The following is a 57,671-nucleotide window of genomic DNA, read 5'->3' on the forward strand; positions in this document are numbered from 1 at the left end:
GCAGGCGAACGCGGAAGCGGAGTTATCTGTCTCAATGGTGCAGCTGCTCGTTCAGGACAAAAAGGCGACCATGTTATCATAATGGCATATGCGAATATGGCTCCCGATGAAATAAAAACTCACCGTCCAAAAGTAGTCTTTGTAGGCGATAAGAATAAAATAGTAAGGGTAGCCGACTACGAAAAGCACGGAGAACTTAAATAACAACTTATCGCTGTACATCTTCAGCGATAAGTTATTGGCTTTATGGCTGCCTGATACAATAACGAAAATGGAACTGTTATAAAACAGTTCCAACTAAAAAATTTGTTTATTCTAAAATGGTAAACAGCCATGCGGTTTGGTCTTTATTTGGTACTTATTATCACTAAAAACGACTCAAAACGACCAGATTTCAGCAGAAGTCAATTAGCATTATTCTGCGAAATACAGGCATTTATCAGACATCGCCAAAATCTGCAAAAAGTCAAGACCTCATTTCAATTCCCGTACGGGTCACCAAACCATATGCTCGGAAACAGCGTAATATCGCCGTTTCCGAGTTTTGCTTTTTATGCGAAAATGCCATTTGTTCTTTGTTTGTTTTTTATTTCAAAAAACGTCGTTTTCAGAGCCGGAGGTCATGCACCTCTCGGCTCTTTTCTGTTGCCTGAAAAATCAAGTGCTGAGCTGACTGCTTCGGAGACTTTTGCCCTTGCTTCATCAAGCATATGACAGTACACTCACACTTAAAGATACTATCGTTGATCTCGGCTACACAAATGACTACGATATAGAGCCGCACTACAATACCGACATATACAAGAAGGCTCTCGACAGTATTTTAGCTGAGGGTTCAGATGACATTTACAAGTCATTGGAAGATCATTTCAACGAATTTGAATAATGCTCATTGTGAAACGGCACCGCAGGCATATTGCTTGCGGTGCTGTTTCTTTAAAGATATGATCTCGCTAAAATCTAATCCGACATTATATAACGGGAACGGCTTATGCAGCTGTTCCCGTTCCTGTTTTGAGGAAATATTTGGTACTTGACATAAGTCAAAAACAGTGATATAATTGACATAAGTCAGAAAGGAGATGTACCTATGCCCAGACCTCAGAAGTCGCGCCGTATATGCTGTTACCCCGATTACTGGAGCTTTGCGCCAGAGCATGATACTGCAAACGATACGGTAACAATGTCCCTTGACGAGTTTGAGACCATACGTCTGATAGACTATCAGGGAAAAACTCAGGAGCAGTGCGCCGCCGAGATGAACGTCGCAAGAACTACCGTCACGGCGATTTACGACAGCGCAAGAAAGAAACTGGCTGCTGCACTGGTGGAGGGCAGACGCATCGTCATTTCGGGCGGTAATTACACCCTTGACAACACTATCTCAGCGGAGATAACTCAGAAAGGAAGCAAAATTATGAGAATCGCAGTCACCTATGAAAACGGACAGATATTCCAGCATTTCGGCAGAACAGAGCAGTTCAAGCTCTATGACATTGCCGACGGAAAGATAATAAACGAGCAGGTCGTAGGCACGAACGGCGCAGGTCACGGCGCTCTTGCAGGTTTCCTCAAGAATGCACAGGCTGACGTGCTTATCTGCGGAGGCATCGGCGGAGGCGCACAGATGGCTATGCAGGAGGCAGGTATCGCTCTCTACGGCGGAAATGTGGGAAGTGCCGATGAAGCTGTAAAGGCTTTCCTTGCACAGACGCTTGCACAGAATTCAAATCCCACCTGCGACCACCACCACGAACACGGCGAAGGTCATTCCTGCGGAGACCACGGCTGCGGCAGTCACTCCTGCGGTAATCACTGATGAAGATGATCACCCTTGTGGAGAATACTTCCGCAAACGAAAGCTGTATCGCCGAGCACGGTCTTTCTATCTACATCGAGACCGAAAAGCACAGACTGCTCCTCGATACGGGACAGACTGACGCAGTTGTGAAGAATGCGGAAGCCCTCGGCGTAGACCTGACAACTGTTGATACGGTCATACTCAGCCACGGTCATTACGACCACTCGGGAGGTATCCTGCCCTTTGCAAAGCTGAATCCCAACGCAGGGATAATCATGCAAAAGTCCGCCGCAGAACCCCACTACAACGGTGAACGCTACATCGGCATTGATACGGATATTCTCAAACTGCCGAATGTTCAGCTCATTGACGGCGATGTGCGGCTTGACGACGAGCTGTTCCTGTTCAGCGGAGTTACAGGCAGAAGGTGCTATCCGCAGGGCAACAGAAAGCTGTCCTGTATACGTAACGGCGAAAAAGCCGAGGACGATTTCGCCCATGAGCAGTGCCTTGTTATCACACAGAACGAAAAACGCTGGCTGCTGTCTGGCTGCGCCCACAACGGAATACTCAATATCCTTGACCGATACAGGGAGCTTTTCGGCAGCGAGCCCGACTATGTTCTCAGCGGATTCCACATGATGAAGCGGGAGGGCGAGCACACCGAGGACGAAAAGGCTGTCATAGTTCAGACGGCTCGGGAGCTTGCAAAGCTGAACACCGTTTTTTACAGCGGACACTGCACAGGCGAGCCTGCCTTTGAGCTGATGAAAGGGATAATGGGCGAAAAGCTCATCGCCCTGCACAGCGGCGGACAAGTGATATAAAAACGGGAACTGTTCGGAAAGACGCCCGTATAAAAGTTTTGCCCCTGAGTGTTACAAAACGCTCAGGGGCATTATTTTTTATTCTGATGACAGCTCATATACTGATATCCGTCACTATCCATTCATTTTCCTCCAGCGGATAGGCTTTGCCGCAGAACGGGCAGTCCTTTACCTTTCCGTCAATAGAAAAGCCATAGCACTTCCGACCTTACATCAGAAATACTATGGCTTGAATTTCTATATCAGCGAAGCCCTTTTGTCACGCCCTCGCTGTTTATGAACCTGTTCCGCTGTAGTTTTTAGCGCCGTGCATCCATATCTTATAGCTCAGCCAGAAGAACGCTATGCCAATAACAGGGGACAGCCATGAAAGTAACGGCACCTCGTCGGGGCGCAGTATCACAAGGCTCGGGTAGTATGCGATAAATGCTATCGGCATAAGGAATGTGAAGATGAATCTGAATACCGAGCTGAATATTGTTATAGGGTACTTGGCGTAATCCCTGAATCGGTACGCTAAATCAAGGATATAGAATGAGTTGTGTATCCAGAAGCAGGTAGCTGCCGCAGCGTTTTGCAGGGCTATCATGATAAGTGAAGCCGTTATGAGGAAAACTATCATTTTCAGCAGCATAAGAGGCGTAAAGCCCAGTCCCAGCTTTATCCATGAATAGATAAGAGTTACCAGTCCGAATGCAAGCTGTCCCAGACCTTTTATGTCGAATACCTCGGACTGATAGTAGAAGAACATATTGATAGGACGGAAACAGTATTTGATGAAGTCGCCTGTGTAGACATTCTGACGCAGGCTCCAGTTGTTGTCGAAGAAGCACTGCACAGGAGTCAGTGATATCAGCGAAAATCCGTACAGGAACAGCATTTCATAATAGCCCCAGCCCTTTATTGACGGGAAATTCCTGAACAGTATCCAGAAGCTTATAAAGCCTGCCACATTTGTGAATATCATTCCGATAGTCGAGATTATAAAGTCTGCGCGGTAGCTCATTTTGCTTTTCAGGTCCTGAGCAAGTATCCTGCAATATATCTTAGCGTAAAATCGTAAGCCTTTTCTTTTCATAAGTCATCAGCCTCCGTTCACAGTTATCTGTCTCAGTGATACCTTCCAGAAAAGCTTGCTTACTATCATCATTGCAATGCACCATATAAGCTGAGTTCCCAGAGTGGTGAGCACTGTTTCTGCGGTTGGAGCACCGTCCAGCAGGAGAGTTAGCGGTGCATTGTATATTGACTGGAATGGCAGATAGTTCACTACGGTCCTGAGTGTGTCGGGGAAGAAAGCAAGGGGTATCGTAGCTCCCGAAAGCAGAAGCACTATCACCTGCTTCATGATGTTTATGCCCCATATTGACTCGGTGTAGAGACATATGGTACCTACTATGAAGTCGATACTGTAGTTGATAGATACTGCCATGACAACGGAAAGCACGAAATACAGCAGATTTATCCCCATTGGTATAGCTCCGTGAGTAACTAACGCCACGGCTATGAATGTGGGCAGGAACGTGAGGAAGAACTGAGTCACGAACGAGCCTGAATATGACCAGAACAGATACTTTCGGTATTCCATAGGCTTTAAAAGGTCAAGAACTATCTTTCCCGACTGGATATTTCGTCCTATTTCCCATACGGCGTACATCTCCATGAAGTTGAAGAGCGCAGTCGCCAGAACAAGGTATATGAGCGTATCCGTAAAGGTCATGCCGTTTACCACGTCTGTTCCTGCGGATTCATATATTGCGTCCCAGAGGAAATACACTACTATGAGATACAGCAGATTTCCGATGACCATTACCACGAATGACAGTCGGAACTGCAAGGTCTCCATAATGCCTGCACGGGTGAGGGCGAGGTACTTTTTCAGCTTCATTGTACTCCCTCCTCGTATATCTTCTTGATGACCTCCTCTGTGGATATCTCTTCCAGCTGCATATCCCTTATATTGTAGGAGTGCTGGAGCTTTCCGAGAACGTCTATTACCTTTGCCTTTTCCTCGTCAACGAGGACTGATATCCACTCGTCGTCGGCAGATACGGAAAACTCGGGGAGCTCCTTCTGTATGTGCTTTGCCTGCTCCTGCATATCGCCGTCTATGCGGAGCTTCAATGTACGGTATGAACCGAAGAAGCCCTTGAGGTGCTCGATATCGTTGTCATAGAGCATTTTGCCCTTGTCGATGATGACTATTCTCCTGCAAAGCGCGTCAACGTCGCCCATATCGTGAGTTGTCAGGATAACGGTTGTATTCTTTTCCTTGTTCAGCGCATGGATAAGAGTACGTATCTTTGCTTTCATTGAAACGTCGAGACCGATAGTCGGCTCGTCAAGGAAAACTATCTTAGGATCGTGGAGAAAAGCCGCAAGTATATCGCTGAGAGTACGCTGTCCCAGAGACATCTGACGGACAGGCTTGTGGAGCAGAGGCTCTATATCCACAAGTGAGCGGTAAAGCTTCAATATGCTCTCGTATTTCTCGTCGGGTATCTGATAGATGTCCTTCAGGAGCTTGAATGACTCCACCAGCGGCAGAGCCCACCAGAGCTGGGAGCGCTGACCGAATACGACGCCTATTTCCTGAGCGTTTTTGGTTCGGTTCTGATAAGGGACATTACCGCCCACAAGTATCTCGCCCGATGTGGGTTCGAGAACGCCTGTCATCATCTTGATAGTAGTTGACTTTCCTGCACCGTTAGGTCCGAGATAACCCACGATCTCGCCCTGCTCAATAGTCATGGAAATGTTGTCCACGGCTTTGACGGTCTTGTAGTCTCTTGAAAACAGGTCCTTGAGACTGCCCTTTAGTCCTTCGCGGCGATTGAGCACCTTGAATTCCTTGCTTACGTTTTTGATTTCGATTATAGCTGACATAATATCCCTCTCTTTCTTGTTTAAAAAAGTATTTTTCCAGTATATCATATTAAAAAAAACAAGTCAAGATTAAAATATTACTTTTGTTGTTTTGCTATTTATTATACACATAATGTGGAGAACTATGGAAAGTCATACACTCGGCAACGAGCTTACGGAGTCTATGGTCTTGAACAAAAAAGTATCCGTTTCGGCTGCGGCGCTTTTATTGACTTCCCCTGCAAACTTTGATATAATAAGATGATCACACAAAGGAGCTACAGCAATGGGTTACATTTTAGAACTTCGCAGAACACTCGGCAGCAGACCAATTATCATGGCAGGAGCAGGAGTCATACTTCTCAACGACAAAAACGAGATACTTCTCGGCAGACGTACCGACAACGGTTACTGGGACTATCCCGCAGGCTCTATGGAGCTGGGCGAGAGCTTCGAGGAATGCGCCCGCCGTGAAGTCCTTGAGGAAACGGGACTTGCCTGCGGAAAACTGGAATTTCTTATGGATATGTCGGGGGAGGACTCCTACTACGAATATCCAAACGAGGATAAGGTCTATCTGGCAGGGATATTATACATTTGCCGCGATTTCACGGGAGAGATGAAGGTGCAGGAGGAAGAAGCCTATGAACAGAGATTTTTCCCAGTAGACAAGCTCCCCGAGAACACACCGCCTCTGAAAATAAAGGCGAGGATATTTGAAAAGGTAAGAGAGTACATAAAGGCAAGATAAAGAAGAAAGAATAATAGTAGTATCGCCTTTCGGCGATATTATTTTCAATATGTCCGCAAAGCGGACACCATGATTCTTATTTCTTATTTAGTCTCTATTCTTTATTATTTAAAAAGCCGTAAAGAAGTTTTCGCTTCTTTACGGCTTTTTTGATTTGATATTACTTCTGATATTTAGCCTTATCCATTTCGCGGATAGCTGCACGGCGTATCTTGCCGCTGCCTACGGTCTTTGGCAGCTCCTCTACGAACTCGACTACTCTCGGGTACTTGTAAGGCGCAGTACGCTCCTTTACGTAGTCCTTTATCTCTCTTACCAGCTCCTCTGAGCCTGTCTTATCCTTTGTGAGAACGATAGTAGCCTTTACTACCTGACCTCTTATCTCGTCAGGAACACCTGTTACCGCACATTCAAGCACATATGGGAGCTCCATGAGAACGCTCTCTATCTCGAATGGTCCGATACGGTAGCCCGAGGACTTGATAACGTCGTCAACACGTCCGACGTACCAGAAATAGCCGTCCTCGTCGACCCAAGCAGTATCGCCTGTGTGATAGTAGCCGTCGCGCCATGTCTCGGCGGTGTTTTCCTCGTCGCCGTAGTAGCAGAGTGCAAGTCCGGGAACGCCGTAGCCCTTGGCACTGCTGTCCTTGAGCTTTATGCATATCTCGCCTGTGTCGCCCACTGCGGCAGGAGTACCGTCGGGGAGAAGAACCTGTACATCGTACTGAGGATTGGGCTTGCCCATACTTCCCGGCTTAGGCTCCATGCCCACAACGTTTGCGATAGAAAGGGTAGTTTCGGTCTGTCCGAAGCCCTCCATGAGCTTGATTCCTGTTGCCTTGTAGAACTGGTGGAACACCTCGGGGTTGAGGGCTTCACCTGCGATACAAGCGTATTTCAGTGATGAAAGGTCGTACTTGGAGATGTCCTCCTTGATGAAGAAACGGTACATGGTCGGAGGCGCACAGAATGATGTGATATTGTACTTCTTGAACATAGGAAGTATGCTGTCTGCGTGGAAACGGTCAAAGTCGTACACGAATACAGCGGCTTCGCACATCCACTGACCGTAGAGCTTGCCCCAGAGAGCCTTGCCCCAGCCTGTATCGGATATAGTGAAGTGAAGTCCGTTAGGATCGGCGTTCTGCCAGTAACGGGCTGTTACATAGTGACCGAGGGGGTACTGATAGCTGTGGAGTACAAGCTTAGGATTGCCCGATGTACCCGAGCTGAAGAAGATGAGCATAGGATCGGTTCCGCAGGGAGTCTCGTCAGTGCGCTCGAAATGAGTGCTGTATGCAGAGAGCTCCGCATTGAAATCGTGCCAGCCCTCGCGCTGACCGTTTACGATTATCTTTGTTTTTATTGTATTTGTAACTGCGCAAGCCTTGTCTACTTCCTCTGTGATGCTTCCGTCAGCAGAGCAAACGATAGCAGATACGTTTGCGGAATTGAAGCGGTACTCGAAATCGTGCTCCTTGAGCATATTTGAAGCAGGGATAACAAGAGCTCCGATACGGTGGAGAGCGATGATAGAGAACCAGAACTGATAGTGACGCTTGAGGACCAGCATTACGCGGTCGCCCTTTTTGATACCGAGGGACTTGAAGTAATTTGCGGTCTGGCAGGAATACTTCTTGATGTCCTTGAATGTGAAGCGGCGCTCGTTCTTGTTTACGTCAACGTATATCATAGCTGTCTTGTCGGGACATTTTTCAGCCATTGCGTCAACGATATCATATGCAAAGTTGAATTTATCCTGATTTTCAAAGTGAACTGCGCTGAGTATGCCCTCCTCGTTGGTCTCGCACTGTACGAACTTCTCGGCTACAGGGTGGAGGAGACCAGCCTTGTCAACGTTTGTGAGGTGGTGCTCGGCGATGTGCTCCTTGTATTCAGCCATGCCCGTTGTACCGCGCGGAGGCATAACGAATGCGTATATCTCGCAGTCCTCGCCGCCGAGAGCTACCTCGTCGTGGGGCATTGAGCTGTCGTAGTAGATACAGTCTCCCTCATGGAGAATCTCGGTATGAGAGCCGACTGTCATGCGCAGTGTGCCCTTGATAACGATATCCATTTCCTGACCTGCATGGCTTGCCATGTGGAGAGGCTGAGAGAGAGCTTCCTCGGAAAACGGGATAACAACATGGAAAGGCTCTACGGTCTTGTTCTTGAACTTGGAAGCGAGACGGTTGTAGGCAAAGCCCTTTCTGCGGACGATAGGAACGCCCTCGCCCTTTCTTGTAACAGTATAGCCGCTGAGCTCAGGGCTTGTGCCCTCCATGAGGTCTGTTATCTCGACATTGAAGGTATTTGCGCATTTATAGATGAAAGTAAAGCTGAAGTCCTGCTCGCCTGATTCCAGCTTCTTGTATTCCTCAACGGAATAATCGGTCTTAGCAGCCATTTCCTCAACGGAAATGCCGAGGTCTTCACGCAGGTGCGAGATACGCTCTGCTACCTCTTTGATCCTTACTTCTGCATTCTGTAATTTCGTCATCTCGTTCATAATAAGCTCTCCTTTAAAAATAATCAATACTGGAAAATGAAACGGGCATTTAGAAATATTCCGATGTAAGTACCGCAAAAAACAAAAAACTCGTCTCAAAGAAGTTCTTTGAGACGAGCATCATTAACTGAATACCCGCGGTACCACTCAAATTGTGCCGCTATTGCGTAACACCACTTCAGACTCCAGCAAGTCCTATTCATTAACGCAGAATCACGGAAGCGCTTACTGAAGCTTTCAGCACTTCGGCTCAGAAGGGATACACAGCACTGCTTATCACCGACTCGCACCAACCGTCGGCTCTCTGTAGACATTGGCGATACTTTGCTTGTCTTCCTCATAGCTTATGTTTGGATTATATCACACAAAAATGCATTTGTCAAGGGGTTTTTGAAAAATTGCACTGCAATTTTTCAGTCCTTAGTGCTTAGTGATTAGTTATTAGAAAATAGTGAGTAGTAAGTAGAAATATCCGTCCCGAATTTACTTGCTGAGAATATGAGCGGGATTCCTAAGGGACGTGTTCCTTAGGCGGAGTCCAGAGGCAGAGCCTCTGGCAGGTTTGGGCAGAGCCCAAGAACCGAAGGCGCCTCGCAAGGGGTGAATCGAAAAACAATCCAGTGAATTGTTTTTCGAGAGGGGACGCCTTGCAAGAGAAGGCGTCCCCTGACAGGCGGATATAAACGGTTGACACAATGGCGTTACTGCGATATAATTGTTTCATAGGAGAATAAAATGAAAACATTATCTACTGAAACAAGGCGTGTGATGACTCCGCTGGGAGCAATGGATTACACCCTTGAACGCAAAAAAGTGAAAAATATAAATCTTCGGGTAAAGCACGACGGCTCGGTGTACGTTTCTGCGCCGAAGCGCGTTCCCGTCCGTGAAATAGAGGCTTTTATCATCAGCAGGAGCGAGCATATCCGCAGGGCGGCTGTGTACTTCGCAGAGCGCGACGTGAAAAAAGCTCCCCCCAGCTATACCGACGGCGAGGAACTCATGTACCTCGGCGGCAAGCTTAAATTATCGCTTATACCCGACAGCCGCGAGTATGCGGAGCTTTGCGGAGAGGAGCTCCAAATCCACATCAGGGACACGGGCAATACTCAGCGCGTAAAGAAGCTTGCGGACGGCTGGTACGACAAGCAGTGCAAAGAGGTATTCTTTGAAATAGTCCTTGAAACACACAAGAAATTTGTGAAATACGGCGTTGCAATGCCCCAGATAAAGATACGCTCCATGACCTCCCGCTGGGGGAGCTGTCACTACACAAGGGGCATGATAACGCTGAACAGGCGGCTCATCGAAGCTCCGCGGCACTGCATAGAGCACGTAGTCACACATGAGTTCTGCCATTTTATACACCCCGACCACTCAAAGGACTTCTACGCCCTGCTGGGAGCGGAGTTTCCCCAATGGCGTTCAGCCAAGGCTGAGCTTGAAAAAACAGTTATACTGTGAGGTGATACCATGTACGAGGGCTTTCTGCCTACTACTAAAAAAGAAATGGACGAGCTGGGAATAGAGCAGTTCGACTACATATATATTACAGGCGACGCATACGTAGACCACCCCAGCTTCGGAGCGGCTATCGTTACCCGTCTTATCGAGAGCATGGGCTTCACTGTGGGTATCATATCACAGCCCGACTGGCACAGCGACAGGGACTTCCGCCGCTTCGGTGCGCCTAAGTACGCCTTTCTTGTGACCGCAGGAAATATCGACTCCATGGTAGCTCACTACACTGCGGCTAAGAGAAAGCGCTCCGACGACGCATACACCGCAGGAGGCGTGGCAGGCAAGCGCCCTGACCGCGCAGTTATAGTCTACTGCCAGAAGCTCCGCGAATACTTCGGGGATATCCCCATAGCTATAGGCGGTCTGGAGGCTTCGCTCCGCCGCTTTGCACATTACGACTACTGGGACGACGCAGTGCGCCCCTCTGTTCTCGTTGACAGCGGCGCCGACCTGCTGATGTACGGCATGGGCGAGCACCAGATACAGGAGATGTGCACCCGTCTTGCGGCAGGTGAACGCATACAGGATATGCACGATATACGCGGCACCTGCTATCTCACAGAGCCCGTGAACACGCCACTCGGCGCGGCGCAGTGCCCCTCCTTCGAGCAGGTTCGGGACAGCAAGCCCGAGTACGCAAAGGCGGTAAAGATACAGTACGACTGGCAGGACGAGGTCTATGGAAAGACCATAATCCAGCGCCACGGCAAAATGATGCTGGTGCAGCTGCCACCTGCCTACAGCCTTACCACCGAGGAGCTCGACCACATCTACTCCCTGCCCTACACAAGGGCTATCCACCCCTCCTACGAGGCTCTCGGCGGAGTCCCCGGCATCGAGGAGGTGCGCTTTTCTATCACTCATAACCGCGGCTGCTTCGGCTACTGCAATTTCTGCTCTATCGCACTTCATCAGGGCAGACGTATCACCGTCCGCAGTGTGGAGTCGGTGCTTGCCGAAGCTGAACGCATAACGAAAATGCCCGATTTCAAGGGCTATATCCACGACGTAGGCGGTCCTACGGCGGACTTCCGCCGCCCCTCCTGCGACAAGCAGCTCTCAAAGGGACTGTGCATGGGCAAGAAATGCCTTGCTCCCAAGCCCTGTCCTGCACTGAAGGTAGACCACACGGAGTACCTTGATATGCTGCGGAAGATACGCAGGGTAAAGGGCGTCAAGCGAGTGTTTATCCGCTCGGGCATACGCTACGACTACCTCATCGAGGACAAGGACGACGAGTTCATGAAGGAGCTCATAATGCACCATGTCAGCGGTCAGCTGAAAGTCGCTCCCGAGCACTGCTCCGCGGTAGTTCTCGACAAAATGGGTAAGCCCCACATCGAAGCCTACAAGCGTTTCCAGAAGCGCTTCTACGAGATAACCAAGAGCATGGGCAAGGAGCAGTATCTTGTGCCCTACCTCATGTCCTCACACCCCGGAAGCACCCTCAACGAAGCCATAGACCTTGCCCTCTTCCTGAAAGAGAACAAGATACGTCCCGAGCAGGTGCAGGACTTCTATCCGACGCCGGGCACTATTTCCACGGCAATGTTCTACACGGAGCTTGATCCCTACACAATGGAAAAGGTCTACGTGCCGAAAACTCCCAAGGAAAAGGCTATGCAGCGAGCTCTGCTGCAATACTTCCGCCCACAGAACAAGGAGATAGTCCTTGAAGCTCTCAGAGCCGCAGGACGCCGCGACCTCATCGGTACGTCGCCGAAATGCCTTGTGGCGGACGACAGCCGCGGACAGGGCGGTACTCCCCGAAAAGGCGGTGACAACAAGTCGTGGCAAAATACTTCAAAGACACGGAAAGCTTCGTCAAGGCAGCAGGAGAGAAATACAAACTCAGCACGCAGCAGAAACAATACCTCCGCGAGCTGGCAGAAAAACGGAAAAAAGAACGGGCAGAACGGAAAAAGAAAGCACTGAACCTGCTATGGCTGCTGATAACGGCGGCTGTACTGGTATTTATTGGCTGGCGGTATTTCCGAAAGCCGCCCCACACATTTCCCAATGAGGACAAGCTGGTCATGCACTTCATCGACGTGGGGCAGGGCGACTGCACATTTATCGCCGCAAACGGCGTGACTATGCTGGTGGACTGCGGCGAAAACGAGGTCTCGGAGCGCGTCGTGGACTATCTTCGTGAGCTGGGCGTGGGACGTCTCGACTACATCATCGCAACTCACCCGCACTCCGACCATATGGGCGGTATGTACCGTATCATCGACGTTTTCGACGTCGGCGAAGTCCTTGTGCCCCATATCCCCGACGAGCAGATACCGACTGCGGTTTTCTATGAGCGCTTTCTGGACAGCTGTGCTGCGAAGAAAGTCCCCGTTGAAGAAGCAAAGGTGGGACAGGTGCTTGAGATCGGCAGTGCAAGAGCGGAGATAATAGCTCCCGACGGCGGCTTCTATGAGGACTTGAACAACTACTCCATAGCATTCATGCTCATTCACGGCAATAACAAATGCCTGTTCACAGGCGACGCTGAGGCGGAGTCCGAAGCGGCTATGATAAGCGGCGGCAGGCTCGGCAAGGTCGCGCTCTATAAGGCAGGACACCACGGCAGTTCCCATTCCTCAACGGCGGAGCTTTTAGACATTATCCGTCCGCAGACAGCGGTCATTTCCTGCGGAAACGAGAATCCCTACGGACACCCTGCTGACAGCACCGTGAAAAGGCTGAAAAAATACGCGGATATGGTCTGCCGAACAGACGTAAACGGCACTATAACCGCGGAATCCAACGGCGCGGATATGAAGATAACCTGCGAAAGGGAGAAAAAATGACCATTATCGACAGATTTGAGGGAGAATACGCAGTCCTTGAAACGGACAGCGGCATGAAGAACGTTCTCCGTGATATGCTCCCCGAAGAAGCCCGTGAGGGTGACGTGGTGGAGCTGAAAAACGGCGCTTATACCGTAAACAAAAAAGCGGCGGAGAAACGCCGCAGGGAGCTTCGGGAAAAGCTGAAAAAACTACAAAAGGAGAATTGATATGTCCATACGCAGTAAGATATTCAGAAAAATGTGCGAAGAAAGCGACGCCAAGCGCGACGAGGGACTGACAACTCCCCCTGAGATAGAGCGCTTTGACGATATAAAATACGGCTCTGACGAGAACTGGCAGGTGCTGGATGTGTACCGTCCCAAGGCTCTCAGCGGAAAAATCCCCGTTATCGTCAGCTTTCACGGCGGCGGCTGGGTATACGGCGATAAAAAGGTCTACCAGTTTTACTGCATGGAGCTTGCAAAGCACGGCTTCGCAGTGGTGAACTACTCCTACAGACTTGCTCCCGAATACCGCTTCCCTGCGCCCTTTGAGGACACCAACATGGTCTTTGAATGGGTGATGAAGAACGCCGAGCAGTACGGCTTTGACCTTGATAAACTCTTTGCTGTGGGAGACTCCGCAGGAGCAATGGGTATCGCCCTTTATGCCTGCATTTGCACAGATAAGGAGTACGCAAAGATATACCCATTCACAACTCCAGAGGGCTTGAAGTTCAAGGGACTGGCGCTCAACTGCGGTATCTATCAGACCAATGACGCAGGTATCATCAAGTCCATGAAGGACTTCCTCGAGAAGAAGGACTATCCTGCTATCCTTGATAAGTTCAGCGTTGTCGACCTTGTGAACAAGGATTTTCCGCCCTGCTATATAATGACCTCCAACGAGGACTTCCTCCGCGAGGAGCCAAAGGCGCTCATGGAGAGTCTTGATAAATTAGGCGTGAAGTACAGGTACAAGCTTTACGGTGACGAGGAACACCCTCTGGGACACGTATTCCACTGCGATGTGAAGTCTGAATTTGCAAAGCAGGCTAATGATGACGAATGCGATTTCTTCAGGGAATTGATTAAGAGCTAAGAACTAAAATGCAAGGGCGCACAAGGGGAGCCCCCTCTGGCGGAACGTGGCATAAAATTACCGAGCCCATACTTTCAGGCTCGGTAACCCACTTTTTCTGCTAAGGGAAGCTGACTAATGTGCGCCCATGTTTAATAATACGTTAAACAACAAAAGGGGCTGCCAAGTGGAGCCCCCTCTGGCGGATTCGCAGGTTACTAAATATGAGCCGTAAGTTTACGGCTCGGTAGCCCACTTTTTCCGTTAAGGGGAGCAGCCTAAAGGCAGCCCCTATATTTCATTCTTAGAATACCATTTTAGCTTCGAGGTATGCAACGAGGTCGTCGATAGCAACTCTCTCCTGCTGCATTGTGTCACGGTCACGGACTGTTACACAGTTGTCCTTTTCCAGTGTATCGAAGTCGTATGTGATGCAGAACGGAGTACCTATCTCGTCCTGACGGCGGTATCTCTTACCGATAGTACCTGCCTCGTCGAAGTCTACCATGAACTTCTTGGAGAGCATATCGTATACTTCCTCAGCCTTAGGTGTGAGTTTCTTGACGAGCGGAAGTACAGCACACTTGAAAGGAGCAAGTGCAGGGTGGAAGTGCATAACTGTTCTTGTCTCTCTCTTCTCCTTGCCGTCCTTGTCTGTTGATACCATTTCCTCCTCGTCGTAAGCCTCTGTAACAACTGAGAGGAAGAGTCTCTCTACGCCGAGAGAAGGCTCGATAACGTATGGGATATACTTCTCGTTTGTCTCGGGATCGAAGTATTCAAGTGACTTGCCGCTGGTATTGATGTGCTGTGTGAGGTCGTAGTCTGTTCTGTCAGCAACGCCCCAGAGCTCGCCCCAGCCGAATGGGAAGAGGTACTCGAAGTCTGTTGTAGCCTTTGAATAGAAGCAGAGCTCCTCCTTGTCATGGTCGCGGAGACGGATATTCTCCTCCTTGAGACCGAGTGAAAGCAGGAAGTTCTTGCAGTAGCTTCTCCAGTAGTCGAACCACTCAAGGTCAGTGCCCGGCTTGCAGAAGAACTCAAGCTCCATCTGCTCGAATTCACGTACACGGAAGATGAAGTTACCGGGAGTTATCTCGTTACGGAAGGACTTACCTACCTGAGCAACGCCGAAAGGAACCTTTTTACGTGTGGTTCTCTGGATATTTGCGAAGTTTACGAAGATACCCTGTGCAGTCTCGGGACGGAGATAAAGCTCGGACTTGCTGTCCTCTGTAACGCCCTGGAATGTCTTGAACATAAGGTTGAACTGACGGATATCAGTGAAATTCTGTTTGCCGCAGTTAGGGCAGCAGATGCCTTTTTCCTTGATGTAGTTCATCATCTGCTCGTTGGACCAGCCTGCAACGTTTGTGCCGTCGAAGTCCTCGATGAGGTTGTCTGCACGGTGACGAGTCTTGCACTCCTTACAGTCCATGAGAGGATCTGAGAAGCCGCCGATGTGTCCCGAAGCGACCCATGTCTGTGGGTTCATGAGGATAGCGGAGTCAAGACCTACGTTGTACTTGTTCTCCTGAACGAACTTTTTGAGCCATGCCTTCTTGATGTTGTTTTTGAGCTCAACGCCCAGCGGACCGTAGTCCCATGTATTAGCAAGACCGCCGTAGATCTCGGAGCCCGGATATACGAAGCCCTTTGACTTACAAAGGTCAACTATCTTGTCCATTACTTTTTCATTGTTTTTAAGCATAATAAGCAACCTCGCTTTTATTTTTTAATAGTCACATTATATTGTAACTCAAACGTAAAAAAAAGTCAAGTATTTTGTAATGAGCAGGCACGTTAACGGCGTTTAAGCGAAACTGCACAGGAAATAACGTTGATTTAAACCGAAACGACCTGAAAAGCTTGGCTTTCCCCGCCTGCGGCGGGGAAAGCCAAATAAAAGCGTATACTACCCTAAAATTGAGGAAAAAAGCAGCGAAGTTTACTTCGCTGCTTTTATTTCCGTTATTCAAAGCATACTCTGTTCCTGCCCTCGGATTTAGCGGTATACATAGCATGGTCGGCGGCATGACCATAGCGGTCGTTGACGGTTTTAAAGTGGTCGATATCGAGGATAAGCAGTCCCACAGGGGAATTATCCTTATCGAGGAGCTCTATGGCATTTCGCAGCTCGGTCTCGATACGTCCGTGATTGAATACCGATGTCAGCGTATCTGTAGAAGCAAGCTCCTCAGTCATAGAGGAGCTTTTTTATGCTCAAAATTCAACACTCTGTTGAATGCAACGTTAAAAATACCAAATTGACGGGTTGAAATGCGCCAAAAAATGTGATATAATATCAGTATAACTGATGTTACATCATTACTGATTTTCACGGCGGCGCAAGCAGAAGCTCCGCTGAAAAAATAAACATACAGGAGAACATTAATGAATATTGAGATAGCAAGAATAAATCAGGGAATAGAAAAAGATCCGAAAGACTATGTAAGGGCAGTCAACGAGGACTACCTCTACAAGCTCACACAGATAGCCAACGATATCGCCGAAAACCATACCGAAAAGCCTGTAATACTCCTCTCGGGACCTTCGGGCTCGGGCAAGACCACTACGGCGATGATGATAGAAAAGCTCCTTGACGACATGGGGCACGAAACTCACACCCTTTCCATGGACAACTGGTTCTGTCCGCTGACAGAAGCCGAAAAGGCTCTGGCGGCAGAGGGCAAAATGGATCTGGAGTCGCCTCTCCGCGTGGACAGTCAGCTCCTCAATCAGCAGATAGAGGCTATAAGCGCCTGCCGCGAGATAGAGCTGCCGAAATACGACTTCAAGACCTCTACCCGTACAGGCTCGGGCAGAAAATTCAAGAGAAATAAGGGCGAAATAGTTATTTTCGAGGGCATACACGCCCTGAATCCTGCTGTTATCACCGTTCCCGACAGCATGATAAGCAAGATATACGTCAGCGTCCGCACCAGAATATCGGGCGAGAACATACTTCTTCACCCCTCAAGGGTAAGACTTATGCGCCGCATGATACGCGACAGGAACTTCCGCAAGCGCTCTCTCCGAGAGACCATGAATATGTTCCACAGCGTTGAAGCAGGCGAGAACAAGTACATAATGCCCTACAAGTACCGCTCGGACTACGACGTGGATACATTCATGTCCTACGAGCTTTCGGCATACCGCAACGACCTCCTCGGACAGCTGGGGGAGCTTTCCGACGTTCCCGAGGTAAGGGAGTGCATAGCCGTGCTGGAGCAGCTCACTCCGCTTGACAAGGCGGATATAACTCCCGATTCGCTCATATGCGAATTTATAGGCAACGGACAATTCAAATACTGATGATCGGGACGGATAGTCCCATATAGAATAGGAGACAGAATAATATGGAATATCTCGAAAACCGAGAGCTTTCTTGGATAAAATTCAATAAAAGAGTCCTCGAAGAAGCCGTCGATCCCGATACGCCCCTTCTTGAAAGACTTTCATTTTCCGCAATATATCAGAGCAATCTGGACGAATTTTTCATGGTCCGTGTAGGCTCTATAACAGAAAAAGCTAAGAAAAAAAATACTAAGCCCGACAAATTCTCGGGTATGACTCCCGACCAGCAGCTTGACGCTATTTTCACGGCAGTCCGCAGACTACAGCCCTCCGTTGAGGGTGCTTTCCTCACTACCATGAGCGAGCTGGCAGAATTCGGCTATGAGCACGTTTCCTTTGACAAAATGACAAAGGAAGAGCTTGCACAGCTTGAGCTGTACTTCAAGCGCGAGCTGAAGCCCTTTATCTCGGGCATAGTCATAAATGACGCCCTGCCTTTCCCATTCCTCCAGAACAAGGAGATATACGCAGTAGTACAGCTTGGCTCGAAAAAGGGCATATCCATAGGTCTGATACCTGCCACCATAAACCGCTCCGAGCGCATAATCCCGCTGGAAGAGAACGGCAAGCGCTTTATCCTCGCAGAGGAAGTTATCCTGCACTTTGCCCACCAGATGTTCAAGAATTACAAGGTCATAGACCGCACCCTCATAAGAGTTACCCGAAGCGCCGCTATTACGGCTTCGGGAACAGGTCCCGAGTTCCGCAGACGCATGGAGGAGCTGGTCGATAAGCGCCAGAAGCTCCAGCCTATGCGCCTTGAAATGACGGGAGTTTTCAGCCGCGACGCACTGGATTACCTCTGCAAGAAGCTGAAAATAAAGAACGCCCGTGTATTCACATCGAGGATACCTCTTGACCTGTCGTACCTGTTCACATTGCAGGAATACGACGATAATCCCAAGCTCCACTATACCCTCCGCACTCCGCGGAAGCCTGCGGCTCTCTCGGATACGCGCCCTGTGTTCTCGCAGGTCAAGTCAAGGGATATACTGCTGAGCTACCCCTTTGAGTCCATAAATCAGTCGTTTATCAGGCTCTTGCAGGAGTCCGCAAACGATCCCAAGGTGACCTCAATAAAGATAACTCTCTACCGTCTTGCACGAAACAGCAAGGTCATAGACGCACTGTGCACCGCCGCTGAAAACGGCAAGGACGTACTCGTTATGATAGAGCTCCGCGCCCGATTTGACGAGGAAAACAACATAGAATGGTCAAAGCATTTGCAGGAGGCAGGCGTAAATGTCATTTACGGTCCCAAGGAGTACAAGGCTCACTCAAAGCTCCTGCTCATCACACGCAAGGCACAGGGCGGAAGCTTCGACTACGTGACACAGATAGGCACGGGCAACTATAACGAAAAGACAGCCGCACTCTACACCGACTTGATGCTGCTGACCTCCGACAGGGATATCGCTGCCGACGCTGAGGCAGTATTCGAGGCTCTGCAAAACGGTACATTCGTTGAAAAGACCAACAAGCTCCTTGTGTCGCCCCTTGCTCTCAGACCACAGGTGCTGGCTATGATGGACGAACAGATAGCTATTGCCAAAAGCGGCGGAAATGGCTATATCGCCGCAAAGATAAACTCCCTCAACGACTCCGCCATTATCGCAAAGCTGGTCGAGGCTTCGCAGGCAGGCGTCAAGGTGGAGCTCATAGTCCGCGGACTTTGCTGCCTTATCGCAGGAGTTCAGGACTATACCGAGAATATCACCGTCCGCAGCGTAGTGGGACGTTTCCTTGAGCACAGTCGTATATTCATATTCGGCGAGAACGGTCCCGACCAGAAAATTTACATCGGCTCAGCCGACTATATGAGCAGGAATACCATTCGCAGAGTCGAGGTAGCGGCTCCTGTTGAGGACGAGCGCCTGAAAAAGCGTATCCGCGAGATGTTCAGCGTTATCATGCGCGACAACACCAAGGCAAGGATAATGCTCAGCGACGGCACTTATATCCGCGAGCGCAGAAACTCCGATATACCCTTCAATTCGCAGGAATACTTCTATGAAGAGGCATACAAAGCCCTTGAAAACAAGAGCACCCGTCAGGAACAGCTCCGTAAGAACCGCGAAAAGGGCGCTGAAAAGAAAGCTGCGGCTAAGAAGGCTCCTGCAAAGAGAACAGCGGCAAAAACCACAGCGGCAAAGACCTCGGGAAGAAAAAAGACGGCAAAGCCTGCTCCCGAAAAGGCTGAAACGGCTCCTAAGAAGCGCGGCAGACCGAAAAAGGCGTAATGACCGCATTTTGCGTAAAATTCACAAAAAATCCATATTTTACTTGCAGCATTTGAAAGAAAATACTTGAAAAGATAGGTTTTTTGTGTTATAATAATCTTTGTCCTTGAATTAGCGGACATGATTAAGCTGTCTGAGGTTTTGATAAATGATTGGATACTATAACTATACGGTTATTCTTACATATATGAGCCTCGTCTCCTCCGTTATCGGTATGCTCTTCGCAGTCGGCTACGGCGGCACGAGACCTCACCCCGAATACGCCATAATATGCCTTATGGTGTCGGGACTGTGTGATATGTTCGACGGTAAGGTCGCCCGTACAAAAAAAGACCGTACCGAAAGCGAAAAGAAATTCGGAATACAGATAGATTCCCTTTGCGACGCTATCTGCTTCGGAGTTCTTCCTGCGGTCATAGGCTACTCCGTAGGCATGAAGGACTGGTGCGACCTGCCTATCCTCGTGCTCTTTCCGCTGTGCGCCGTCATAAGACTTGCGTACTTCAATGTAGCCGAGGAGGAGCGTCAGAAAAAGACCTCCGAGAACCGCAAGGTCTATGAAGGTCTGCCCGTTACCAGCGTTGCGCTGATAATACCGCTGCTTTACAGCTTCCATAAGGATATCGGCGGCGACTGGTTCCCCGAGATATACGGCGGAGCTCTGCTGCTCATCGCGCTGGCTTTCATAACACGCTTCAAGGTGAAAAAGCCAAGCATGAAGACCATGCTGTGCTTCATCGGAGTAGGCGTTATCGAGCTCATATGGATGCTCTACAAGACAAAAACAAGGTAAAAACACAGGCTGCCGCGCACTGCGGCAGCCTTTTTCGCAAAAAAGGACTTTACAACAGTTAAAATTTAATGTATAATACATATAATCAAGTCAACAGCAGATGACCTGCTGTAAGAAAGGACAGCATATATGAAAAAGCAGTTTTTCTGCATATGCGCTGCGGCGGTGCTGACCGTCTGCGGAGCTTCCTGCGGCAGCCGACCTGCTCCCAAGGACGGGATAAAGGTTTCCGTTGAGACCGTGAACAATGTCCCGCTGAAAGACGTCAAAGCCAATACCATTGGCAAATGGGAGACCGCAAGAGAATACCTCAGCGGCAGAGAGCGCGACAAGACCGATATGACCTATAACTGCTATGACCTTGCTGCCGACGGCAGCGGCGTCTGGTGGAATGCCGACGGCAATAAACAGCAGGTAAGCTGGGAGGTCACCTCCGACGGCGGCGTAAGGATACTTTACGAGGAAATGGGCGAGTTCACCGAATATTACGACTTTATGGGCTGCGACCTTGTTACAAAGAAGCAGACCGACGAGGGAACTCTCGATATTTACCTTGCAAAGGTGAATAAATTCTCCGGTAAAGGAGCTGAAACATGAGAAAGATAATAGCTTTTACTCTTTCAGCCATAGCTCTTCTCTGCTGCCTTGCAGGCTGCGGTGCAAAGCGCGATCCCAAGTATTACGGCAAATGGGAGGCGGACTACATGACCATTGACGGCAAGAAGTATGAGGAGATCATGCTCCCTGTAGGTGCGCTTTTCCGCTTTGAGCTGACAGACAGCGGAAAGGTGACATGGAGCTCCGCGGTAAACAATGCCATTATCCAGAATGCCAATGAGGACAAGGACATGATATGGAAAGGCATCGACGATAACAGGATAGAAATAAGAGTCACCGACCTAAACGGCAAAGAGGAAACTCAGACTATGGAGCTTGCATACGTTGACGAAGCTCTTGTCATTGATATGGACAGCACTCAGGTGCACCTCGTCAAGGTGGACGAATTCAGTGAGATAGATCCTTACCTGATAAACAGCGCCGCAAGCGCGATACAGAACTTCGGCATCACACAGTAAAAAGGAGATATTATGAAAAAGATAATTTGTTTTTGCTTATCAGCCTTCCTGCTTACAGGTACCTTCTGCGGCTGTTCCGACAAAAAGCCCAAAACCTCAGCTGATGACAGCTCCGCAGAAATAGTAACGGTACAGCCCGATACAAATAACGAGCCCGTAGACAACGAGGGAAAGCCGTTCATCGGCAAATGGGAGTCCTACAAGGCTCTGGTAATGGACGTTGAATACGAGACCGAGTACGCAGGCTATCCCCTCAGCGCAGTTGCAAAATTAGAGGTGAACGAGGACAAGACCGCAACTATGATAGTTGCTCTCAACCCCCACGGCAAGGAGAATACCTTTAATTTCTCATGGAATATCACCAATATCGACGGCGAGGACGTGCTTCATCTGGCAAGCCCCACGGATTTTTACGACTGCACCATAAAACAGGGACAGATGCTCATGAGATACGGCGATTACGACGACGGAACTATCATCTATCTCATGAAAACAAGTAAATTCACCGAAATAGAGCGTCCTACAGAGCCCGGACTTGACAAGGCGGATTTCAGCGGCTTCATGGGCAGATGGGAAGCCGAGGAAGTGAACTCAGACGGTACCGTCTATACCGATAAGCTGGGCGAATACCCGATAAATGCGGCATTCAGGCTCGAGGTTTTCGAGGACAATAATGCGGCAATGTCCATAATCGGCGAGAATTCGTCCTATGAATGGGAGCCCGACAAAAAAGACCAGCTCTATATGTGGCGTGATTACGAGGGCTTCACCATGAAGCTCAACGACGGAAAGCTCTGCCTTGACAATGAAAACGGACTTAAAATAAAGCTCAAGAAAGTCGACAAATTCTCGGAATATGACTTCAATGTAACTCCCGAGGATATCCCCGAGGAGGACATTATCCTCAATCCCGAGGAAGAGCCGACCACATGATAAAGCATTTTCGGCTCTGATATGCGCCGAATTTCAGACATATTCCCTTTAATTACAGAATGAACGTAAACGAACTTACTGCACTTCTCATTATCGGGCTTATAATAGCCTTTTGCATATGGCTTTACAGGAGGCTCCGCAAGCCCGATATCACCAAATTATATAACGCAAAGACCGTACTCACAGACCGTGAGTACGAGTTTTATAAGAAGCTGAAGCCCCTCGCCGACGAGTACGGGCTGAATATCTTCACAAAGGTGCGGCTTGCCGACCTTATCGAACCAAAGCCAAAAGCCGAGAACCCATTCTGGATGGAGTGCTTCAACAAGATAAAGGCTAAGCATATCGACTTTGCACTTGCCGACGAGGACACCTCCATAGTTGCGCTTATCGAGCTGGACGACAGCTCCCACGCACGTCCCGACCGCGTGGAGCGCGATGACTTCGTAAATGCGGTGCTGGCAAATACGGGATATACCCTGCTCCGCACATACGGTGAGCTGGACGTTATCGAGGAATACCTTCGGTAATTTAGAACTAAGCGCTAAGAACTAAGATTGTAGGGGCTGATGCCTACATCAGCCCGATAAAATCAATCATAGATCACGGAGCGATGTGGGTGACTCCCTGTAGTACAGGGAGATGTCCGCAGGACAGAGGGTACGGGTGCCTGTTAGGCATCGCCCCCTACAATTCGTTTTTTCGATGTTTTGCGCGGGCGCACATTGTGCGCCCCTACAGCTAAAGGCTAACGACTAAAAAAGGTGCGGAAAGGGGAGCAGCCTAATCCGCACCTTTTTTTATTTCATCTTTACCGTATAGACCTTGTCTATCCTGTGGTATGAATGTTGATAGCTGCCTGCAAAGAAACCGACTCCGTTATCGTCGGTTATCTCATAGCCGTTTATCTCCTGCACGTCCTGACTTGTTTCGTAAAATGTCACGCCGTCGGGAGCTGGGCTTATATCGCTGTATGTACCGTCCTCAACTATGGGATAGGTTATGCCGAGCTCGGGTATCATGCAGTAAACAGGCATTCTGAACTCATTGCCCCTGTTGCCGATGAACAGCATACCGTTATACACAGCCATATCATTGCCCATATCCGATATGTCCATAACGCAGTGCTCCATTTTTTCAAGGTTGTAGATGTGGAGCTTCACGTTATTGTACAGCAGGGCTATCTTCTCGTCGGCATAGACGATACGTCCTGTAGTAAGAGCCGTACCGATACGGTAATAGTCGTTGACCAATTCATATTTGCGCTTGCCCTCGGGCTTTACGAGATAGGAATATACTCCATTGAAACGGTCACTTGCCACTATTTTTCCCTCTGGAGCTTCTGTACCGTTCTCTTTCACGAACTCGCCCTTTTCGCTGTCGTAAATATATATTACAGTATCCTCATGGCTGACGTTATGATACTCCTGAAGCAATATATTCCCCGAATAATCCTCGTTGAGCCATATGCCCACATCTATGCCCCTGTCCTCGTAAATCACGGTCTCCTTGCCTGTTTCAAGGTCGAACCGCTTGACCTGCTTCAGGTTATCGTTTTCCTCTTTGCGGAAATATGTATAGAACATAGCTCCGTCGCAGAAATAGCTCATGCTTTCGCAGTATTCATCGGGAGTTTCCGCTGACCAGCTGTATATCTCCTCGGGCTTGCCCCCTGCCATATCATAGCTGTAGAGCTCCCAGTCGTATATGTTGAAATTATCATGCAAGACGTAGATATAGCATTTTCCGTTCCATATACAGCATTTATAGGGGACGCCCTTTATTGGCTTATTTATGAAATTCTGCCACCTGAATACAGGTTGACCGTTGTGCTGCTCTTTGTTGTTGTAGTAGTCCTCGGCGAACTCCTCCTTGTTGCAGACAGGGACTTTCTCCCCGAAGTCAAAGCCGCTGATATCAACGGAGCTTACCTCAACAGGAGGCTCCTTGTCCACCATGTTCACGGAAAGGGTGATGTCCTTGAAATCGGACTCGGCAAACTCCCTGAACACGGGCTTTTCCGTCACCTCGGGAGCTTCGCTGTTCTCCTCGCGGTAGTCGCCCCCTGTCTCGCTCTCTTTGGGGACGGGCTGGGGCTTTTTCTTGTCCTCGCAGCCCACATTTGCCGATACTGCGGCAATTACAAGAACCGCCGCAAATGCTCTCAGCTTCCTTTTATCCATTCATTTCATCTCCGTTCACCCAGTATATATTTTCCTCGTAATCATAATTCGTATAGATTATGTTATTGGTCTCGGGATCTCGTTTCTCTTCTTTGCTTACAGCGATCTGCTGCTGAAAACCGAAGCTTCCGTCGCCTCTGTACGCATTGACATAGTTTCCGTAGTCATCGTCCAGTCTTTGGGGAAACTTGATAAGCGTGAATGTCAGTCCCATTTCGGGCATAATATAGTAAAGATTACTATCGGTATTGCTGGCATAGACGAAGAGTCCGCCCTCGAAATACTGGCACATAGGCGCTAAGCCCGAACAATCCAACACATAATGCTCCATTTTTGCCATATCAAAGATGTGGACGATATTCTTGTTACTGAGCTTGACCACCAGCCTGTCGTGGTCTGCATAGAGGATATCCAAGCCCGTGATACCCGTACCTACGCGGTATTCGTCGGTAACAACGTCTAATTTGCGCTTGCCCTCGGGCTTTTCCGTATGGGCAGCAAGCTTGCCGTATACACGCGGTAAGTTTTCATACTCTATCCCCGAGTCTATCTCCTCAGGCGTGTATGTTCTTCTTGATATCTCTTTCCATTCGTCCTTATCGGGGAAATATTCGCTTATAACCACTTCTTCCCCATTAATAAGATATGCTTCATTTTCGGAATATCGACGGAATACTTCGCCCTCTTTTGCCTCATAATCAACAGGAACTTCCTTTAAATCTTCTTTCGTACTCATAAAAACTAATTTATCCGAGGAATCCCCCATAAGAGAATGGGAATAGCCTTCAAGATAATGCATTGGTACCAGCTTGTCGCCGTCAAGGTACATGAGTCCCTTATCCCTTACGGCAATGTACACCTTGCCGTTTGGCACAGCGATAGTATCAATGGCAAAGCTTTCCTCGGGATCGGAATGACGGTATATCTCCGTGGCTTTGCCTGTGAGACCGTCAACGCGGAAGATGGATACCTCATGGTCTCCCCCTGAGCAGTAGGTGTCATAGCCTACAGCGGCGTATATGTCGTTTCCGCACTGACGCCAGAATTGAATAGCGCCCTTTGCGGGCACCTTACAGATATTCTCCCATTCCGTCCTGACACTCTCCATATATTCCCTGTATTCATCATCTATATCAGAATCGTCGATGTCGCTGAAATCGGGCTTATAGATGTCGCGGTACTCGCCCTGCTTGCATGGCGAGATACGCTCGCCGAAGTCAATATCTGTGATATTAAGGCTGTGGAGCTTGAACGGCGGCTCCTTGTCGGTCTTGGTGAGGTTTACGTTGATAGTCTTGAAGTCCTCGGCTTGGTATTCGCGGAACTCCGCCTGCTGCTGAACTACGGGCTCGTCCACCGAGCCGTCTGCTTCGGATATAGTTGTATCAGCCTCAACAGGCTTGCTGTCGGACTTTGAGTCCTTTTCCTCGCTGCAGGAAAAACAGCCTGCCATAAGTGTAAGAGCTGCTAATATACTGATGAATTTTTTCATAATACTGCCCCTTTCGGATAGTTATTCTATAATAAGTGATTTCTGAAGGCAAAAAAGACGAAGTTTTTTGTTGTTAAAATAAAAAAATATATCACTGGGTACGTTTTTATATTAATGTATTTTCGTATATATGTCAAGAAGGATTTTGTAGGGGCGCTTTCCAAGCGCCCGTTCCTGAGCTAATGACTCGGGCGGATAATATCCGCCCCTACAGGCTAACGGCTCGGGCGCACAATGTGCGCCCATATATGGCTATTTTTTCCGTAAACTTGATATTTTTTTTAAGATGTGTTATAATGTGTTTTGGCAAACGTTTAACAATGTCTATAGGAGATGAAATATGAGTACTGAAACTTTAATGAAATACGACTTCCCAGCTGAGAGCTTCAGCGAAGCTCTCCCTATAGGTAACGGACGAATCGGAGCTATGATATATGGCACTCCTGCTAAGGAGTCTATAGTCCTCAACGAGGACTCCATATGGTCAGGCGGTCTGCGCCACAGGATAAATCCCGAGGCAAAGGACGGCTTCATGGAGGCAAGAGCGCTCCTTATGGAGGGCAAGCCCCACGAAGCTGAGGAGGTCGCTCTCAGTAAAATGCAGGGCGTAACTCCCAATATGAGGCGCTATATGCCCCTCGGCGAGCTCCACATCGACCTTGAGCTGGGCGGTAAGGCTCTTAGCTACTCACGAAGCCTCGATATCGGCAGCGCCGTTGCGGACGCTTCATTTACTGCGGCTGATATCGTCTATACCAAGGAATATTTCGTATCAGCACCCGATGAAGTCATGGTAGTGCGTATCTCGGCTTCACAGCCTCAGTCGGTGTCCCTTTCATGCTATATGGACAGCCGCGAGGATAACTTCGACGACAACCGCCCCTGCGGCAGCAATATGATACTCTTTAACGGCGGCACCAACAGCCGCGGAGGTATCCTCTATGCAGCCTGTCTCGGCGCAAATGCTAAAAACGGCGAGGTCAGAACGTCAGGCAGTAAGCTCTGCGTGAAAAATGCAGACGAGGTACTGATAGTCCTCTCTGTACGCACAAGCTTCTATAGCCAGATGTTCGAGGAATCCGCTCAGCTTGACGCGGAAATGGCTATGCAGTGCGACTTCGACGAGCTCTACTACCGACACGTAAACGACTACAGGGAGCTTTTTGACCGCGTGGAGCTCTCTCTCAACGACAACAGCGACAACGAGGAGATAGCCTTCCTCAATACAAACGAGCGTATCGACCGTCTCAAAGGCAACGAGCTGGACAATCTGGACTGCCGCCGCCTTATCAACGATAACAAGCTTTTCGAGCTTTATTTCAACTTCGGAAGATACCTCCTCATATCATGCAGCCGTGCAGGCACTCAGCCTGCAAATCTACAGGGACTGTGGAACGAAATGACAGCTCCCCCAAACGGCAGCCGCTATACTCTCAATCTCAATACCGAGATGAACTACTGGCTTGCTGAGAGCTGCAACCTTTCGGAATGCCATATGCCGCTGTTTGACCTGCTGGAGCGCGTCTGCGGCAACGGCAGAGTCACCGCAAAGGAAATGTACGGCATAAACAAGGGCTTTGTATGCCATAATTCTACGGATATATGGGGAGATACAGCTCCTCAGGACGAGCTTGCCACATCAAGCATATGGCCTATGGGCGGCGCTTGGCTGGCTATCCACATATTCGAGCACTATGAATATACTCTCGACAGGGACTTCCTTGAAGAGAAATACCATATATTAAAGGAAGCGGCGGAGTTCTTCACGGAATACCTCACAGCCGACGAAAAGGGCAGACTGCTGACAGGTCCGTCGGTGTCTCCCGAAAACACCTATATCGACAAAAACGGCACTTCGGCAAGCATATGCATGAGCCCTGCAATGGATTCGCAGATACTCACCGTGCTCTTTGCCGACACCATAAAGGCTGCAAATATCCTCGGAAAAGACGAGGCATTTGCCGCAAAATTAGCGGATATGCTTAGAAAGCTGCCTATGCCGAGCATCGGCAGATACGGTCAGATAATGGAATGGCTGGAGGACTACGACGAGACCGATATAGGCCACAGACATATATCCCAGCTCTTCGCCCTGTATCCAGCAGACCTTATAAATCCCTATAAAACGCCTAAGTTTGCCGACGCGGCAAGAGCTACTCTTGTACGCCGACTTATCAACGGCGGCAGCCACATGGGCTACAGCTGCGCATGGGTGACCAATATGTGGGCGAGACTTTACGACGGCACTATGGTCTCGGAAAACCTCAAACGCATGATATCACATTACTGCAACCCGAATCTCACCGACTCCAAGCCGCCTTTACAGTTAGAGGGCAACTTCGGAGCTACAGCCGCTATAGCAGAGGCTCTTATGCAGAGCTGCGGCGGCGAGATAAATCTGCTGCCTGCACTTCCCGAGGAATGGACTAACGGTCACGTCAAGGGACTCCGTGCAAAGGGCGGCTTCACAGTTGACATATACTGGGCTGAAAGCAGGCTCTGCTATGCCGATATCACATCTGACTTCGGCGGAGAGCTGCGCCTGAGAGCTAACACCGCTGTAAGCGTATCCTGCGGCGGAGAAGCAGTTGACTATGTTATAGAGGACGGCGTTGTCATCATCGCTGCCGAAGAGGGTAAGACATATAATATCAAAGCCTGATAAAACAGGAGGAATAAATGGATATTCGCAAGATAATAGCTCTCGCCTGTGCTGTGGGAGCTGCCGCTTCGGCTTTTGCAGCCTGCGACAAGAAAAACAAAATGACGGCTTCTGTGCCTATAGTGGAGGAAACTACCGCTAAAAAGACCGCAGAGCCAACTACTGCCGTACCTGTTGAGACCTTTCCCGACTATCCCGTGACCTATCCCGAGATAGAAAAGAAAGCCTCGGGCAATCTTTACGAGGCTGAAAAGGCTGAACTGAAAGGCGGCGCCAAGGCTGCCACAGACCTGCCCGAATTCAGCGGCGACGGCTATGTTACAGGCTTCGGCAGCGAGGGCAAGGCTTCGGTGGTATTCGAGATAGACGTACCCAGCAATCAGCACTACGACCTTTCCTTCAATATCTCAACGGACAAGGCTGTTACCTGCCGCTTGAAGCTGGGCGACGAGCAGCTCACCGAGTTCAGGACTACCGACAACGGAAAGTTCACCTATATCACCATTTACGGCGTTTTCCTCACAAAGGGCAAGCAAAAGCTTGAAATTACTCCCGAAAACGGCGATATGTGCCTTGATTATCTCAAAATTGAGAACAATACCTCCCTCAGCGATATAAGCTACGACGCAAAGGGCGAGCTTGTAAACAAAAAGGCAGGGGAATCCGCAAAGGAGCTCATGTCATTCCTCTCCGAGAACTACGGAAAATATATGATAACAGGTCAGTATGCCTACGGCGGCGACAACTCTGAGCTTGACCTTGTTTACCGAACCACAGGCAAATACCCTGTTATACGCTTCTCGAATTTTGAAGTCCCCGACAACAGCTACGACGCAAGCTTCAAGGAAGTGGACGCGGCTGCGGAATGGTACCTGAACGGCGGTATTTCCTGCGTGAGCTGGTACTGGAAGTCGCCCTCGGAGAAAAAGAGCGCCGTCCGCACAGAGGACACTGATTTCGATATTTCCAAAGCTGTCACCGACAAGGAAATTGCCGAGCTTACGGAGGAAGAGCTCCGCGAGCTCTACAGCAAGGGCGATATTTCCAAGGAATGCTACGGACTTTTACTTGATATAGACAATATGGCAGGTCAGCTCATATCGCTGAAAAACAGAGGAGTTCCCGTGCTGTGGAGACCTCTCCCCGAGGGCTGCGGCGACTGGTACTGGTGGGGCGCAAAGGGCTCTGAGGGCTATAAATGGCTCTGGAAGCTCATTTACGACCGCTTTACCAAGTATTTCGAGCTGGACAACCTCATCTGGATATGGAACGGTCAGAGCAACAGCGCTATGGTTGACAAGCGTACATTCGATATAGCCTCAGTTGACCTTTACTTCAACGGCGAAAAGGACTACGGCAGCCGATTCTATGAGGAATTTGCCGCTGTTCAGAAGTTCACGGGCACGGATAAGCTCATCGCTATCAGCGAATGCGGAAGCGTTCCCGATATGGACACGGCTTTCCGCGACAACGCAGTATGGTCATTCTTCGGCGTTTGGTACGGCAAGTACGTTCAGAACGAAAAGGGCGAATACAACGAGGAATTCACCAGCAAGGACGCTCTTATAAGAGCATACAACTCCGACGGCGCCATGACTCTTGACGAGTATCAGAAAATGCGCGGCATCGAGCCAAAGGAAAAGGAAAAAGAAGCGGAGACATCATCGGCTCCGACGACAACCGCAAAATAACGAAAAGAGGTGCGGCATGAACGACGAATTTTCACCACTGCGGCATAATTCTCCGCCGCAGGACGAACTGACCGTGAAAATGCTACATGAGGTGTCCCGCAACGACCACTCCGCCACGAGCTTCAAGATGTGGGATACGCTGGTGCTTATGCCGTTTTCACGGAATGAGGACATCTTCCTCTTCATGGAGGAAGACTTCGCAATGTTCAGCACGGGCAGCAAGACCTTTTCCGAGCTGAGAATAGAGGCGCAGAAGGCTGCCGAGAAGAAATACGCCCTCAAAAGCAACGTCACCCTTGAAAAGATATACGACATATTCATGAAGATAAGCGGACTTCCCCCGACGGCAAGGGAAAAGCTGATGACAAGGGAATGCGACCTTGTTGAGCATTTCGCCTTTCCGCGTAAAATGGGAAAGCTTCTCTTCGATAAAGCCAAGGACTGCCGCCATAAGGTCATAATCGTCTCGGACTCTTACTATCCGAGAGATGTGGTGGTCAAGGTGCTCTGCAACTGCGGATACGGCTCATATGACGCCATAGTTATCCCTGCCGAGCAGAATATCCCCGATTCCGCAGGAAGCGCCTATCTCGACGCCGTTATCAAGAAATCGGGCACAAGCGCAGGGAATATCCTCCATATCGGCGGAAACTTCGCCAATGACGTTGAAGCGCCCATTGTAAAGGGTATGCGCTCGCTTATGCTTCAGCCCGTGCTCCAGCTCATGGTAAAGTCGGGCAGGCTCCGCGGCTACGTTGAGGAAGAACACCTCTACGATATCGACGAGGATAAGTTCATGGCGCTGAGATGTGCATTTGCCCTTTATGCCGCCTACGGCTTCGATATACCGCAGACAAAAGCGCCAAAGAGCGACTTCTGCGGCGATGACCACATGATAGGCTTCATAGTGCTGGGACCTCTGGGCTTCATTGAGGACTTTGAGCCCGAAAACGACCAGCAGAAGGCTCTCATCGAGGGCATGAAGAACAATAAGGGCATTATGGACGGAAAAAGGGATTTCGAGGAGATGCTGGACTTCCACTTCGGCGACTTTCTCGGGAAATACGGCGGCGAAGGCTGTCAGCTGCCGCTAAAATTCCTCGAATTGCACAGCTATATCGGCGATAGGAATAAAATAATACCCTATCTTTCCGATAATGTGAAGAAAAAGTGGAGTAAAGCCGCCAGCGAGCCTAAGCTTGCTCCCGTTCATACAGAAACAGTCAAAAAGAACGCTTTGCAGAAGCTTGCCGACAAGCTTTTCCCCGAGGGTACAAGAGTAAGAGAAATGTCGGAGGGCGTCCTTCACAGAAAAAAGCGGAAATAACCGCTTTATTCATAGATTTTCAGTTTTATGCGACAGCAGCTTTCGACGGCGATTTATTACACTTATAATTTGCGGCATTTCCCGAATAAATAACGCAGAAAGTCCTATAATTAGCCGTTGCTGCTCCTTTTGCGATGTGATATCATTGATATTGCGGTCATGAGACTGCCATGCAAAAGGAGGTATAAAATATGAATAACAAGATCAAGGTACTTATCGGCGACGACTCTGCCGAAACAGGCGTGAGCACAGCCAATAAGCTCCGCGAAAAGGGTATGTATGCCTATACAAGGCGCAAGGACTGCGGCGTTATACTGGAATCCATAAAAAAGGATCCCCCCGACGCGGCTGTGCTGGATATATCGTCACAGAACGGCGATATCATATCCCTTATGAAAACTGTACGTGAAATGGGCGTAAAGCCGCCTGTTTTCATCGTCACCTCTGCCTATGACAACGAGTTTATCGAAAAACAGGTCATCGAGAACGGTGCTTCAAAGTTCCTGCTCCGTCCTTGCAGTGCAGACGACCTGTGCGCCGCTATAAACTCCGCACTCGGCGACAGAGCAAGCAGCTTCAGCGACGATATGGAGGTAGTAGTCACCGATATGATACACCAGCTGGGCGTTCCTGCCCATATAAAGGGGTATCACTATCTTAGAACAGCTATACTCTACTCTATAGAGGACAAAACTCTGCTGGACAGCGTTACAAAGCTGCTTTATCCCACTGTGGCAGGTATCTACGATACTACGTCCTCACGCGTTGAACGCGCTATCCGTCACGCTATCGAGATAGCATGGGACAGGGGCAACGTGGATACTCTCAATTCCTTTTTCGGCTACACAGTAGATACGGGAAAAGGAAAACCCACAAATTCGGAATTTATCGCACTTATCACAGATAAGCTGAGACTGCGCTATAAATCAGCGCTGAGAACCCACTGATGCTGTATAAGCCGTGATGATCCCGAATATCATATTATAGTAAAAAAAGCCTCACCCCGACCTACAGCGGAGAAGAGACTCGACATAACAAAAAATAAAAAAGGAGATTTATCATGGCTTTCAAAAAAATCGAGATCAATGAGCTTTCATTCAATCCCTTTGAGAAGATCGGCAAGCAGTGGATGCTTCTCACAGGCGGAAACAAGGATAATTTCAATACCATGACCGCTTCGTGGGGACAGCTTGGCGTTCTCTGGAACAAGAACGTACTTACCTGCTATGTAAGACCTACACGCTATACATACGGATATATCGAGGATAACAAGTGCTATACGGTTTCATTCCTCGGCGAGGAATACAGAAAAGCCCTTTCCTTCTGCGGCTCACATTCGGGCAGAGACTGCGACAAGGCAAAGGAAACAGGTCTTACTCCTGCTGAGATAGACGGCTGTGTGACATTTGCAGAGTCAGAGCTGGTACTTGTATGCCGTAAGCTCTACAGCTACGACTTACAGGAGAGCGGCTTCATCACAGACGACGGTATCCCTGAGAAGTTCTTCAACGGCGACGCTTACCACCGCGCATATATCTCAGAGATAGTCGGCGTATATGTAAAGGAATAAAAACACTGTTTTAAAGGAGAGGTCGAATGAAAAGCAACGATATTTTCAAAAGCATCGCAAGACAAAACGGAGTCAGCGAGGAAGAAGTAAAGCGCGAGATAGAGAAGTCCATTGCAGAAGCCTGCAAGGATCCCAATGCGCCTATAAATAAGATAGGCAAGGGCAAGGTGCCTACTCCCGAGGAGGTCATGGAGCACGTTCTCCGCGAGGTTGCTAAATCTAAGATGAGTTAAGAAAAATGCGTGATAAACTTTGTTTATCACGCATTTTTAGTGATTAGTTGTTAGTCATGTAGGGGCGAGTTCCGCTCGCCCGTAAATCAATAAAAACTTTAATAAACCATTGTAAGGGCGACCTTACATAACTAATCACTATGCACTAATCACTAATAACTGATAAAAAAACGTCCCCTTGCAGACCGTGAGTTGTCCGCAAGGGGTTTTGATTCTTATATTAAAGAGACCGATTACTCAGCAGAGTTGAGCTTCTTAGCGAGCTGTGACTTCTTTCTTGCAGCCTTATTCTTGTGCATAAGACCCTTTGCGCAAGCCTGGTCAACTCTCTTGATAGCAACCTTGATAGCCTCTGCCTTATCAGCAGAACCTGTTGCTACAGCAGCGTCAGCCTTCTTGAGGATAGTCTTGAGATTAGACTTTCTTGCCTTGTTAGCAGCAGCCTTTGTTGCATTAACCTTTACTCTCTTCTTAGCAGACTTAATGTTTGGCATTTTGTTACACCTCCTTGGATAATGCAGACTGTATATTCGTCCGCATCTTACAGATAATAGGAGCAAACACGGGTTCGTTCACTCCCGACAGCTGCAACGCACAGCTGCCATACTGAGACAAATATAATTATAGCATTTTTCCACATTGTTTTCAATAGTTAAAAGTGAAATTATCCTTAGAAATATTTTCCACAATTAAAGCAATATGCACAATATGGAGGAATATATGGAAATACGCACAGATCTGGCGCTTGAAAGCTTCTCAGCTGACAGCCTTCCCGAAAACGTTCACATCTCCACTCGTGGGAGAGCCTTCGACATTACGGAGATCATCATCGACGACGACAGCTGCCTTGACGCTATCGGCAAGGGCAGGGGACGCTACATCACCCTTGAGGGCAGCAGTTTGAGCCGATTTTCCGACGATTATCAGCTCATGGCTCAGGAGCTTTCGCAGGAGCTCGCCGCACTTCTGCCCGAGGGGGAGGTCCTTGTGGTAGGACTTGGCAACAACGATATAACTCCCGACGCCATAGGTCCCCAGACTGCCGCAAAGGTGCTTGCTACGCGGCATTTGCGCGGCGAGCTCGACAGCGGCGAGGAGCACTTTCTCACGTCACTGCGACCTGTCAGCGCCTTTGCAGGAGGAGTCATGGGACAGACGGGTATCGAGACTGCGGAGATAGTCCGTGCAATATCGGCGGAGCTCCGCCCTGCCGCCATAATCGCCATTGACGCCCTCGCCTGCACGGATATTAGCCGTCTCGGCACGACGATACAGCTCACGGACACGGGAATTTCCCCGGGGAGCGGCGTTTCCAACCGTCGGCAGGAGCTCTCGGAGAAGCTTTTCCACATTCCCGTTATAGCTGTGGGAGTCCCCACAGTTGTGGATATGCATACCATAGTGAGAAGCCTCACGGGAAAAAGCATAAACGGGGAGCTGCCCAACATGATGGTAACTCCCCGTGATATAGACCGACTGACCGAAAGAGCCTCTCAGCTCCTTGCATTCGGGATAAATCTCGCATTGCAGCCGACTCTCAGCTTTGAGGACGTAAGAGGGCTGTTTTAATTCATAATGCATAATGCATAATTCATAATTATTATGCATGGAATAATCAAAATATTCGGGGCGATGTGGTCATCGCCCCCTACAATACGGTTAATCATATTTATTACGTTAGGCGCGGACTGCCAAAGGCAGCCCCTACATTCCGCATATAATATACAATGTGCCGTAAGCGATGTACAGGTAACGGTTTTAATCATTGTGAGCGAGCTTGCAAGCGGCAACGGGGCAAGGGTGCAGCGTCACGCTGCTCACCACATGAATTCAACATCGGGAGCTTTTACCATGTTTATCTCGGGCTCGGGCTCTGTTTGGAGCTTGTCCTCTTTTTCGATAGCCTTTGCCAGCTCCTCAATTTCAACAATTTCGTGGAAATAGTCATTTACAGGCTGCAATGCCTTGAACACCTCGGCGGTGTGCTCGGCTATTTTTCGGGAAAAAAGCTCCGCTGGCTCGCTGACCTTTGTGTAAAGGCTCAGCCCTTTTTTAATAAAGAAGCGCTCCAGCTCGGGTACGGGACAGGGCTTTTTCCGCTTGTACTCGTCGCCGCCGAGAGTAAGTCCGCAGTTTTCAACAAGTTCATCTACCATGTTGATAAACGGTTCCGCGTCTTCGAGAAGTCCGCTGCGGAAACGCTCCATGACGGCGGCTTCGGGCTTGGAGATACGGAAGCCGAACTCCGCTCCCTCGGGAGAAAGCTCGAAATACAGCGTGGGAGTCTTGTTCCAGTACCACGCGTCATAGCGGACGTATATCCACATGGTATCGCGGTAGTGTAGATAGGGCGCGAAGTTCTCGTCGCGGTATATCCTGCCCACCTTGTACATCATGCCGTCTGTATCGGCAAAGGGCGCGAAAAGCTCCTCGCCGAGAGCCTTCATAGGCTCGAATATCTTCTCGGTGTATATCTTTTTCCGCGGCTCGAACCAGTCCTTATTGTTGTTGTGTCTTATACCAAGCAGGAATTCCAGTGCTTCCTGCGAAAAACCTTGAAACATTGCGTTTTTCTCCCTTTTCATATTGTAGGAGGCGATGCCTACATCGCCCCGTTATTATTTTATCATATCGGGCTGTCGAGGACGCCAGCCCCTACATAATGTATCTTTTAGATGTATCACGGGCGCTCGGAAAGCGCCCATACAATATGATACCCTATATTTACGGGGACGTCAAGCGGTTTTTTCTGGATATTCAGTACACCTTTTATGCACAGAACGTTTCATTTATTGCTGACTTTTTCATAATTTATTCAAAATTTGCGTTGTTAGTTGACTTCATTTGGTGATAATGTTATTCTGAAATTGCCAAATATCCCGATATATTGAACTTTAAGTTCATTTTCCATATTTTTCATTTTCAGTTTGCTTTAAGATTATTTTAAGACTATTTATTTATTATCTACTTAAAGATTAATCGAAAAATCGGGCGGTATCACGCTCAAAAACATGAAAAATTACATTGGAGGGACGTTTTATGTTCAAAAAATCAGCTATGCGAACAGGCGCAGGTATCATGAGCCTTGCTATGCTCCTCGTCACAGCAGGTCTTATTCCTGCAAGTCAGGCTGCTGCGGCAGGCACTGTTACTATCAACGAGGTTTGTCCGAAGAACGGTTCATATGCTGCACCCGACGGCGGCACATATGACTGGATAGAGCTCTACAACGGCTCAGGCAGCGCTGTAGACATCAGCGGCTGGGGTATCACAGACAAGGCGGAGACACCCTATCGCTTCACTATCCCTGAGGGCACTACTCTTCAGGCAGGCGGCAGAAAGATAATCTTCTGCGACGGCACAGCAGGCGAGACCAACAAGGAGATAGCTCCTTTCGGTCTTTCAACCAGCGGCGAGACTCTCACACTTACAGATAAGGCAGGCAATATCGCTTCACAGGTAACATTCGGCGATATGGCTAAGGATACCTCATACGGTCAGTATCCCGACGGCAGCGGCGAGTTCTATGTGCTGGCAGGCACTCCAAACGCTGAAAACAAGGCTCCCGAGGGCTCAAACGCTGTAAGAACTCCCTCTTTCTCAGCAGAGAGCGGATTCTATGACAATGGCTTCTCACTCTCTATCGAAGTACCACAGGGAACTACAGTTTACTATACAACAGACGGAAGCGATCCTACAGCTTCCTCAGAAAAGTATTCCTCTCCTCTTACAATAAAGGATATGACAAGCGAGCCCAACAAATACAGCGCAAGGACAGATATCACAGCTTATACAGATGTCCTCGCTCCCGATGAGGGCGTTCTCAAGGCTGCTGTAGTCCGCGCTGTAGCTGTTGACTCGCAGGGCAGAGCAAGCGATATCATCACAAAGACATACTTCGTTGGCTCAGCTAACGTTGAAAGATACAAGAAGATGAAGGTCATCTCACTGGTTACAGATCCCGATAACCTCTTCGATTACGACAAGGGTATCTACGTACTGGGCAAGGTTTACGACCAGGGCGGCGGAGGCATGACCTTCCCCGGCATGGGCAACTGGGGCAACCCGGGACAGGGACAGCCTGCTCAGGGACAGAACGGACAGCAGCAGGGCGGCTTCAACATGGGCAACTGGAACATGGGCGGTCAGCAGCAGGGCAACGGTCAGCAGGGCGGCGGTATGAACTTCGGCGGTCAGCAGGGCGGCTTCAATATGGGCGATATACAGCTCGGCGGTGCAGGCGGTCCTGTAGTCAATGCAGATGAAGATGTTACAAATGCAGTTGCAGGCGGTTTCGGCAACTTTGGTCAGATGAACGGCGACGGACAGCAGGCAGGCGGATTCGACTGGAGCCAGTTTGGCGGCGCAGCAGGCGGCGACGGTCAGCAGGCTGGCGGCGCAGGCGGATTCGACTGGAGCCAGTTCGGCGGCGCAGCTGGCGGCGACGGTCAGCAGGCTGGCGGCGCTGGCGGTTTCGGCGGCATGGGCGGCTTCGGCGGCGGCGGAATGGGAGATTTCGCATTCATGTCTCAGGCTAACTACAACCAGAAGGGCTCAGAATGGGAGCGTCCTGCAAATATCGAGATATTCGAGAACGGCAAGAGCGTTGTTTCCCAGAACGTCGGCATCAGAACCAAGGGCGCAGCTTCCCGTGCATGGGCTCAGAAGAGCTTCAACATCTTCGCTCGTCAGGACTACGGCAAGAGCAGTGTTGAGTATGACCTCTTCGAGGGCAAGTCAACCAAGGAAAAGAATAACAAGGTCATCGACACATTCGACGGCTTCACTATAAGAAACGGCGGAAACGACAACATGGCTGGCTTCTTCCGTGACTCAGTGAACCAGTCTCTCGTTGGCGACAGAGATATGGCTACTCAGGCTACAAGCGAGTGCATACTCTTCATCGACGGCGAATTCTGGGGCATCTATCAGCTCATGGAGAAGTACAACACAGATTACTTCAAGTCACACTACGGTATCAAGAAGAACGACGTTTCATTCATCAAGAACGGTTCTCTTGAGGACGGCAACGATCAGGATCTCACCGAGTGGAACAGCCTTCTCAGCCAGATCTCAAGCGCTGATATGACAAGCGACGCAGCTTATCAGCAGATAGCTGAAAAGCTGGATATCCAGAGCTTTATCGACTACTTCGCAGCTCAGATATACTGGGCTAACAAGGACTGGCCAAGCAACAACACAGGCGTATGGCGTGCAAATACAGTTGATCCCGAGAATCCTTACGCAGACGGCAAGTGGCGCATGGTGCTCTTTGATACAGAGTATGCTGCAAATCTTGCAGACAAGGTAAACGAAACAGGTCCTACCTACAACAGCTTCAGCCAGTTCGGCGGCGGCGGCGGTATGGGCGGCTGGGGCGGCTTCATGGGCGGCGGCGGCTCTCTCAGCGGAGCTTTCACCAACCTCATGAAGAACGCAGAATTCAAGAAGCAGTTCGAGCTCAGCTTCATGGATATGGCAAACTACAACTTCGACACAAACAAGACTACAGCTGCTATAAACTACTATAAGGGCTTCAAGCAGCAGATCCTTGATACATACAAGCGCTTCCCGTCATCCAAGAACATTCACAATGAGTCTACATTCGATCAGGATTATCAGCTCCTCGAAACATTCTACAATACAAGATACAGCAACGTTACAAGCCAGATGAAGAGCTACATGGGCCTTACAGGCAGTCTTGCAAGCGTATCAGTAAGCAACGACGGCAGCAAGGGCTCTGTAAAGTTCAATACTATCAAGCTTGACGATTCTCTCAGCACATGGAGCGGAAAGTACTTCACAGACTATCCTGTAACCGTAAAGGCTACAGCCAAGGAAGGCTACAGCTTCGACCACTGGGAGGTAACAGGCGCAACAGTAAGCGATACCTCATCAGACGAGATAACAGTTCCCGTAAGCGAGGGCGTATCTATCAAGGCTGTATATAAAGAGGGCGGCGCTCCTGTAATCACAACAACAAAGCCTGTAACTACTACAACTACTACTTCCAAGACAACGACAACATCAGTACAGGTAACATTCACCACAACAAAGAATGACGATATTAAGGTAACAAAGTACGGCGACGCTAACAACGACGGTCAGGTAGACCTTTCAGACGCAGTTATCATCATGCAGAGCCTTGCTAACCCCAATAAGTTCGGCATAAAGGGCAGTGATAATCATCATATCACAGAGGTCGGCTACGCAAACGCTGATGTAACAGGCAACAACGACGGTGTTACTACAGAGGACGCTCTGGCTATACAGAAGTATCTCCTTGGTCTTATAAAGGAGCTTCCTACTAAATAATCGAATTCTACTATACCACCTTCATAAAAAACAGCGAAGATAAATTCTTCGCTGTTTTTTTATATCCTGTTTATGATTTTACCTCTGTATAATAATACACTGCAAGCTGTGTCCTGTCGCGGAGCTCCAGCTTATCGAGGAGATTGCTGATATAGTTTCGGATAGTTCCCTCGCCGAGGAATATCTTCTCGGATATCTCCTTATTGCTGAGACCTAACGCCACAAGCTCCATGATTTCGCGCTCCTTGTCGCTTATGCCATGAGCGGCAAAGTCGTATTTCTTAGGCACTGTCAGCTCGGGGAGCTTATTGATTATCTTGTCGCCGAATATGCTCTGTCCGCGCATTACCGCGTCAAGGGCAGGAGCTATGCCGTCGAAGTCCTGCTTCAGTATATAGCCCTTTGCGCCCATATTCAGCGCCTTGACTATGTATTCATCGTCGGAAAATGTGGTGAGGTAGAGTATCTTAGCCTCGGGAGCTTCTTTCAGTATGACCTCGCCTGCTTCTATACCTGTCATGCCCTCCATGCGGATATCCATGAGCATTATATCGGGACAGTGCTGACGGTAGAGCTCTATTGCCTCCTCGCCGCTCGAACCCATAGCGGCAACAGTGATACTGCCTGTGCTTTCAAGAATTGTTTTCAGCGACAGCGCTACAAGCTTGTCGTCGTCTATCACTACTATATTCATAAATTCTCCTTTTACGTAATAACTTAATGAACCCATGAACGGGATTCCAAAGGGACTGTGTTCCTTTGGCAGAGTCCAGAGGCAGCGCCTCTGGTGGGGTGTGGGGCAAAGCCCCGCAGTTACAAAGCGCTCCGCAAGGGTGAATTTCAAAAACAGTCCAGTGGACTGTTTTTGGAAGAGGGACGCCCTGCAAGAGAGGGCGTCCCTTAATGGGCTGTCGAGGACGCCAGCCCCTACAAAATCTACTGCTTCGGAATTGAAACGAATATCTTGAATCCCTCGGCAGAAGGCGTAAAGCTTATCCTGCCTTTCAGCGCCTCCACGCGGTCACGCATATTCTTCAAGCCTATGCCGCTTTCCTTTATCTCCGAGCAGCTGCCGTTGTCCTCCAGCATGAGCTGATAGAATGCAGGGTGCTCGCGGACGATAATGCTTATCTTATCTCCCGTGGAGTGCTTCACCGCATTGGACAGCCCCTCCTTGACCACGCCTATCATACAGAGCTTCACATTGCCTGCCATGTATTCGCTTACGTCACAGTCCAGCATGACCGTGAACCTGCTGTCAACGCTGCTTATGCTGTCCTCGATTACCTTTTTCAGGTCTATGGAGTCGTCATGGAGGTCGTGAACGCTCTCCCTGATACTGGTCATAGCACTGTCGAGAGTGCTTTTCAGGCTCTCCAGCGGCTCGCGGAGCTGCTCGTCCTTGTTGATGACGATGAGAGCTCCCGACTGCAAAAGCGAGCGCGTGAGCATATGTCCCACATTGTCGTGTATCTCACGAGCTATACGGTTGCGCTCCTTTAGAGTGGCAAGGTGTATCTCGTTGTCCTGAGCCTGCGCAAGTCGGAGATTCTGCTCGCCCAGCTGTCTGTTCTTTCCTGCTATCTCATCACGGAGCAGTGTGAGCTTCGTGACGGTCTGTTCAAGTCCCGAAACACGGTGATATATTATTACGGTGACTGCTATGGCAGCCAAGGTCATGACTATCTGCATTATCCTCATGTCGCCGATATTCCTCAAAACTGCCGCCGCAGGCAGCACCAGCCACCATTTTTTCTCCCAAAGCGCGTCGTACAGCATCAGCGGTATCATACATAGGAACAGCGGATATACTCCGCAAGCCAGCGAACAGGCGGCTATTATCACTGAAGCTGCCGCTTTGCCCGTCAGGAGCTGTGCAGCCGCAGAAGCCGTGACTGCCGTAATAGCCACGATAACAGGCTCAATGAAGCTGTCGCTCATAGCAAGGCTCATCATGCACAAAAGAAGAATCGCAAGTTTGTCGATAAGTCTGTTCAATCTCACACCGCCTTTCTGATTTGATAAATGCTTTGCATCAATTATAGCATAAAAGCTTATAAATAGCAACAATCGCGGAAAAAACTTTCCCTTTTGTTGATATTACAACGCGAAAAAGGCTGCGGCGGCTCGCCGCTTAATAGCATATAAAACACAAAATATCACGGAAAGGTGCACAAACAAGTTTTTCATACATATATAGCGAAAAAATGACCTCAGTCAATTTTCCTTTTTACAGAAAAAAATAGCAATATAGTCCTAATTTCATTTCACAGAGGGGTGGAAAAGTTTTCAACACGGTGTTGAATAGACTGTGGATTCATTTGTTCGATTGTTGATAACTCTGTTGAAAGAGTGGAAAATAACGTAAAATACAGTTTCTGGAAGGGGTAAAAAGTTGAAAAGGCTGTGGATAATCAGGGAAAATGAGTAAACAATAAAAATACGCTGTGGAAAACGACTCCACAGCGAAACTCTGTAAAGGATATGATTTGTATGAAAAAGCTTTTAGCAATATGCTCCATATTTTTTACTGTTTGTGCAACTCTTACAGGCTGCGGAGACAATAACGACGGTCATTACACCGACGACGGAAACGGCGCAGTAATGGAGGAAAGCACAACTGAAAAAAGATACGAGAGCACAACCGACAGAAGGCAGGATAGCTCCGTTAAGGACAGAATAGACGACGCTGCCGACGGTATCGGCGACGCAGGCAAGGATATAGTCGGCGGTGCAGGCGATGCTGGCAAGGACGTCATCGACGGCGCTCAGAACGCTGTGGACGACGTTATTGACGGTCTTGACGGCAAAAAGGAGCACGACGGCGAAAAGTCAACTACTACCAATAAAACAGACAGATAGCAAAAGGCGGACTTAAAGTCCGCCTCGAGCTGAGCCAGCTCGACCGCGACCACGTTGTCGCTCGTAAACTCGCTCACTTTCTTAAAAATCAATGCTCGTACATCGCTTACAGCACAATGTACGAGCAATTTCATTTTTAAGAAACGTCAAAATCTTTCCTTTATAATTAATCAACAGCACAGTTCCGCCATAGCTTCTGCCATAATCTCCGCATTTTTCAGCAGATTCTCCACTGTGATGAACTCGTCGGGGCAGTGCATATGACCGTCCTCGTTGGGGAACTCCGCACCGAAGGCAACTCCGCCCTCTATCTCGTGGACGTAGGTGCCGCCGCCAATGGCTATACAGCGCCCCTTATCGCCTGTAACACGCTCATATACGCGGAGAAGCGCCTGCACGAACTCGCTGTTTTCGTCGGTGCAGTGGGGCTCAACTCCCTCGCAGGAGTCGATATCAAAGCCAGCCGCACTAAGTCTTCCGCAGATGATATCGCTTATCTCTGCCTTTGTGCGGTCAAGCGGAAAACGTATATCAATAGCACCGTGAAGTCTGCCGTCTTCGGTGTTAAGCATTGACAGCACACAGGTCATATCGCCCGATATATCGTCGCTGAAGCCAAGTCCGCAGCTCTTTCCGCTGAACTCGCCGTGGGGAAAGAGCTTTTTCAGCTCGTTCATGGGCTCACAGTCTATCCTGCCAGCCGAAAGAAGCTTCGTGATAGCATTTTTGCCCTTTTCGGGAGTCGAAGCATGAGCTGAAACGCCGTTTATAGTCTCAACATGAGTCTTTTTTTCCGTAATCTTAGTTGTTTTTCCTGTTTCCGTATCGAAAAATACTCCGCAGCCTGTTTTAGGATCAAAAGTCGATGTTATCCTGCATTCAGACGGAACGGCGTTTATAACAGTTCCAGCCTTGATTTCAACAGGCAAAGACCATTCTGTTGAAAAATAAACTCTCAGCATACCCTTTTCGGAGTTTATCACGGGGTACTCGCCGTCGGGAGTGAACACCATTGGCGGTAATTCGCGCTTTTTTCGGTAGTATGCAAGGTCTGCGGAACCGTTTTCCTCATTTGTGCCGAAAATAAGACGTATGCCCTTTTTAAGCGGCATTCCCAGCTCCTTAACGGCTCTTGCGGCAAACAGAGCCGCTACTGCCGGACCTTTGTCGTCGATAGCTCCGCGGCCTACAAGCTTGTCTGTATCGGGCTCATGGCGCAGTACATAGGGCTCTGTGGTCCAGCCTGTACCCACGGGGACTACGTCCAGATGTGTCAGCACGGCAAGCTCCGCAGGAAGCGAGTTTATATCCGCCGAGCCTGCGTAGTTTTCCACATTGTCAACAGTAAAACCGAACTCCCCGCACTTTTTCAGCATAGTTTCCAGAGCCTTAGCAGGCATTCTTCCGAAGGGAAAGCCCTCCTCAGCCTCGCCCTGAACGCTTGGTATCGCCACTAATTCCGCAAGAAAGTCTATCATTTCCTGCTTGTGGGCTTCAAGATAATCTCTTATTTTGCTCATTGTATTCTCCTGCAGCTTAAATTATTCCTATAACGCAAAAAACCGCAGTATATACTGCGGTGATTTGCGTGTACACAACGTCTTGCGGCGCTGTGTACCAAGAAAGAAAGGATAAATATGAAAAGAATTAATCAGTTTACAATAGCCTTTTCAGTTTCCTTATCGAAGATATGGATTCTGTTAGGATCAATAGCAACCTTGATGTCGTCACCAGGTCTTGCTGTTGATCTTGGGCTAACTCTTGCTGTGAGCGGAATACCCTCACAAAGGAGATAGAGGTATGTCTCAGCACCCATCATTTCTGTGATCTCAACGTTAGCGTCGATAACACCTGTAGAAGCATTTGAAAGGTACATTTCCTCGTCGTGGATAGACTCAGGACGTACACCGAGAATGATCTCCTTGCCAACATAAGCGCCGAGGTCTTCGTTTACCTTTGACTCAGGAACGATGATCTGATATCTGTTGCCTCTGCCGTTTGTTGCGCCGAATTCAACGATATACTGACCGTACTCTTCCTTGAGCTCTGCGTCGATGAAGTTCATCTGAGGTGAGCCGAGGAAGCCTGCAACGAACTTGTTTACAGGGTTCTCGTAGAGGTTCTGAGGTGTATCGATCTGCTGAACGAAACCATCCTTCATACAAACGATTCTGTCACCCATTGTCATAGCCTCTGTCTGGTCATGAGTTACGTAAATAAATGTAGTACCCAGCTTCTTGTGGATCTTAGCGATCTCGGTTCTCATCTGAGCACGGAGCTTAGCATCGAGGTTTGAGAGAGGCTCATCGAGAAGGAATACCTTAGGTGAACGAACGATAGCACGACCGAGAGCAACTCTCTGTCTCTGACCACCTGACATAGCCTTTGGCTTTCTGTCGAGGAGGTGTGTAAGGTCGAGGATCTTAGCAGCCTCGTTTACCTTTCTCTCGATCTCGTCCTTAGGAACCTTACGGAGTTTAAGACCGAAAGCCATGTTCTCGAAAACTGTCATGTGAGGGTAAAGAGCGTAGTTCTGGAAAACCATTGCGATATCTCTGTCCTTAGGAGCGATATCATTAACGAGTCTGTCGCCTATATAAAGCTCGCCCTCTGATATCTCCTCGAGACCAGCGATCATACGGAGAGTTGTTGACTTACCGCAGCCGGAAGGTCCAACAAGAACGATAAACTCCTTATCTCTTATCTCTAAATTTACATCTGAAACAGCGACAACGCCGCCCGGATATTTCTTATAAATGTTTTTAAGTGTTAAGCCTGCCATTTTTAATCTGTTCCTCCAGTATAAAATTGTGCCGATATATTTTTTTCCGCTATCAGCTATGATAATATGATACCATACTTTGCAAAATTTTTCAAGTTGCTAAATTGCCAAAGTTATAAATCGTTGTTTATTAGATTTGCCGAAAAAACAGGGAAAAATTGACTGTAAAAAAGGTCAAAATCCTGTGGTTTGAACAAGTTTTCAACATCTTTGTGCAATAATTCCATACACTGTCCTATCGCCAGTTTTTCGGGCAAAATCAAAGCTCCCAGTGAAACGCGCGCCAGTCGCTCTACGTGATTGCCCACAGCTGCGAACATTCTTTTAACTTGGTGATATTTTCCTTCACAAATTTGTATCATCGCCAGTTTATCGCTATTTTCCGCAGATTTTACACGAGCAGGCAGACAAGTCTCCCCGTCGGCGAGTTTAATGCCCTCTGCAAATTTGTTAATATAATTATTTTCAAATGGTCTGGCAAGTTTCACAATATAAATTTTGGTTATTTTTCGGCGTGGTGACAATATTTGGTGAGCCAGCTCGCCGTCGTCTGTGATGAGCAGAGCCCCTGTGCTGTCCTTGTCGAGACGCCCTGCGGGGAACATACCCTTTGTCCGCATTTCGGGCGGAATGAGCTTTATCACGGTCTCTCCGTCCTTGTCGTCGGTAGAGCAGACATAGCCCTGCGGCTTGTTCAGCAGTATATATCTGTACCGTGAGCTTTTCAGCTCCTGACCGCATACGCTCACTACAGCCGTATTGCCGTCTATCTTGACGTCAGAGCGCTTTGCGGTAACGCCGTCAACGGTTATCCTACCCTTTGCCGCAAGCTCCTTTATCTGACTTCTGGAGTACTCTGTGCGCTCGGATATGAATTTATCAAGTCTTATCTGCGCCATTGAGACTCCTTTCGGCATAATGTACGGACTTGGGTGAATAGAATCTACTTATAACAATACAGGAGTTGATAATATGAGAAAAATTATATTTATGGCTGCTGCGGCTGCATTTGCTCTTGCGGCGTGTACTGCAAATGACGATACATCAGCAGTCAGCATAGCCGCCGAAAATGCCGCTCAGCGCATAAGCTACTTTGCCTCTCACGGCTGGGAGGTAGAGGAGATATCCGAAAGATGCGTGACTATCCCCGAGAGCTTTTCCTCTGTCTATGAGGAATACGCCCTCATGCAGGATAAGCAGGGACTTCCTCTCCGCCGTTATGCAGGCAGAAACGCAAGACTTTTCGTCTATGAGGTGAAAAACTACAGCCCACAGAACAAAAAAATGCTTGCAGAGCTCCTTGTATGCGATAATACTGCCGTAGCCTCAATGGTCTACAGTGAGGACAGCGGCAGTATAAAAATGCCTGTGAGCTGAATCAGAATACGTTGAGAAGGCTTCCTACGAATGGGAATTTGTAAGCTTTGCCCTTGTAAGCGCCGTATCCATAAAAGAAACATATTCCAAGGTAAACAAAAGGCCAGAGTATTCTGAAAATAATGCCTAAGATCGGGATAAATCCTAAAATTGCAAATATAATGCCGATGATAAGAGCTATGATGAGCCATGTCAGGGACTGATTTGCGTGGAATTTATTGTATGTGGAGTTTCCGTCCATACAAATCGGCAGGAAGAAAAGAATAGGGATAAGATATGCAATGATAGCGATTGCAGAATGCTTCTTTACATCTGCCTCGGCAAATGTTTTTTCGGTGTTGATGTCATTGAAATTCTCAAGAAAAATGTCGAGTTTCTCAAAAAAACCATTTGTTCCGTTTGGTGTGCCATTGCTCATAGTAAAAACCTCCGTAGATTATAATTCGGAATATTCTTCCGTTTTTTGTTTTTTTCCGTCAAATTCGCTTATAGCCGCTACAAAGCTGTCTATATCCGTAAAATCCTTGTAAACAGACGCAAATCTTATATAGGATATGGGATCTATCTCCCTGAGCCTGTCAAGCACCAGCTCGCCTATCTCAGTGGATTTTGCAACTGTTCTCAGGGCGTTTGCGTAGTAATTCTCAACATAATTAGCTATCTCATTGACCTTTTCAGCTGAGACAGGACGCTTTTTTATTGCCGAGACTATGCCGTTTATCAGCTTTGTCTTGTCAAAGAGCTGAACGCTGCCGTCTCTTTTTTCCACCATAAGCAGAGGCACTTCAACAGCCTCAAATGTATTGAATCTTTCGCCGCACCTGACGCATTCACGCCGCCTTTTTGTCTTGTCATCAACAGGGCGTGAATCTATTACCTTTAATTCTTCATATCCGCAGTATGGACACTTCATAATCTTTGCTCCCTGCCGTAAGGTTCAGTCATCCTGCAGAGCTTGTTATAGCTGGATATCAGGTCGCTTATACCCGAAAAGCCGCCTCTGTAAAGCTCCAAGATGACGCTGCAATCCGAATTGTATACTGCAAGCTTTTCAAAGAACTGCTTAAAATTGAATCTTCCTCTGCCTATAAGCAGGCAGTCTCCCATTTCTCCCGAATCGCTTATATGGACGTGGCATATCTTGTCACCCACTGCGTCGAGGAATTTCAGGGGGTTCTCATTGGAGCGCAGAGCCTGCTTTGTATCGAGTACAAAGGCAAACTCATTGCCGAGCATATTCTTTATCTCTTTTACGAATACCGATGAAGCGCTTTTGCACCGCGAAACGTTCTCGACTGCCACTGTTATGCCGAATTCCTTACCCAGTCGGAAAAGCCTTGAATACCTTTCGCAGTAAAACTCGGGAGTACATATGGAAGTGGGTTTTCCGCCGTGAAAAACGAATATATCGGCTCCCACGATATTCATAAAACGGAAGTAAAGCTTGTAATATTCAAGCATATCGTCAATTCTTCTCTCGTACTCCGAAAAGAACATCTGCGGTTCTATCTCGCAGGTAAACGGGTGTACGGAGGGGCTTTTGACATCGAATCTTTTCATAAGATTGGCAATGCCGTGAGCGAAGCCCTTTTTCAGCTCTGAATGAGTATTTATGAACAGCTCAACGGTAGAAACTCCGTTGACTGCAAGCTCGTAAAGAGACTCCTCAATGGGCTTGGGATACAGGCAAGCTGTAGAAACACCTGCTATCAAAATTATCCCTCCCAACAATATAACGATACACATAGGTATTATATCATAAAGTCATAAAAAAAGCAACATTCGCGGAAAAAAAACTTACTTTTTTTTGCATTTTCAGCGCGAAAATGGCTGCGCGTGCTCTGCGCTTATACCATATTCAAGCCGAAAGCCAATAAAAAATAATATCTTAGTTTAGAGTTGAGAGTGAAGAGTTGAGAGTTAATGTGTTCGCTCCGCTAACATAATTTAAATAATATCGCCGCAGGCGATACCATAACTTTCAACTCTCAACTGAAAAACAATGTCATTCTTCTGCAGCCCTGCATATCATATTGCGGAGGTGTTTATTTTGCTGAAAGAGTTTTTTCTCGCTTTTATCGTCAGTATCGACATTTATCTCGCGGCGGCTGCCTGCTGCAACAGCGGCGTAAGGATACCACTCAGCTCCGCTTTCATAATAGATATGTTCTCGGCAGCGATTTTATTTATTTCCGTTACCCTTTCTGATATTATTTCGGGATTTATCACGTCCCATACTATCCATATCATCGGCACTGTAGTGCTTATCACTATCGGCTCGCTGAATATCGCAAAAAGCATTCTGCGAAACATCATCAGGCGTATCTCCGACAGGGACGGTATTTCCCTGAAAATGGGAGAGCTTTCTGTTTTCGTCAAGCTTTGTCTCGACGATTCAGCCGTTGATATGGACAGCTCAAAGGTACTGTCCATAGGCGAAGCCGCTGTCCTTGCCCTTGCAGGCTCCCTTGACGCTGCCGCTACGGGACTCAGCTGCGGCGGCTCTGATATATCTGCCGCAGGCGCAGCGGCGGCGGTATTCATATGCGGAGCTGCCGCACTTATCCTCGGCTCTCTAACGGGCAGAAAAATATCCTCCCTGAACCACGATCTCTCGTGGACGGGAGGATTATTTCTCATTATTTTTGCCGTAGTATCAGCTTAAATTTCGTATACCACTATCTCGGGAGGACAGAAAAGTCTCATTTTTCCAAGACCTGCCGAAACAAGGAGCTTCCTGCCGCCAAAGTCGTACACTCCCTTGGCATATTTCGGGAAGAACTTGCGCTCAGGTGACAGCATTGCAACTCCGAAAAGCCGCACTATACCGCCGTGTACATGACCGCTGAAGGTGTAATCAGCGCCCCATTCCGCATATGCTTCGCCGAAAAAGGGATTATGTGCAATGAGCAGTACCTCGCCCTCGGGGCATTTTCCCAGCTTTTCCTCAATGTAAGCCTTGTCGATAACGTCAAGGTCGCGGTAGCCGCCGTTTTTCTTATAGACGCCGTAATGCTCCATAAGACCGTATATTTTCAGCTCTCTGCCTCGGATATTCACGGTGGTATGCTGGTTTTTCAGCATTATCTGCTTGTTCCGCTCAAACATTGCTTCAAGCTCGCCCCGCATTTCCTCGGAAATGCTCTGCTCGTGGTTTCCGTATATCATATACACGGGAGCTATTTCGCACAGCTCCCTCAGCGCCGCCTCAGCATTGCTGAGGGTGATTATTGACCTTGATACAAGGTCGCCGCTGAATATGATGATATCGGGTTTTTCTGCTCTTACCTTACGGCACAGCCGAGAGTTTCCCTCTCCGAAGCACCGCTTGTGCAGGTCGGAAAGATGTACTATCTTAATGCCGCTGCCAAGCTTTTCGCGCCTGACAACAAGCAGAAAGAAGTTCTCAAATACGGCATAGAGCAGAAATATTACTGCTGCAATCAAAAAATATATCAATGTTTTTTCCTTATGGTGGGGTAATTATTCCTCGTTATCGTCGTCATCGGGCTCTTCATCGACAACTACCTCGTTCTGCTCCTCAAGTGCAGCCTCAGCTTCTGCCTCCTTGAGCTGCTCCTCTGTGAGCTGCTCTACCTTTTCGGTCTCGGCATTGTCGTCGTGCTCGGCACGGGTGAATGCAACTACATTAGCACCCTCGTTGACTCTCATAACGCGGACGCCCTTTGCGATACGTCCCATGATACGGATATCGCTGGCAAGTATTCTGATGATGATACCGTCGCTGGATACGAGGATAATATCGTCTTCCTCGTCAACTATCTTGATACCGCATACCTTTCCGCGTATATCATCGACCTTATAGTTGGTAAGTCCGTAACCGCCGCGGTTCTGTATACGATAGCTGTCAAGGTCGGTCTTTTTGCCGTAGCCGTTCTCGGTAACGGTAAGGAGCGAAGCTCCCTCGCGGACTCTTGCCATACTTACAACGTAGTCGCCGTCACGGAGCTTGATTGCTCTTACGCCGTGAGCTGAACGTGACATAGCTCTTATCTTGCTCTCTTCAAGGCGGATAGCCATACCGTTATGAGTTGCAACGAAGAGCTGAGCATTGCCGTCGGTCATACGAACTCCCTCAATCTCGTCGCCCTCGTCAAGTCCTATAGCGATAAGACCGTTCTTGCGGACGTTCTTGTAGAGTGAGAGGTTAGTTCTCTTAATCTTGCCGTTCTTTGTGACCATGGTGATGAACTTGTCATCGTTGAAGTCAGTGGTCTTTATCATAGCCGCTATCTTCTCATTTTCGGTGAGAGGAAGCAGATTTATGAGATTGAAGCCTCTCGAAGCCTTTGAGCCGTCGGGAACTTCATAGCATTTCAGCTTGTACATGATACCCTTGTTGGATATGAACAGGATATTGTCGTGAGAGCCGCAGATGAACATTTCCTCCACGAAGTCCTCATCACGCTGCTTCATGCCCGTGATTCCGCGTCCGCCGCGATGCTGTGTCTTGTACTCTGTCAGCGGCATACGCTTGATGTAGCCGTTGTTTGTGAGAGTAACAACGCAGTCCTCCTCGGGGATAAGGTCCTCGATATCGACTTCACCGCTGACATTTTCGATGTCAGTGCGGCGTTTGTCGCTGAACTTTTTGCGGATAACGTTGAGGTCGTCCATGATTATCTGATATACGCGGTTAACGTCTGCGAGGATATCCTCAAAGTCGGATATCTTGGTGAGAAGTGCATATAATTCGTCGGTTATCTTCTGTCTTTCGAGACCTGTCAGCTGTCCTAATCTCATCTGAACGATAGCCTCAGCCTGTTCCTGTGAGAGACCTGTCTGAGCCTCGATGTGAAGTCCTGTGAGGTCGTACTGTGCGCGGTCAAGGAGAGCTGACATATCAACGTCCTTGAAGCGCTCTATCATGCGGTCTTTAGCCTCCTGAACGGTAGAGCTGGAACGTATGATATCTATTACCTCGTCGATATGGTCTGCCGCAAGCACGAAGCCCTGTAAGATATGGGCTCTTTCGAGAGCCTTGCGGAGATCGAATCGTGTTCTTCTCTGGATAACGTCTACCTGGAAGTCAAGGTAGTGCTGGAGCATCTGCTTCAGAGTGAGTATCTTAGGCTCGTTGTTTACCAGAGCAAGCATGATGATACCAACTGTGTCCTGAAGCTGTGTCAGCGCAAAGAGCTTGTTGAGGACGATATTCGGTACAGCGTCCTTTTTCAGCTCGATAACGACTCTCATACCCTCCTTGTCGGACTCGTCGCGGAGGTCGTAAAGTCCCTCGATACGCTTGTCTCTTGCAAGCTGGCTTATGCTCTTGAGGAGTCTCTCCTTACGGAGCATATAGGGTATCTCGTCGATGATGATGCAGTTTCTGCCCTTTATCTCCTCAAAGTGAGTACGGCTGCGGAGAGTTATCTTGCCCTTTCCTGTTGCATAGGCTGCGCGGATACCCGCTCTGCCCATGATTATGCCGCCTGTCGGGAAATCAGGTCCCTGAATGTGCTCCATGAGCTGTTCAAGGGTACAGTCGGGATCGTCGATAAGGAGCTGTAATGCGTCGATTACCTCACCCAGATTGTGGGGAGGTATATTTGTAGCCATACCAACGGCGATACCTACAGAGCCGTTTACCAGAAGATTCGGGAAACGTGAGGGAAGTACGGCAGGCTCTTTGAGACGGTCATCGTAGTTGGATACGAAGTCAACGGTCTCCTTGTTGATATCCGTGAGCATATCAAGGGTGAGCTTTGCCATTTTAGCCTCGGTATAACGGTAAGCCGCAGGTCCGTCGCCGTCAATGGAGCCGAAGTTTCCGTGACCGTCGACAAGAGGATATCTCATAGAGAAGTCCTGTGCAAGTCTTACCAAAGCGTCATATACCGACGCGTCGCCGTGTGGGTGATATCGTCCCAGTACCGCACCGACTGTATCGGCGCATTTACGGTAGGGCTTCTCGGGAGTAAGTCCGTTTTCATGGAGCGTGTACAGTATTCTTCTGTGTACAGGCTTCAGACCGTCTCTTACATCGGGGAGCGCTCTGGAAACAATTACCGACATGGCATAATTGAGCATGGAATTTTCCATTTCGTCAACTATCTCGGTATTTATTACCTTTGAGTTGTCTGTGTAAAGCATTTTTTCCTCCTGAGAGAATTGAATTTATTTTGAAATGGGGTTTGTTACTTTATATCTCTGACTATTTTCAGCTCAGCCTCGGAAAAGCCTTCCTTAGGGAGTATGTAGAACATTTCCTTTCCTGCCAGCATGAGGAAGAACCTGTCGTATTCCATGAGCTGAAATCCCTCGTCAACATTTATCCTTGTCTTTTCGGGAAGATGATCTGTTTCGGTAATATCCTCGGTATCTTCTTCGCTTTTTTCTTCTTCCTCAGGCTCAGCTATATTGCTGAGGTCGTCGGAAACTGTAGAAATATCAACGAATTTGTCACCTACGCCTATTTTGTATATCGGCTCTCCCAGCGCTCTTACGGATTCTGTAAGACTGCGGCGCATTTTACGGGGATTGAACCACTCGCGCAGAGAAAAGGCGGCGGCAACGATAAAAGCAAGATACATGATGTATTTCTGCTTTTTCGGAGCGTCATGCATTGCAAATATGCCGAATATCAGCAGAACTATCGCCAAAACTCCGAATATCGCCATGTAAATGTAGCTTTTCGGATAAACGTATTTTTTCTGGAATTCAAGGTAAGCGTCGCGGAAGGTGTCCGCAGGTACCTTGTATTCCTTTTCAAGCTTGTAATTTTCTTCCATAAGTACTCCCGTCAGATATCAAGATCCTGTGCGAATCTGGCGTTTTTCTCGATGAAATTACGTCTTGGCTCTACCTTGTCGCCCATGAGGATACTGAATGTCTCGTCGGCTTTGAGAGCGTCCTCCATGCCAATTCTTACGATAGTACGGTGCTCGGGATCCATAGTTGTCTCCCAGAGCTGTTCGGGATCCATTTCACCAAGACCTTTGTAGCGCTGTACTTCAACGTCCTTGTACTTGCCGTCCTCGGAGAGCTCTGCGATATACTTGTCGCGCTCCTCGTCGGAGAATGCGTAGTATATCTTCTTTTTGCGCTCTACTCTGAACAGCGGAGGCTGTGCGATATAAACGTTTCCGTTGGTGATGAGAGGTCTCATGTAACGGAAGAAGAATGTGAGCAGAAGTGTTCTGATGTGCATACCATCAACATCGGCATCGGCCATGATAATGACCTTGCCGTAGCGGAGCTTCTCGATGTCGAAGTCCTCGCCGATACCTGTTCCGAGAGCAGTAACCACGGGCTCAAGCTTGTCGTTGCCGTAGATACGGTCTATACGAGCCTTTTCAACGTTGAGCATCTTGCCCCAGAGAGGAAGGATAGCCTGATAGCGTCTGTCACGTCCCTGCTTTGCACTGCCGCCCGCAGAATCTCCCTCGACGATGTAAACTTCGGTATATCTTGCGTCGCGCTCGGCACAGTCCGCAAGCTTTTCGGGCATTGAGCTGTTTCCGAATGCGTTCTTCTTGCGCTCGGCGTCTCTTGCACGCTTTGCGGCTTCTCTTGCCCTGTATGCAGAAAGGCACTTCTCAAAAATTATATTTGCTATCTCAGGATTTTCCTCAAGGAAATTCATCAGCTTCTCTGTGACAAGATTCTCTACAAATGGCTTTACCTCGGGATTTCCGAGACGTCCCTTTGTCTGTCCCTCAAATTCGCACTCTGTCAGCTTTACAGATACGATAGCTGTAAGTCCTTCGAGAACATCGTCTCTTTTAAGGCTCTCTATCTCCTTTTTAGGAGCGTCCTTGCCCTTTTTTGAGCTTTCCTTTTCCTTGAATTTTCCGAATTTCTTGCCGTATTCGTTTATTACCTTCAGGAGAGCGTTCTTGAAGCCTGTTTCGTGAGTACCGCCGTCCTTTGTATGGATATTGTTTGCAAAGGACAGTATTACGGGATTATAGCTGTCGTTGTACTGGAGAGCTATCTCAGCAAAGGAATCTCCCTGAGTACCCGAAATATAAACTACCTCGCCGCTGAGAGCTTCAAGACCTCTTGTAGCGTGGATATGCTCTACGAACTGACGGATACCGCCCTCATAGTGGAGAGTTTCCGTCTGGATATTCTCGCTGTCGCGCTTATCCGTGAAAACTATCTTTATGCCTGCGTTAAGGAAAGCCTGCTCGCGGAGACGCTTTAAAAGCAACTCATAGTCGTAAACAGTGCTCTCGAATATCTCTCCGTCAGCCTTGAACATAACGGAGGTACCTGTTTCCTTGGTATCACCTATTACCTTTAACTGCTCGTCGTAATGACCGCGCTCAAAACGCTGGAAGTAAACGTGCTCGCCGTCCTTGACAGTGAGCTCCAGCCACTCGGAAAGGGCATTTACTACGGAAGCGCCGACGCCGTGGAGACCGCCTGATACCTTATATCCGCCGCCGCCGAACTTACCGCCTGCGTGGAGAATAGTATAAACGACTGTAGCCGCAGAGATGCCTTCCTTCGGGTGGATACCTACAGGAATACCGCGTCCGTTATCTGAAACGCGGATAATATCGCCTTCGAGTATCTCAACGGTTATCTCGGTACAGTAGCCTGCCAGCGCTTCGTCGATAGAGTTGTCCACTATCTCGTAAACGAGGTGGTGGAGTCCCCCGGGACCTGTAGAGCCGATGTACATACCCGGTCTTTTGCGGACCGCTTCAAGTCCTTCGAGGACTTGTATGTCGTTTTCATCGTAGTTGTTGTTCTGCTGACTCATGATTTACCTCCAATAATTTTGGTTGTATATGTCATTTACCCAATTTATGGGATTATTGTCGATGTAATCGCAAATTTCGAGAAATTCCTTTTCATTGCGGATTATGTGGTCGTGGAATGACCTTTGCCATACCGAAAAACCTATTTGTTTCGTTAATATTGTTTTTAAACCATTGATAATCAGATTAACAGATTTTGTAGGGGAGGCCGCCCTCGGCCTCCCGCCATTTTCCACATCATAATCTGAAACAAACAATATCATGTGTATATGGTCTGGCATTATAACGTATTTTTCTACGGAAACGTATTTATAAATCTCGTTTATTTTGAGAATATTATTATTTACTATTTTTCCAATATCTGTCAATCTTATATTCGGGAGGCCGAGGGCGGCCTCCCCTACTTCCGTTATTTCGGAAAAATAATGTATTCTGTTTTTGGCACATATGGTTATAAAATACAATCCGTTAGATGAATAATCGTAATTAGCCAATCTGATATATTTACGTGTAACTTTTTCCATATCAGAACCCGCCGCCTTCTTTAAGGCGTTTCCGCAATGTAGCCGCCGAAAGCTGGGAGATATACACCCTCTCTTTGCCGTTTTTTACGGTAACTATGAAGCTTTTCGGCATTTCATAGGTGGTATACACGCATTTGTGTTCCTTTTCGGCACGTTCCAGAAGCTTCTTGGTGCACTTTTCAACAGTTGTATTCTCAATGTCGAAAATCCCAACCACATCTCTCAGGTCAACGGAGTAGTTATTCCCTATGTGAAGATACATTTTCTTCCTCCTCCGCTATGCTGCCGCCGCTTATACGCAGTATCTTGCCCTTAATTTCAGGCAGGAGCGCATTCTCGTTGGGAGTGGTTATGAACACCTGCATATCCTTTATCATGTCGAACACGAACCTCTGACGGTTCTCGTCAAGTTCGCCCATGACATCGTCAAGGAATATGACAGGAGCGTCCTTTGATTTCTGCATGAATATCTCAGCCTGCGCCAGCTTCATGACCAGCGCGGCGCTCTTAATCTGCCCCTGTGAGCCGTAGTCCTTGGCGCTTACGCCGTTTATCTTGATGAGTATCTCATCGCGGTTAACGCCTGCATGGGTGCTTCCCGTTCTGACGTCGTATTCGGCAGTTTCCGCAAGCTTTCTGTAATACTGCTCATATGCCTCGTCGCCGCAGGGCTTCTCAAAGTCCTCGGGACGGAAAATATTTGACTTGTATTCCAGTTCAAGCTCCTCTGTACCTCCGGAAATGGTACGATAAAGCCTGCCGCAGATAGAGTTGAACTTCTGTATATACTCATGGCGCATATAGGAGATGACTGCTCCCTCGCGTGAAGCCTGTCTGTCCCATATCTCAAGGATACCGCGGTCTGTATTTCCCTGCATAATGCCTTTCAGCAGAGCATTCCGCTGGTTCATTATGGCGTTGTTTTTATTGATGTGCATGACAAAGACGGGATTGAGCTGTGAAGCCGCCATATCCACGAAATTACGCCTTTTTTCGGGCGAACCCTTGATAATATCAACGTCATCCGGTATAAAGGCTATGCACTTGAACACGTCGAAAAGAGCTCTCGTACCCTTTTGTTTTACGCCGTTCAGCGTGATATTCTTTGGATTTGAGGCGCTTCTGGTCATCTCAAAGGTTATTTTCTGCTCGCGGACGCTGTCGCGTATCTTTATTTTGGATTCCATACGATTTCCGCCAAGGCAGATATAGTCCTTTTCCTTTGAGCCGCGAAAGCTCTTGCAGCCCGAAAGTATCCACATTGCTTCGAGAAGATTCGTCTTTCCCTGAGCATTCGGACCTACGATGATATTGTATTTTGCATCGGGAACAAAGGAAATGCCGCTGAGATTTTTAAAGCCGTCAATGTCAGCGTAGGTGAC

53 protein-coding genes and 1 other annotated feature (2 of these 54 cut by a window edge) are annotated in these 57,671 nt (G+C 48.5%); of the genes, 28 read left to right on the forward strand and 25 right to left on the reverse strand.

Annotation, left to right across the window (positions count from 1 at the left end; genetic code table 11):
• From panD to T497_RS0100370, 4 genes are all read left to right on the forward strand, one after another.
• Positions 1–204: the 3' portion of an aspartate 1-decarboxylase gene (panD, locus tag T497_RS0100355; protein ID WP_028513901.1), read on the forward strand. The gene continues 180 nt to the left of window position 1, outside the view; only the last 204 of its 384 coding nucleotides appear in the window; its start codon lies beyond the left edge, outside the window; the stop codon is at positions 202–204.
• A 490-nt stretch (positions 205–694) separates the two neighbouring features.
• A complete protein-coding gene (locus tag T497_RS0100360) occupies positions 695–886 on the forward strand; it encodes a hypothetical protein (protein ID WP_028513902.1) in 192 nt (63 codons plus the stop codon).
• Positions 887–1,090: 204 nt separating this feature from the next.
• Complete coding sequence (locus tag T497_RS0100365) at positions 1,091–1,819, forward strand: DUF134 domain-containing protein (RefSeq protein WP_028513903.1); 729 nt, start codon at positions 1,091–1,093, stop codon at positions 1,817–1,819.
• A complete protein-coding gene (locus tag T497_RS0100370) occupies positions 1,819–2,628 on the forward strand; it encodes an MBL fold metallo-hydrolase (RefSeq protein WP_028513904.1) in 810 nt (269 codons plus the stop codon). Before T497_RS0100365 ends, T497_RS0100370 begins: the two co-directional genes overlap by 1 nt.
• Positions 2,629–2,902: 274 nt before the next feature.
• Here the strand turns inward: T497_RS0100370 and T497_RS0100375 are convergent, their stop codons facing one another.
• The 3 genes from T497_RS0100375 to T497_RS0100385 are packed head-to-tail and all read right to left on the reverse strand — an operon-like array spanning position 2,903 to position 5,514.
• Complete coding sequence (locus T497_RS0100375) at positions 2,903–3,706, reverse strand: ABC transporter permease (RefSeq protein WP_028513905.1); 804 nt, start codon at positions 3,704–3,706, stop codon at positions 2,903–2,905.
• 6 nt (positions 3,707–3,712) lie between these two features.
• The gene (locus T497_RS0100380) at positions 3,713–4,516 is read right to left on the reverse strand and encodes an ABC transporter permease (RefSeq protein ID WP_028513906.1); all 804 of its coding nucleotides are present in this window, start codon (positions 4,514–4,516) and stop codon (positions 3,713–3,715) included.
• Positions 4,513–5,514, reverse strand: a complete 1,002-nt coding sequence (locus T497_RS0100385) for an ABC transporter ATP-binding protein (RefSeq protein ID WP_028513907.1) — start codon at positions 5,512–5,514, stop codon at positions 4,513–4,515. The genes T497_RS0100380 and T497_RS0100385 overlap by 4 nt, the downstream gene beginning before the upstream one ends.
• Before the next feature lie 265 nt (positions 5,515–5,779).
• Between T497_RS0100385 and T497_RS0100395 the strand changes: the two genes are divergently transcribed.
• Positions 5,780–6,244, forward strand: a complete 465-nt coding sequence (locus T497_RS0100395; protein ID WP_028513908.1) for an NUDIX hydrolase — start codon at positions 5,780–5,782, stop codon at positions 6,242–6,244.
• A 160-nt stretch (positions 6,245–6,404) separates the two neighbouring features.
• Here the strand turns inward: T497_RS0100395 and T497_RS0100400 are convergent, their stop codons facing one another.
• Positions 6,405–8,747, reverse strand: a complete 2,343-nt coding sequence (locus T497_RS0100400) for an AMP-binding protein (protein ID WP_155266830.1) — start codon at positions 8,745–8,747, stop codon at positions 6,405–6,407.
• Between the two features lie 115 nt (positions 8,748–8,862).
• Positions 8,863–9,106, reverse strand: a binding site (T-box leader).
• A 385-nt stretch (positions 9,107–9,491) separates the two neighbouring features.
• Here T497_RS0100400 and T497_RS0100405 point away from each other — a divergent pair.
• The 5 genes from T497_RS0100405 to T497_RS0100425 all read left to right on the forward strand — a co-directional run bounded on the left by T497_RS0100405 (position 9,492) and on the right by T497_RS0100425 (position 14,161).
• A complete protein-coding gene (locus tag T497_RS0100405) occupies positions 9,492–10,220 on the forward strand; it encodes a M48 family metallopeptidase (protein WP_028513910.1) in 729 nt (242 codons plus the stop codon).
• 9 nt (positions 10,221–10,229) lie between these two features.
• Entirely contained in the window at positions 10,230–12,212 is a 1,983-nt protein-coding gene (locus T497_RS15330) for a YgiQ family radical SAM protein (protein WP_080693249.1), read from the forward strand.
• A gap of 101 nt (positions 12,213–12,313) precedes the next feature.
• Positions 12,314–13,078: a ComEC/Rec2 family competence protein gene (locus T497_RS18705; protein WP_051530392.1), complete on the forward strand. Its 765-nt coding sequence runs from the start codon at positions 12,314–12,316 to the stop codon at positions 13,076–13,078.
• A complete protein-coding gene (locus T497_RS0100420) occupies positions 13,075–13,287 on the forward strand; it encodes a DUF3006 domain-containing protein (protein WP_028513911.1) in 213 nt (70 codons plus the stop codon). The genes T497_RS18705 and T497_RS0100420 overlap by 4 nt, the downstream gene beginning before the upstream one ends.
• 1 nt (position 13,288) lies before the next feature.
• Positions 13,289–14,161, forward strand: a complete 873-nt coding sequence (locus tag T497_RS0100425) for an alpha/beta hydrolase (protein ID WP_028513912.1) — start codon at positions 13,289–13,291, stop codon at positions 14,159–14,161.
• Between the two features lie 283 nt (positions 14,162–14,444).
• On the opposite strand, the gene T497_RS0100430 is transcribed toward T497_RS0100425, so the two are convergent.
• Positions 14,445–15,851 carry a glycine--tRNA ligase gene (locus T497_RS0100430; RefSeq protein ID WP_028513913.1) on the reverse strand — a complete coding sequence of 469 codons (1,407 nt, stop codon included), beginning with the start codon at positions 15,849–15,851 and terminating at the stop codon, positions 14,445–14,447.
• 260 nt (positions 15,852–16,111) lie between these two features.
• Complete coding sequence (locus T497_RS0100440; RefSeq protein ID WP_028513915.1) at positions 16,112–16,345, reverse strand: GGDEF domain-containing protein; 234 nt, start codon at positions 16,343–16,345, stop codon at positions 16,112–16,114.
• Between the two features lie 189 nt (positions 16,346–16,534).
• On the opposite strand from T497_RS0100440, the gene T497_RS0100445 reads away from it, so the two are divergent.
• From T497_RS0100445 to T497_RS17190, 7 genes are all read left to right on the forward strand, one after another.
• Positions 16,535–17,455, forward strand: coding sequence for a uridine kinase family protein (locus T497_RS0100445; protein WP_028513916.1), 921 nt, complete (start codon positions 16,535–16,537; stop codon positions 17,453–17,455).
• A gap of 44 nt (positions 17,456–17,499) precedes the next feature.
• Positions 17,500–19,737 (forward strand): polyphosphate kinase 1, encoded by a 2,238-nt coding sequence (gene ppk1 / locus T497_RS15340; protein ID WP_080693250.1) that lies wholly within the window; start codon positions 17,500–17,502, stop codon positions 19,735–19,737.
• 148 nt (positions 19,738–19,885) lie between these two features.
• Entirely contained in the window at positions 19,886–20,530 is a 645-nt protein-coding gene (locus T497_RS0100455) for a CDP-alcohol phosphatidyltransferase family protein (protein WP_028513917.1), read from the forward strand.
• A 129-nt stretch (positions 20,531–20,659) separates the two neighbouring features.
• Positions 20,660–21,127: a hypothetical protein gene (locus T497_RS0100460; RefSeq protein ID WP_028513918.1), complete on the forward strand. Its 468-nt coding sequence runs from the start codon at positions 20,660–20,662 to the stop codon at positions 21,125–21,127.
• Entirely contained in the window at positions 21,124–21,606 is a 483-nt protein-coding gene (locus T497_RS0100465; RefSeq protein WP_028513919.1) for a hypothetical protein, read from the forward strand. Before T497_RS0100460 ends, T497_RS0100465 begins: the two co-directional genes overlap by 4 nt.
• A gap of 12 nt (positions 21,607–21,618) precedes the next feature.
• Positions 21,619–22,539 carry a hypothetical protein gene (locus T497_RS0100470; RefSeq protein ID WP_028513920.1) on the forward strand — a complete coding sequence of 307 codons (921 nt, stop codon included), beginning with the start codon at positions 21,619–21,621 and terminating at the stop codon, positions 22,537–22,539.
• A 59-nt stretch (positions 22,540–22,598) separates the two neighbouring features.
• Positions 22,599–23,069: a DUF2726 domain-containing protein gene (locus T497_RS17190; protein WP_051530394.1), complete on the forward strand. Its 471-nt coding sequence runs from the start codon at positions 22,599–22,601 to the stop codon at positions 23,067–23,069.
• Between the two features lie 270 nt (positions 23,070–23,339).
• Here T497_RS17190 and T497_RS0100480 read toward each other — a convergent pair whose 3' ends face one another.
• Positions 23,340–24,722 (reverse strand): hypothetical protein, encoded by a 1,383-nt coding sequence (locus tag T497_RS0100480; protein WP_028513921.1) that lies wholly within the window; start codon positions 24,720–24,722, stop codon positions 23,340–23,342.
• A complete protein-coding gene (locus tag T497_RS0100485; protein WP_028513922.1) occupies positions 24,715–26,214 on the reverse strand; it encodes a hypothetical protein in 1,500 nt (499 codons plus the stop codon). Before T497_RS0100485 ends, T497_RS0100480 begins: the two co-directional genes overlap by 8 nt.
• A 340-nt stretch (positions 26,215–26,554) precedes the next feature.
• On the opposite strand from T497_RS0100485, the gene T497_RS0100490 reads away from it, so the two are divergent.
• The 6 genes from T497_RS0100490 to T497_RS0100515 all read left to right on the forward strand — a co-directional run bounded on the left by T497_RS0100490 (position 26,555) and on the right by T497_RS0100515 (position 33,697).
• On the forward strand, positions 26,555–28,876 hold the full coding sequence (locus tag T497_RS0100490) for a glycoside hydrolase family 95 protein (RefSeq protein WP_028513923.1): 2,322 nt from the start codon (positions 26,555–26,557) through the stop codon (positions 28,874–28,876).
• Positions 28,877–28,893: 17 nt separating this feature from the next.
• The gene (locus tag T497_RS15350; RefSeq protein WP_051530396.1) at positions 28,894–30,567 is read left to right on the forward strand and encodes a glycosyl hydrolase; all 1,674 of its coding nucleotides are present in this window, start codon (positions 28,894–28,896) and stop codon (positions 30,565–30,567) included.
• Positions 30,568–30,583: 16 nt separating this feature from the next.
• Entirely contained in the window at positions 30,584–31,894 is a 1,311-nt protein-coding gene (locus T497_RS0100500; protein ID WP_028513924.1) for a hypothetical protein, read from the forward strand.
• A gap of 191 nt (positions 31,895–32,085) precedes the next feature.
• Entirely contained in the window at positions 32,086–32,841 is a 756-nt protein-coding gene (gene spo0A, locus T497_RS0100505; RefSeq protein WP_028513925.1) for a sporulation transcription factor Spo0A, read from the forward strand.
• Between the two features lie 113 nt (positions 32,842–32,954).
• Complete coding sequence (locus tag T497_RS0100510; protein WP_028513926.1) at positions 32,955–33,464, forward strand: flavin reductase family protein; 510 nt, start codon at positions 32,955–32,957, stop codon at positions 33,462–33,464.
• Positions 33,465–33,490: 26 nt separating this feature from the next.
• Positions 33,491–33,697: a hypothetical protein gene (locus T497_RS0100515; RefSeq protein WP_028513927.1), complete on the forward strand. Its 207-nt coding sequence runs from the start codon at positions 33,491–33,493 to the stop codon at positions 33,695–33,697.
• 233 nt (positions 33,698–33,930) lie between these two features.
• Here the strand turns inward: T497_RS0100515 and rpsT are convergent, their stop codons facing one another.
• A complete protein-coding gene (gene rpsT, locus T497_RS0100520) occupies positions 33,931–34,191 on the reverse strand; it encodes a 30S ribosomal protein S20 (RefSeq protein ID WP_028513928.1) in 261 nt (86 codons plus the stop codon).
• 226 nt (positions 34,192–34,417) lie between these two features.
• Between rpsT and gpr the strand changes: the two genes are divergently transcribed.
• Positions 34,418–35,266: a GPR endopeptidase gene (gene gpr / locus T497_RS0100525; RefSeq protein WP_028513929.1), complete on the forward strand. Its 849-nt coding sequence runs from the start codon at positions 34,418–34,420 to the stop codon at positions 35,264–35,266.
• A gap of 248 nt (positions 35,267–35,514) precedes the next feature.
• Here the strand turns inward: gpr and T497_RS0100530 are convergent, their stop codons facing one another.
• Positions 35,515–36,261, reverse strand: a complete 747-nt coding sequence (locus T497_RS0100530) for a DUF2461 family protein (protein ID WP_028513930.1) — start codon at positions 36,259–36,261, stop codon at positions 35,515–35,517.
• A gap of 475 nt (positions 36,262–36,736) precedes the next feature.
• Between T497_RS0100530 and T497_RS18640 the strand changes: the two genes are divergently transcribed.
• Positions 36,737–40,012, forward strand: coding sequence for a CotH kinase family protein (locus tag T497_RS18640; protein ID WP_051530397.1), 3,276 nt, complete (start codon positions 36,737–36,739; stop codon positions 40,010–40,012).
• Positions 40,013–40,082: 70 nt separating this feature from the next.
• On the opposite strand, the gene T497_RS0100545 is transcribed toward T497_RS18640, so the two are convergent.
• Together T497_RS0100545 and T497_RS0100550 are read right to left on the reverse strand one after the other, a co-directional pair.
• The gene (locus T497_RS0100545; protein ID WP_028513932.1) at positions 40,083–40,706 is read right to left on the reverse strand and encodes a response regulator transcription factor; all 624 of its coding nucleotides are present in this window, start codon (positions 40,704–40,706) and stop codon (positions 40,083–40,085) included.
• 242 nt (positions 40,707–40,948) lie between these two features.
• On the reverse strand, positions 40,949–42,016 hold the full coding sequence (locus T497_RS0100550; RefSeq protein ID WP_242839949.1) for a sensor histidine kinase: 1,068 nt from the start codon (positions 42,014–42,016) through the stop codon (positions 40,949–40,951).
• Positions 42,017–42,505: 489 nt separating this feature from the next.
• Between T497_RS0100550 and T497_RS15370 the strand changes: the two genes are divergently transcribed.
• Positions 42,506–42,874 (forward strand): hypothetical protein, encoded by a 369-nt coding sequence (locus tag T497_RS15370; RefSeq protein WP_051530399.1) that lies wholly within the window; start codon positions 42,506–42,508, stop codon positions 42,872–42,874.
• Positions 42,875–43,044: 170 nt separating this feature from the next.
• Here T497_RS15370 and T497_RS0100560 read toward each other — a convergent pair whose 3' ends face one another.
• The 3 genes from T497_RS0100560 to T497_RS0100570 form a co-directional block, all read right to left on the reverse strand.
• Complete coding sequence (locus T497_RS0100560; protein WP_028513934.1) at positions 43,045–44,394, reverse strand: Sapep family Mn(2+)-dependent dipeptidase; 1,350 nt, start codon at positions 44,392–44,394, stop codon at positions 43,045–43,047.
• Positions 44,395–44,525: 131 nt separating this feature from the next.
• Positions 44,526–45,656 carry an ABC transporter ATP-binding protein gene (locus T497_RS0100565; protein ID WP_028513935.1) on the reverse strand — a complete coding sequence of 377 codons (1,131 nt, stop codon included), beginning with the start codon at positions 45,654–45,656 and terminating at the stop codon, positions 44,526–44,528.
• Between the two features lie 113 nt (positions 45,657–45,769).
• The gene (locus T497_RS0100570) at positions 45,770–46,555 is read right to left on the reverse strand and encodes a pseudouridine synthase (RefSeq protein WP_028513936.1); all 786 of its coding nucleotides are present in this window, start codon (positions 46,553–46,555) and stop codon (positions 45,770–45,772) included.
• A gap of 73 nt (positions 46,556–46,628) precedes the next feature.
• Here T497_RS0100570 and T497_RS0100575 point away from each other — a divergent pair, with 73 nt between their 5' ends.
• On the forward strand, positions 46,629–47,033 hold the full coding sequence (locus T497_RS0100575) for a DUF4830 domain-containing protein (RefSeq protein ID WP_028513937.1): 405 nt from the start codon (positions 46,629–46,631) through the stop codon (positions 47,031–47,033).
• A 1-nt stretch (position 47,034) separates the two neighbouring features.
• Here the strand turns inward: T497_RS0100575 and T497_RS17200 are convergent, their stop codons facing one another.
• The 3 genes from T497_RS17200 to T497_RS0100590 are packed head-to-tail and all read right to left on the reverse strand — an operon-like array spanning position 47,035 to position 48,746.
• On the reverse strand, positions 47,035–47,451 hold the full coding sequence (locus T497_RS17200; protein ID WP_051530400.1) for a DUF4870 domain-containing protein: 417 nt from the start codon (positions 47,449–47,451) through the stop codon (positions 47,035–47,037).
• Positions 47,452–47,469: 18 nt separating this feature from the next.
• Complete coding sequence (gene nrdR, locus T497_RS0100585) at positions 47,470–47,946, reverse strand: transcriptional regulator NrdR (RefSeq protein ID WP_028513938.1); 477 nt, start codon at positions 47,944–47,946, stop codon at positions 47,470–47,472.
• Positions 47,943–48,746, reverse strand: a complete 804-nt coding sequence (locus T497_RS0100590) for a sugar phosphate isomerase/epimerase family protein (protein WP_028513939.1) — start codon at positions 48,744–48,746, stop codon at positions 47,943–47,945. The genes nrdR and T497_RS0100590 overlap by 4 nt, the downstream gene beginning before the upstream one ends.
• A gap of 337 nt (positions 48,747–49,083) precedes the next feature.
• Here T497_RS0100590 and T497_RS0100595 point away from each other — a divergent pair, with 337 nt between their 5' ends.
• Positions 49,084–49,698 (forward strand): manganese efflux pump, encoded by a 615-nt coding sequence (locus T497_RS0100595; RefSeq protein ID WP_028513940.1) that lies wholly within the window; start codon positions 49,084–49,086, stop codon positions 49,696–49,698.
• Here T497_RS0100595 and T497_RS0100600 read toward each other — a convergent pair.
• The 7 genes in view from T497_RS0100600 to recF are tightly spaced (at most 44 nt apart) and all read right to left on the reverse strand, a layout consistent with a single transcriptional unit that may run on beyond the window.
• Positions 49,695–50,492, reverse strand: coding sequence for a metallophosphoesterase (locus tag T497_RS0100600; protein WP_028513941.1), 798 nt, complete (start codon positions 50,490–50,492; stop codon positions 49,695–49,697). The two genes, T497_RS0100595 and T497_RS0100600, sit on opposite strands and share 4 nt — an antisense overlap.
• Positions 50,493–50,516: 24 nt before the next feature.
• Positions 50,517–53,147, reverse strand: coding sequence for a DNA gyrase subunit A (gyrA, locus tag T497_RS0100605; protein WP_028513942.1), 2,631 nt, complete (start codon positions 53,145–53,147; stop codon positions 50,517–50,519).
• A gap of 44 nt (positions 53,148–53,191) precedes the next feature.
• Entirely contained in the window at positions 53,192–53,785 is a 594-nt protein-coding gene (locus T497_RS0100610) for a hypothetical protein (RefSeq protein WP_037324127.1), read from the reverse strand.
• 11 nt (positions 53,786–53,796) lie between these two features.
• Positions 53,797–55,767 carry a DNA topoisomerase (ATP-hydrolyzing) subunit B gene (gene gyrB / locus T497_RS0100615; RefSeq protein WP_028513944.1) on the reverse strand — a complete coding sequence of 657 codons (1,971 nt, stop codon included), beginning with the start codon at positions 55,765–55,767 and terminating at the stop codon, positions 53,797–53,799.
• A 3-nt stretch (positions 55,768–55,770) separates the two neighbouring features.
• The gene (locus T497_RS0100620; protein ID WP_028513945.1) at positions 55,771–56,289 is read right to left on the reverse strand and encodes a transposase; all 519 of its coding nucleotides are present in this window, start codon (positions 56,287–56,289) and stop codon (positions 55,771–55,773) included.
• 1 nt (position 56,290) lies between these two features.
• Positions 56,291–56,551: an extracellular matrix regulator RemB gene (gene remB, locus T497_RS0100625; RefSeq protein WP_028513946.1), complete on the reverse strand. Its 261-nt coding sequence runs from the start codon at positions 56,549–56,551 to the stop codon at positions 56,291–56,293.
• A protein-coding gene (recF, locus tag T497_RS0100630; RefSeq protein WP_028513947.1) for a DNA replication/repair protein RecF crosses the window boundary here: on the reverse strand, positions 56,529–57,671 show its 3' portion. Its footprint extends 6 nt past the window's final position; 1,143 of the gene's 1,149 nt are visible here — the last part of the coding sequence; its start codon lies off the right edge, out of view — the gene reads right to left on this strand; it ends in the stop codon at positions 56,529–56,531. The genes remB and recF overlap by 23 nt, the downstream gene beginning before the upstream one ends.

The organism is Ruminococcus flavefaciens MA2007 (assembly GCF_000621845.1).
GTDB lineage: Bacteria > Bacillota > Clostridia > Oscillospirales > Ruminococcaceae > Ruminococcus > Ruminococcus flavefaciens_E.

Coding starts and splice junctions, on each gene's coding strand:
- T497_RS0100365 (WP_028513903.1), top strand. CDS start 1,091: ATGCCCAGACCTCAGAAGTCGCGCCGTATATGCTGTTACCCCGATTAC.
- T497_RS0100370 (WP_028513904.1), top strand. CDS start 1,819: ATGAAGATGATCACCCTTGTGGAGAATACTTCCGCAAACGAAAGCTGT.
- T497_RS0100375 (WP_028513905.1), bottom strand. CDS start 3,706: ATGAAAAGAAAAGGCTTACGATTTTACGCTAAGATATATTGCAGGATA.
- T497_RS0100380 (WP_028513906.1), bottom strand. CDS start 4,516: ATGAAGCTGAAAAAGTACCTCGCCCTCACCCGTGCAGGCATTATGGAG.
- T497_RS0100385 (WP_028513907.1), bottom strand. CDS start 5,514: ATGTCAGCTATAATCGAAATCAAAAACGTAAGCAAGGAATTCAAGGTG.
- T497_RS0100395 (WP_028513908.1), top strand. CDS start 5,780: ATGGGTTACATTTTAGAACTTCGCAGAACACTCGGCAGCAGACCAATT.
- T497_RS0100400 (WP_155266830.1), bottom strand. CDS start 8,747: ATGACGAAATTACAGAATGCAGAAGTAAGGATCAAAGAGGTAGCAGAG.
- T497_RS0100405 (WP_028513910.1), top strand. CDS start 9,492: ATGAAAACATTATCTACTGAAACAAGGCGTGTGATGACTCCGCTGGGA.
- T497_RS15330 (WP_080693249.1), top strand. CDS start 10,230: ATGTACGAGGGCTTTCTGCCTACTACTAAAAAAGAAATGGACGAGCTG.
- T497_RS18705 (WP_051530392.1), top strand. CDS start 12,314: ATGCACTTCATCGACGTGGGGCAGGGCGACTGCACATTTATCGCCGCA.
- T497_RS0100420 (WP_028513911.1), top strand. CDS start 13,075: ATGACCATTATCGACAGATTTGAGGGAGAATACGCAGTCCTTGAAACG.
- T497_RS0100425 (WP_028513912.1), top strand. CDS start 13,289: ATGTCCATACGCAGTAAGATATTCAGAAAAATGTGCGAAGAAAGCGAC.
- T497_RS0100430 (WP_028513913.1), bottom strand. CDS start 15,851: ATGCTTAAAAACAATGAAAAAGTAATGGACAAGATAGTTGACCTTTGT.
- T497_RS0100440 (WP_028513915.1), bottom strand. CDS start 16,345: ATGACTGAGGAGCTTGCTTCTACAGATACGCTGACATCGGTATTCAAT.
- T497_RS0100445 (WP_028513916.1), top strand. CDS start 16,535: ATGAATATTGAGATAGCAAGAATAAATCAGGGAATAGAAAAAGATCCG.
- ppk1 (WP_080693250.1), top strand. CDS start 17,500: ATGGAATATCTCGAAAACCGAGAGCTTTCTTGGATAAAATTCAATAAA.
- T497_RS0100455 (WP_028513917.1), top strand. CDS start 19,886: ATGATTGGATACTATAACTATACGGTTATTCTTACATATATGAGCCTC.
- T497_RS0100460 (WP_028513918.1), top strand. CDS start 20,660: ATGAAAAAGCAGTTTTTCTGCATATGCGCTGCGGCGGTGCTGACCGTC.
- T497_RS0100465 (WP_028513919.1), top strand. CDS start 21,124: ATGAGAAAGATAATAGCTTTTACTCTTTCAGCCATAGCTCTTCTCTGC.
- T497_RS0100470 (WP_028513920.1), top strand. CDS start 21,619: ATGAAAAAGATAATTTGTTTTTGCTTATCAGCCTTCCTGCTTACAGGT.
- T497_RS17190 (WP_051530394.1), top strand. CDS start 22,599: ATGAACGTAAACGAACTTACTGCACTTCTCATTATCGGGCTTATAATA.
- T497_RS0100480 (WP_028513921.1), bottom strand. CDS start 24,722: ATGGATAAAAGGAAGCTGAGAGCATTTGCGGCGGTTCTTGTAATTGCC.
- T497_RS0100485 (WP_028513922.1), bottom strand. CDS start 26,214: ATGAAAAAATTCATCAGTATATTAGCAGCTCTTACACTTATGGCAGGC.
- T497_RS0100490 (WP_028513923.1), top strand. CDS start 26,555: ATGAGTACTGAAACTTTAATGAAATACGACTTCCCAGCTGAGAGCTTC.
- T497_RS15350 (WP_051530396.1), top strand. CDS start 28,894: ATGGATATTCGCAAGATAATAGCTCTCGCCTGTGCTGTGGGAGCTGCC.
- T497_RS0100500 (WP_028513924.1), top strand. CDS start 30,584: ATGAACGACGAATTTTCACCACTGCGGCATAATTCTCCGCCGCAGGAC.
- spo0A (WP_028513925.1), top strand. CDS start 32,086: ATGAATAACAAGATCAAGGTACTTATCGGCGACGACTCTGCCGAAACA.
- T497_RS0100510 (WP_028513926.1), top strand. CDS start 32,955: ATGGCTTTCAAAAAAATCGAGATCAATGAGCTTTCATTCAATCCCTTT.
- T497_RS0100515 (WP_028513927.1), top strand. CDS start 33,491: ATGAAAAGCAACGATATTTTCAAAAGCATCGCAAGACAAAACGGAGTC.
- rpsT (WP_028513928.1), bottom strand. CDS start 34,191: ATGCCAAACATTAAGTCTGCTAAGAAGAGAGTAAAGGTTAATGCAACA.
- gpr (WP_028513929.1), top strand. CDS start 34,418: ATGGAAATACGCACAGATCTGGCGCTTGAAAGCTTCTCAGCTGACAGC.
- T497_RS0100530 (WP_028513930.1), bottom strand. CDS start 36,261: ATGTTTCAAGGTTTTTCGCAGGAAGCACTGGAATTCCTGCTTGGTATA.
- T497_RS18640 (WP_051530397.1), top strand. CDS start 36,737: ATGTTCAAAAAATCAGCTATGCGAACAGGCGCAGGTATCATGAGCCTT.
- T497_RS0100545 (WP_028513932.1), bottom strand. CDS start 40,706: ATGAATATAGTAGTGATAGACGACGACAAGCTTGTAGCGCTGTCGCTG.
- T497_RS15370 (WP_051530399.1), top strand. CDS start 42,506: ATGAAAAAGCTTTTAGCAATATGCTCCATATTTTTTACTGTTTGTGCA.
- T497_RS0100560 (WP_028513934.1), bottom strand. CDS start 44,394: ATGAGCAAAATAAGAGATTATCTTGAAGCCCACAAGCAGGAAATGATA.
- T497_RS0100565 (WP_028513935.1), bottom strand. CDS start 45,656: ATGGCAGGCTTAACACTTAAAAACATTTATAAGAAATATCCGGGCGGC.
- T497_RS0100570 (WP_028513936.1), bottom strand. CDS start 46,555: ATGGCGCAGATAAGACTTGATAAATTCATATCCGAGCGCACAGAGTAC.
- T497_RS0100575 (WP_028513937.1), top strand. CDS start 46,629: ATGAGAAAAATTATATTTATGGCTGCTGCGGCTGCATTTGCTCTTGCG.
- T497_RS17200 (WP_051530400.1), bottom strand. CDS start 47,451: ATGAGCAATGGCACACCAAACGGAACAAATGGTTTTTTTGAGAAACTC.
- nrdR (WP_028513938.1), bottom strand. CDS start 47,946: ATGAAGTGTCCATACTGCGGATATGAAGAATTAAAGGTAATAGATTCA.
- gyrA (WP_028513942.1), bottom strand. CDS start 53,147: ATGCTTTACACAGACAACTCAAAGGTAATAAATACCGAGATAGTTGAC.
- T497_RS0100610 (WP_037324127.1), bottom strand. CDS start 53,785: ATGGAAGAAAATTACAAGCTTGAAAAGGAATACAAGGTACCTGCGGAC.
- gyrB (WP_028513944.1), bottom strand. CDS start 55,767: ATGAGTCAGCAGAACAACAACTACGATGAAAACGACATACAAGTCCTC.
- T497_RS0100620 (WP_028513945.1), bottom strand. CDS start 56,289: ATGGAAAAAGTTACACGTAAATATATCAGATTGGCTAATTACGATTAT.
- remB (WP_028513946.1), bottom strand. CDS start 56,551: ATGTATCTTCACATAGGGAATAACTACTCCGTTGACCTGAGAGATGTG.